At 64.6% G+C, this 40,914-nt stretch carries 31 protein-coding genes and 1 tRNA gene; 18 read left to right on the plus strand and 14 right to left on the minus strand.

Features of this window, described 5'->3' with window-relative positions; translation table 11 throughout:
• The 4 genes from EOA23_RS05715 to EOA23_RS05730 form a co-directional block, all read right to left on the minus strand.
• A partial coding sequence (locus tag EOA23_RS05715; protein WP_145966403.1) for a DegT/DnrJ/EryC1/StrS aminotransferase family protein occupies positions 1 to 581 on the minus strand: 581 nt, incomplete at its 3' end.
• A 238-nt stretch (positions 582 to 819) separates the two neighbouring features.
• On the minus strand, positions 820 to 1,743 hold the full coding sequence (locus EOA23_RS05720; RefSeq protein WP_127303196.1) for a carbohydrate kinase: 924 nt from the start codon (positions 1,741 to 1,743) through the stop codon (positions 820 to 822).
• Positions 1,740 to 2,186, minus strand: coding sequence for an RbsD/FucU domain-containing protein (locus tag EOA23_RS05725; protein WP_127303197.1), 447 nt, complete (start codon positions 2,184 to 2,186; stop codon positions 1,740 to 1,742). Before EOA23_RS05725 ends, EOA23_RS05720 begins: the two co-directional genes overlap by 4 nt.
• Before the next feature lie 2 nt (positions 2,187 to 2,188).
• Positions 2,189 to 3,412, minus strand: coding sequence for an ROK family transcriptional regulator (locus EOA23_RS05730; protein ID WP_127303198.1), 1,224 nt, complete (start codon positions 3,410 to 3,412; stop codon positions 2,189 to 2,191).
• A 266-nt stretch (positions 3,413 to 3,678) separates the two neighbouring features.
• Here EOA23_RS05730 and EOA23_RS05735 point away from each other — a divergent pair, with 266 nt between their 5' ends.
• From EOA23_RS05735 to EOA23_RS05780, 10 genes are all read left to right on the plus strand, one after another.
• Positions 3,679 to 4,656, plus strand: a complete 978-nt coding sequence (locus tag EOA23_RS05735) for a sugar ABC transporter substrate-binding protein (RefSeq protein WP_042642090.1) — start codon at positions 3,679 to 3,681, stop codon at positions 4,654 to 4,656.
• Positions 4,657 to 4,814: 158 nt separating this feature from the next.
• Positions 4,815 to 5,879 carry an ABC transporter permease gene (locus tag EOA23_RS05740; protein WP_041005280.1) on the plus strand — a complete coding sequence of 355 codons (1,065 nt, stop codon included), beginning with the start codon at positions 4,815 to 4,817 and terminating at the stop codon, positions 5,877 to 5,879.
• Positions 5,880 to 5,881: 2 nt separating this feature from the next.
• Entirely contained in the window at positions 5,882 to 6,664 is a 783-nt protein-coding gene (locus tag EOA23_RS05745; RefSeq protein WP_126062034.1) for an ATP-binding cassette domain-containing protein, read from the plus strand.
• A 139-nt stretch (positions 6,665 to 6,803) separates the two neighbouring features.
• Entirely contained in the window at positions 6,804 to 9,266 is a 2,463-nt protein-coding gene (locus EOA23_RS05750) for a glycogen/starch/alpha-glucan phosphorylase (RefSeq protein WP_127303199.1), read from the plus strand.
• A gap of 197 nt (positions 9,267 to 9,463) precedes the next feature.
• Complete coding sequence (gene glgB, locus EOA23_RS05755; RefSeq protein ID WP_127303217.1) at positions 9,464 to 11,677, plus strand: 1,4-alpha-glucan branching protein GlgB; 2,214 nt, start codon at positions 9,464 to 9,466, stop codon at positions 11,675 to 11,677.
• A 63-nt stretch (positions 11,678 to 11,740) separates the two neighbouring features.
• Complete coding sequence (gene glgC, locus EOA23_RS05760; RefSeq protein ID WP_127303200.1) at positions 11,741 to 13,009, plus strand: glucose-1-phosphate adenylyltransferase; 1,269 nt, start codon at positions 11,741 to 11,743, stop codon at positions 13,007 to 13,009.
• Positions 13,010 to 13,112: 103 nt separating this feature from the next.
• Entirely contained in the window at positions 13,113 to 14,558 is a 1,446-nt protein-coding gene (glgA, locus tag EOA23_RS05765) for a glycogen synthase GlgA (RefSeq protein ID WP_127303201.1), read from the plus strand.
• Positions 14,559 to 14,561: 3 nt separating this feature from the next.
• Positions 14,562 to 16,190: an alpha-D-glucose phosphate-specific phosphoglucomutase gene (locus EOA23_RS05770; protein WP_127303202.1), complete on the plus strand. Its 1,629-nt coding sequence runs from the start codon at positions 14,562 to 14,564 to the stop codon at positions 16,188 to 16,190.
• Between the two features lie 199 nt (positions 16,191 to 16,389).
• Positions 16,390 to 18,390, plus strand: a complete 2,001-nt coding sequence (glgX, locus tag EOA23_RS05775; protein WP_127303203.1) for a glycogen debranching protein GlgX — start codon at positions 16,390 to 16,392, stop codon at positions 18,388 to 18,390.
• Positions 18,390 to 20,045 (plus strand): alpha-glucosidase family protein, encoded by a 1,656-nt coding sequence (locus EOA23_RS05780; protein WP_127303204.1) that lies wholly within the window; start codon positions 18,390 to 18,392, stop codon positions 20,043 to 20,045. Before glgX ends, EOA23_RS05780 begins: the two co-directional genes overlap by 1 nt.
• 7 nt (positions 20,046 to 20,052) lie before the next feature.
• On the opposite strand, the gene EOA23_RS05785 is transcribed toward EOA23_RS05780, so the two are convergent.
• Together EOA23_RS05785 and EOA23_RS05790 are read right to left on the minus strand one after the other, a co-directional pair.
• Complete coding sequence (locus EOA23_RS05785) at positions 20,053 to 21,816, minus strand: TadG family pilus assembly protein (RefSeq protein ID WP_245474006.1); 1,764 nt, start codon at positions 21,814 to 21,816, stop codon at positions 20,053 to 20,055.
• On the minus strand, positions 21,816 to 22,181 hold the full coding sequence (locus EOA23_RS05790) for a TadE/TadG family type IV pilus assembly protein (RefSeq protein ID WP_245456575.1): 366 nt from the start codon (positions 22,179 to 22,181) through the stop codon (positions 21,816 to 21,818). The genes EOA23_RS05785 and EOA23_RS05790 overlap by 1 nt, the downstream gene beginning before the upstream one ends.
• A 374-nt stretch (positions 22,182 to 22,555) precedes the next feature.
• On the opposite strand from EOA23_RS05790, the gene EOA23_RS05795 reads away from it, so the two are divergent.
• The 4 genes from EOA23_RS05795 to EOA23_RS05810 all read left to right on the plus strand — a co-directional run bounded on the left by EOA23_RS05795 (position 22,556) and on the right by EOA23_RS05810 (position 27,997).
• Entirely contained in the window at positions 22,556 to 24,148 is a 1,593-nt protein-coding gene (locus EOA23_RS05795; protein WP_126062025.1) for a peptide ABC transporter substrate-binding protein, read from the plus strand.
• Between the two features lie 175 nt (positions 24,149 to 24,323).
• On the plus strand, positions 24,324 to 25,247 hold the full coding sequence (locus tag EOA23_RS05800; RefSeq protein ID WP_126062024.1) for an ABC transporter permease subunit: 924 nt from the start codon (positions 24,324 to 24,326) through the stop codon (positions 25,245 to 25,247).
• Entirely contained in the window at positions 25,240 to 26,364 is a 1,125-nt protein-coding gene (locus EOA23_RS05805; RefSeq protein ID WP_127303207.1) for an ABC transporter permease subunit, read from the plus strand. The genes EOA23_RS05800 and EOA23_RS05805 overlap by 8 nt, the downstream gene beginning before the upstream one ends.
• A 16-nt stretch (positions 26,365 to 26,380) precedes the next feature.
• Positions 26,381 to 27,997: an ABC transporter ATP-binding protein gene (locus EOA23_RS05810; protein ID WP_127303208.1), complete on the plus strand. Its 1,617-nt coding sequence runs from the start codon at positions 26,381 to 26,383 to the stop codon at positions 27,995 to 27,997.
• Between the two features lie 28 nt (positions 27,998 to 28,025).
• Here the strand turns inward: EOA23_RS05810 and EOA23_RS05815 are convergent, their stop codons facing one another.
• Both EOA23_RS05815 and EOA23_RS05820 read right to left on the minus strand, forming a co-directional pair.
• Complete coding sequence (locus EOA23_RS05815) at positions 28,026 to 28,355, minus strand: hypothetical protein (protein WP_126062021.1); 330 nt, start codon at positions 28,353 to 28,355, stop codon at positions 28,026 to 28,028.
• 174 nt (positions 28,356 to 28,529) lie between these two features.
• Positions 28,530 to 28,606, minus strand: a tRNA-Pro gene (locus tag EOA23_RS05820).
• Between the two features lie 203 nt (positions 28,607 to 28,809).
• Here EOA23_RS05820 and EOA23_RS05825 point away from each other — a divergent pair.
• Positions 28,810 to 31,047: an AGE family epimerase/isomerase gene (locus EOA23_RS05825; protein ID WP_127303209.1), complete on the plus strand. Its 2,238-nt coding sequence runs from the start codon at positions 28,810 to 28,812 to the stop codon at positions 31,045 to 31,047.
• A 35-nt stretch (positions 31,048 to 31,082) separates the two neighbouring features.
• Here the strand turns inward: EOA23_RS05825 and EOA23_RS05830 are convergent, their stop codons facing one another.
• From EOA23_RS05830 to betI, 6 genes are all read right to left on the minus strand, one after another.
• Positions 31,083 to 31,778: a YoaK family protein gene (locus EOA23_RS05830; RefSeq protein WP_127303210.1), complete on the minus strand. Its 696-nt coding sequence runs from the start codon at positions 31,776 to 31,778 to the stop codon at positions 31,083 to 31,085.
• An 84-nt stretch (positions 31,779 to 31,862) separates the two neighbouring features.
• On the minus strand, positions 31,863 to 33,326 hold the full coding sequence (gene betB, locus EOA23_RS05835; RefSeq protein ID WP_127303211.1) for a betaine-aldehyde dehydrogenase: 1,464 nt from the start codon (positions 33,324 to 33,326) through the stop codon (positions 31,863 to 31,865).
• Positions 33,327 to 33,375: 49 nt separating this feature from the next.
• Positions 33,376 to 35,028: a choline dehydrogenase gene (betA, locus tag EOA23_RS05840; protein ID WP_127303212.1), complete on the minus strand. Its 1,653-nt coding sequence runs from the start codon at positions 35,026 to 35,028 to the stop codon at positions 33,376 to 33,378.
• Positions 35,021 to 36,025 carry a threonine/serine dehydratase gene (locus EOA23_RS05845; RefSeq protein WP_189341514.1) on the minus strand — a complete coding sequence of 335 codons (1,005 nt, stop codon included), beginning with the start codon at positions 36,023 to 36,025 and terminating at the stop codon, positions 35,021 to 35,023. The genes betA and EOA23_RS05845 overlap by 8 nt, the downstream gene beginning before the upstream one ends.
• Positions 36,022 to 37,551 (minus strand): choline-sulfatase, encoded by a 1,530-nt coding sequence (gene betC / locus EOA23_RS05850; RefSeq protein ID WP_127303213.1) that lies wholly within the window; start codon positions 37,549 to 37,551, stop codon positions 36,022 to 36,024. The genes EOA23_RS05845 and betC overlap by 4 nt, the downstream gene beginning before the upstream one ends.
• Positions 37,548 to 38,138 carry a transcriptional regulator BetI gene (betI, locus tag EOA23_RS05855; RefSeq protein WP_127303214.1) on the minus strand — a complete coding sequence of 197 codons (591 nt, stop codon included), beginning with the start codon at positions 38,136 to 38,138 and terminating at the stop codon, positions 37,548 to 37,550. Before betI ends, betC begins: the two co-directional genes overlap by 4 nt.
• Positions 38,139 to 38,325: 187 nt before the next feature.
• On the opposite strand from betI, the gene EOA23_RS05860 reads away from it, so the two are divergent.
• The 3 genes from EOA23_RS05860 to EOA23_RS05870 all read left to right on the plus strand — a co-directional run.
• On the plus strand, positions 38,326 to 39,492 hold the full coding sequence (locus tag EOA23_RS05860) for an acetyl-CoA acetyltransferase (RefSeq protein ID WP_127303215.1): 1,167 nt from the start codon (positions 38,326 to 38,328) through the stop codon (positions 39,490 to 39,492).
• 49 nt (positions 39,493 to 39,541) lie between these two features.
• A complete protein-coding gene (locus EOA23_RS05865; RefSeq protein WP_127303216.1) occupies positions 39,542 to 40,543 on the plus strand; it encodes an asparaginase in 1,002 nt (333 codons plus the stop codon).
• A 94-nt stretch (positions 40,544 to 40,637) separates the two neighbouring features.
• Positions 40,638 to 40,914: class I SAM-dependent methyltransferase (locus tag EOA23_RS05870; protein WP_245474007.1), on the plus strand; the 277-nt coding region annotated here is incomplete at its 3' end.

Here is a 40,914-nt window from a genome sequence, read left to right on the forward strand (position 1 = left end):
CCAAGCGGCTTCGCCGGATAAAAGCTGGTCGAGCCGACATGGCCGAAGGCGCCGCACATCTTGGCGTCGGCGGAACCGCCCATCGACTGCGCGGCGTCCTCGATCACCAGGAGGTTCTCGCGCTTGGCGATCGCCATGATCGCCTCATAGTCGGCGGCAAGGCCGAACAGGTCGACCGGGATGATCGCCTTCGGCTTGAGGCGGCCTTCCTTCTTGATCATCTCGATCGCCGCTTCGAGGCTGGCGATGTCGATGTTGTAGCTGTCAGGGTCGACGTCGACGAAGACCGGCTCGGCCTTGGCCAGCGCCACCACTTCGGCGGTCGCGGCGAAGGTGAAGCTCGGCACGAACACCGCGTCGCCCGGGCCGATGCCGGCGGCAAACAGCGGCAGGAGCAGCGCATCGGTGCCGTTGGCGCAGGCGACGACATGCTTGACGCCGATATAGGCAGCGAGCTTGTTCTCGAATTCGGTGACCTGCGGCCCGAGGATATAGCGGCCGTCCTCGACGACGTGGTCGATCGCGGCCTTCAGCCGGTCGCGGATACGTTCGCGCTGCGCGCCAAGATCGATGAACTGCATGTCGGCCTCGAATGCCAATAAAATCGGCCCGCTGGTATCAGACTTGGCGCGGTTGAGAAAGCCGACCACGGCGAGGGCGAATTGCCCATGTGTCGCAGCCTGTTACCGCTTTTGCCGGCGCAATGCCCGAAAAGGCCGGAAATCCATGCTTTGCGAGGCGCTTGCGGCTTCACTTGTCGCGGCGCCCCGTCGCCGGAAACATAAAGTGATCGGCCGGGAAGGGCGGTCCGGCGGCCGATCAGGCGATTTCGTGCCGCCATGGCGGGTTGGCGCCGGCCCGCGACACCGTTACCGCCGCCGCTCTGGCGCCGAGTTCCAGCGCCTTGCGGATGGCGTCTTCGGACAGGCTGCCGACCGCCGCCTTGGTGAGCAGGCCCTGCTCATGCAGCGAAGCGAGGATGCCCGCATTGAAGGTGTCACCGGCGCCGACCGTATCGACCACCTTCACCTTCTGCGGCATGACTGTGACCTTGTGCGCCTTGCTGTAGCCGACGGCACCTTCGCTGCCATGGGTGACGACGATCAGCTTTGGACCGCGATCCAGCCAGTTGCGCACGACATCCTCATGCGAGCCGGCCTCGTCGAACCATTTGAGGTCCTCGTCGGAGAGTTTGACGATGTCCGCCATCGCCATCATCTCGCGGATGCGCCGCAGGTGCTTGGCCTTGTCCGGGATGAAATTCGGCCGGATGTTGGGATCGAGCATCATCACGCGGCTTTCGTGCTCGCGCCGCATGAACTCCTCATAGGCCGATCCGGCAGGCTCCGAGATCAGGCTGATGGCGCCGAACAGCATCGCCTCGATCTCGGCGCCGAGCTTCGGCAGGTCCTCGATGGTCAGCATGCGCCCGGCGGTGTTCTCGTCATAGAAGGTGTAGGTCGCCTGGCCGTTGGTGAGCCGCACGAAGGCGAGCGTCGTCGGACGAGGGGACGTGTGCGCATAGGTGGAGCTCACCTTGCTGGCGCCGAGCGCGTCGCGGAACTGGCCGCCGAACAGGTCGGAGGAGAGGCCGGAGAAGAAGCCGGCCGGGGCGCCCAGCCGTCCAAGCGCGATCGCCGAATTGAACACCGCGCCGCCGACATAAGGTGCAAAGGCCGCTTCGCCTTCCGTCGTGATGCGCGGCAGCATGTCGATCAGGGCTTCGCCACAGCAAAGGATCATGTCGTCTTGGTCTCCGGCGGATCAATCACGCCCTTGCGGATGATGATGTTGGCAAAGAGCCTGGGTTCGCTGGTCGCCACGATCGCATGCGCGGCCTTGACGCGTGCATAGAAGTCGGGTCCGGCCAGCGCAACCACCTTGTGGCCCGGCGCGCGTCTGGCGCAAACCGCTTCCATCTCGCGATGCACGGGATCGGCCAGCGCCGGGTCGCCCTGCACCGAGGCGCGGAACAGCGCTTCCGGCACCGCCTTATCCACCGGCAGCACGCTGAGCACGGCGTCGAGGACGGGGATAACCTGGTGGCCGTCGGCGCGGATCAGCCGCCGCGCCTGTTCCTCGGCCGGATAATTGCCGTCGACGATCGCGATCTCGTCGCCATGGCCCATCGCCCTGAGCGTCGCCAGGAACTGCGGCCCGAGCAGCGAGGGGATGCCGATCAGCATGGTCAGGCGCCTCCGGTCGTGTTCGGTCTGACCAGGAAACGCTCGGAAAGCGGCAGGCTGGCGCCGCCCAGCGCCCGCGCATGGATGCCAACGGTGCCCTCGCGCACGAAGGGCAGCTTCAGTCCCTCGGCATCGATGCCGGAGATGGCTTGCCGGATCGCCTCGACAAGACGGCGCCGCACATCGAGCGGCATCCAGCCGTCGATCACCGCCGCTTCGAAATCGATGACCGACGAAGCCGCAACGATGGCATAGGCAAGCGCGCGCGAGGCGCTGACGATCCACTCGTCGAGCTCGGGGCCGATGTCGCCCCATTCCTGCGGCGAGGTCCAAAGATAGGAGCCGTCGATGCCCTTGGCGGAAAGCGCCTTCTCGAGCATTGCAATCGAGGCGACGTCGATGAGCTGCGTCGGCTTGCCGTCCGGCCCCGGCACCGGCATCGATCCGAGCGCGCCGGCGTTCCCCTTCGGCCCGCTGTAAAGGCGCCCGTTGAGCACGATGCCGCCGCCGGCAAAGGCGCCGATGTAGAAATAGACGAAGTCGCGCGCCGCGCCCGCCTGGCCGAAGACAAGCTCGGCGCCGCAGGCCGAAGTCGCGTCGTTCTGCAGGTAGACGGGGAACTCGCACTGCGCCTGGATGTCGGCGCGTATGTCGCGATGGCGCCATTCGTCCATGACGTCGCGCGGCGCGCCGGCCGTGTCGGCCCAGTTCCATAGCTCGAACGGCATGGCGATGCCGAGCCCGGCGATGCGCTTGTCCTGCGCCGGCGTCAGCTCGGCGCGCATCGTCTTGATGCCGGCAGTGACGAATTCGACGGTCTCGCGCGGCGCGGGATAGCGGTAGGAATGCTGCAGCATGGCGCGCACATTGCCGAGAAAGTCGATCAGCACCAGCTCGGCGCTGCGGCGACCGATCTTGAGGCCGATGAAAAAAGCGCCTTCCGGATTGAGCGCCATCGGGATCGAAGGTTGGCCGATCTTGCCGCGCAGCGGCGCCTGGCGCACCAGCAGCTTGTCTTCCTCGAGCTCGCGCATGATCACCGACACCGTCTGCGCCGACAGCCCGGTCATGCGCGCGATATCGGATTTGGCCAGGCTGCCGTGCTGGCGCACCAGGGACAGCACCAACCGTTCATTGTGGTCGCGCATGCCGCTTTGGTTGGTGCCGCGATGCAGCCGACTCTCCAAAGCCTCGGGCGAACCGTGCCTCGCAATGCCGGTCTCCACCCTGTTCCTCCCGTGTGTTTCCCCGCGATGCTTTTCGTTCAGAATGAGTGAACGACGCAAGAGTGTCAATAATAAATAAGAGTGATTTAATTATTGACAGCCGTTCTGTCCTGGTGTTTTTTGAGATGTGTCCACGCTGGGAAAAAAGGTGGATGCGCTTGGGACGCCGGGTGGCCGGTGTCCGCAACAGTTCCATTGGGAGGAAAATCGTGACCAAGAAATCACTGCTGAAGTCTACCGTGTTTGCCGCCGCAGGCTTGGGCCTGATGGCGTTCGCTTCGTCGGCATCGGCCGCCGGCGTTGGCGCCTGCCTGATCACCAAGACCGACACCAACCCCTTCTTCGTCAAGATGAAGGAGGGCGCGACCGCCAAGGCCAAGGAACTCGGCGTCGACCTCAAGACCTATGCCGGCAAGATCGACGGCGACAGCGAAAGCCAGGTGGCGGCGATCGAAAGCTGCATCGCTGACGGCGCCAAGGGCATCCTGATTACCGCGTCCGACACCAAGGGCATCGTGCCGACGGTGAAGAAGGCGCGTGACGCCGGCCTGCTGGTCATCGCGCTCGACACGCCGCTCGATCCGATCGATGCCGCCGACGCCACCTTCGCCACCGACAACCTCGAAGCCGGCAAGCTGATCGGCGCCTGGGCCGCCGCCACGCTTGGCGACAAGGCTAAGGACGCCAAGATCGGCTTCCTCGACCTCACCCCCTCGCAGCCGACCGTCGACGTCCTGCGCGACCAGGGCTTCATGATGGGCTATGGCATCGACGTGAAGGACCCCAACAAGATCGGCGACGAGGACGATCCGCGCATCGTCGGCCATGACGTCACCAACGGCAACGAGGAAGGCGGCCGCAAGGCGATGGAGAACCTTCTCCAGAAGGACAACACCATCAACGTCATCCACACGATCAACGAGCCCGCCGCCGTCGGCGCCTATCAGGCGCTCAAGGCCGTCGGTCTCGAAAAGCAGGTGCTGATCGTCTCTGTCGACGGCGGTTGCCCGGGCGTGAAGTCGGTCACCGAAGGCGTGATTGGCGCCACCTCGCAGCAATATCCGCTGCAGATGGCCGCGCTCGGCATCGAGGCCATCGCCAATTACGCCAAGGACGGCACCAAGCCGAAGCCGACCGAAGGCAAGAACTTCTTCGACACCGGCGTCAACCTCGTGACCGACAAGCCGGCCAACGGCGTGAAGTCCATCGACACCAAGGAAGGCCTCGCCAAGTGCTGGGGCTGATGCCCGCCTGAGCGCACAAACCTCGCGGCTGGGGGCTTGATCCCCGGCCGCATCGGGTGGACGATGCATTTTCGTAAGCGCTGATAAGCCCGGCGACAGACCGGAATGCGTAAACGCGGCACGGAGCCATGACGAAGTTCCGTGAGACGGGAGGAGATATGTCCCAAATCCAGGAATTCGAGAAGGTTCTCTCGGGCAGCGATACCAACGTCGCTGCCTTCGAGGAGCACGGCAAATCGTTTGTGAAGCGCGCCCAGCATTTCCTGCATTCCACGCCGGCGGCGGTGCCGCTGATCGTGCTGGTGCTGTCGATCATCATCTTCGGCGTCGCCATCGGCGGCCGCTTCTTTTCGTCCTACACGTTGACGCTGATCCTGCAGCAGATCGCCATCGTCGGTATCCTGGGCGCCGCCCAGACGCTGGTCATCCTGACCGCCGGCATCGACCTTTCGATCGGCGTGATCATGGTGATCTCGGCCGTGATCATGGGCAACTGCGCCATCACCTACGGCATGCCGACCATCCTGGCCGTGCTGCTCGGGCTCGCGGCCGGCGCGGCCTGCGGCCTGCTCAACGGCCTGCTCGTCGCCTACATGAAGCTGCCGCCCTTCATCGTCACGCTCGGCACCTGGAACATCGTCATGGCGACGAATTTCATCTATTCCGCCAATGAGACGATCCGCGATGCCGACGTCGACGCCCAGGCGCCGCTGCTGCACTTCTTCGCCCTGAGCTTCAGGGTCGGTTCGGCCGTGCTGACGGCCGGCGTCATCGCCATGGTGCTGCTGGTGATGCTGCTCTGGTATGTGCTGAACCACACCGCCTGGGGGCGCCATGTCTATGCCGTCGGCGACGACCCCGAGGCGGCCAAGCTTTCCGGCATCCAGACCAAGAAGGTGCTGATGGCCGTCTACACGCTAGCCGGCCTGATCGCCGCCTTCGCTGCCTGGGTCTCGATCGGCCGCAACGGCTCGATCTCGCCGTCCGCAGCCGTCACCGACTACAATCTGCAGGCCATCACCGCCACGGTGATCGGCGGCATCTCGCTCTTTGGCGGCCGCGGCTCGATCCTCGGCACGCTTTTCGGCGCCATGATCGTCGGCGTCGTCTCGATGGGTCTCAACATGCTGGGCGCCGATCCGCAATGGAAAGTCCTGCTCACCGGCGTGCTGATCATCGGCGCCGTCGCGGTCGACCAGTGGATCAGAAAGGTTTCGGTGTAATCATGACCCAGCAGCCTGTTCTTACCGCGCGCGGTCTCACCAAGCGCTACGGCCGCGTGACGGCGCTCAACAACTGCGACTTCGATCTCTATCCGGGCGAGATCCTGGCGGTGATCGGCGACAACGGCGCCGGCAAGTCGACGCTGATCAAGGCGATCTCCGGTGCGGTGATCCCTGACGAGGGGACGATCGAGCTCGACGGCAAGCAAGTTCTGTTCCGCTCGCCCATCGAGGCGCGCGAGGCCGGCATCGAGACCGTCTATCAGAACCTCGCTCTGTCGCCGGCGCTTTCGATTGCCGACAACATGTTCCTTGGCCGCGAGATCCGCAAGCCAGGCCCGCTCGGCAGCTGGTTCCGCATGCTCGACCGCCCGGCGATGGAAAAGCGCGCCCGCGACAAGCTCACCGAGCTCGGCCTGATGACCATCCAGAACATCAGCCAGGCGGTGGAGACGCTTTCCGGCGGCCAGCGCCAGGGCGTGGCGGTGGCGCGCGCCGCCGCCTTCGGCTCGAAAGTGGTGATCATGGACGAACCGACCGCGGCGCTCGGCGTCAAGGAGAGCCGGCGCGTGCTGGAGCTGATCCTCGACGTCAAGAAGCGTGGCCTGCCGATCGTGCTCATCTCGCACAACATGCCGCATGTCTTCGAGGTGGCCGATCGCATCCACATCCACCGGCTCGGCCGTCGGCTCTGCGTCGTCGATCCCAAGCAGATTTCGATGTCGGACGCCGTCGCGCTCATGACCGGCGCCAAGAAGCCGCCGGAGGATGCGCTGGCGGCTTGATCTCCAGGACAGGTCAATTGCAGCAGGCAGGCCGTCGGCTCGATCACTTAATCGATTGAACGCATGCTGCAATGCGATAGGATGGGCTGGGAGAAACGGCGAAAGCCGGTATGATCAGGCCAACTGAACGAGAGGCGATATGACATCCGCCATGACGATCGAAGCCCCTGTCCTCGACCATCCCGATCCCAAGACGCTTGCCGAAGAAGTCCTGATGTCGCTCAAATATCGGGTCGGCAAGGACACCACCGTCGCCACGCCCTATGACTGGCTGACCGCCTCGATCAAGGTGGTGCGCGACCGCATCGTCGACCACTGGATCCAGGCGACCAAGGAAGCCTACGACCAGCAGGAAAAGCGGGTCTATTACCTGTCGCTCGAATTCCTGATCGGCCGCCTGATGCGCGATGCCTTCTCCAATCTCGGTTTGATGGAGAACATGCGCGAGGCGCTGTCCTCGCTCGGCGTCGATCTCGACCTGATCGCCGGCCTCGAGCCGGACGCAGCACTTGGCAATGGCGGTCTCGGCCGTCTCGCCGCCTGCTTCATGGAAAGTATGGCGACCGTCGATATCCCCGCCCACGGTTACGGCATCCGCTACGCCAACGGCATGTTCCGCCAGGAAATCCAGGGCGGCTGGCAGGTCGAGCTGCCGGAGACCTGGCTCGACCACGGCAATCCCTGGGAGTTCGAGCGGCGCGAACGCTCCTTCGAGGTCGGCTTCGGCGGCTCGGTGGAATCGATCACCACAAAGGACGGTCGGTTGGAGCGCCATGTCTGGAAGCCGACCGAGCACGTGCTTGCCGTCGCCTACGACACGCCGGTGGCCGGCTGGCGCGCCAGGCGCGTCAACACGCTGAGGCTTTGGTCCGGCATGCCGATCGACCCGATCCTGCTCGACAAGTTCAATGCCGGCGACCATATCGGCGCGCTGGCCGAAAGCAACAAGGCCGACGCGCTGTCGCGTGTGCTCTATCCGGCCGATTCCCACGTGGCCGGCCAGGAGCTTAGGCTCAGGCAGGAATATTTCTTCTCGACCGCCTCGCTGCAGGACATCGTCCAGCGGCATTTGAGCCAGTATGGCGACCTGAAGTCCTTGCCCGACAAGGCGGCGATCCACCTCAACGACACGCATCCCGCGGTCGCGGTGCCGGAGCTGATGCGGCTGCTGATGGACGTCCATGGCATGGATTTCGACCTTGCCTGGGACATCACGAAGCGCACCTTCGGCTACACCAACCACACGCTGCTGCCCGAGGCACTGGAAAGCTGGCCGGTGCCGCTGTTCGAGCGGCTTTTGCCGCGCCACATGCAGATCGTCTACGCCATCAATGCGCAGGTGCTGCTGGAGGCGCGGGCCACCGGAAAATTCTCGGGCGACCAGATCGCACGCATCTCGCTGATCCAGGAAAATGGCGACCGCCGCGTGCGCATGGGCAACCTGGCCTTTGTCGGCTCGCATTCAATCAACGGCGTCTCGGCGCTGCACACCGAGCTGATGAAGGAGACGGTGTTCGCCGATCTCCACAAGCTCTATCCCGACCGCATCAACAACAAGACCAACGGCATCACGCCCCGCCGCTGGCTGATCCAGTGCAATCCCGGCCTCACCGCGCTCGCCCGCGAGGCGATCGGCGACCGCTTCATGGACGACATCGAGGCGATCAAAGGCCTCGACCCCTTGGCCGACGATGCCGCGTTCCGCGAGAAATTCGCCGCCGTGAAGCGGCAGAACAAGGCGCGGCTCGCCAACCTCGTCGCCGACCGTCTCGGCATCAGGCTCGACCCGTCGGCGCTGTTCGACATCCAGGTCAAGCGCATCCACGAATACAAGCGCCAGCTGCTCAACATTCTTGAGGCGATCGCGCTCTACGACCAGATCCGTTCGCATCCCGAGCGGGACTGGATGCCGCGCGTGAAGTTCTTCGGCGGCAAGGCGGCGCCGAGCTACCACAACGCCAAGCTGATCATCAAACTGGCCAACGACGTCGCGAAGGTCATCAACGGCGATCCGTCGGTGCGCGGCCTGCTGAAGGTCGTGTTCGTGCCGAACTACAATGTCAGCCTGGCCGAGGTGATGATGCCGGCCGCCGACCTCTCCGAGCAAATCTCGACCGCCGGCATGGAGGCGTCGGGAACCGGCAACATGAAGTTCGCGCTGAACGGCGCGCTGACCATCGGCACGCTCGACGGCGCCAATGTCGAGATCAAGGAACATGTCGGCGACGACAACATCTTCATCTTCGGCCTCACCACCGCCGAAGTCGCCGAGCGGCGCAACAATGGCTACAATCCGCGTGAAGTGATCGAGGCCTCGCCCGAGCTGTCGCAGGCGGTGTCCGCCATTTCCTCCGGCGTCTTCTCGCCCGACGATCCCGGCCGCTATCGCGACCTGATGAACGGCCTCTACCAGAGCGACTGGTTCATGGTGGCGGCCGACTTCGATTCCTACGCCGCCTGCCAGCGCGAGGTCGACGCCGTCTGGCGCAACAGCCCCGACTGGCACGCGCGCGCCATCCGCAACGTCGCCCGCGTCGGCTGGTTCTCGTCCGACCGCACGATCCGCCAATATGCGAAAGACATCTGGAACGTGCCCGTCTGATATGATTGCATGAGCCACCAGGAATGTGGCCCCGGTGCATGCCGCCCAAATCACGGCATGCACCAAGACTAAGTTAGTGCATGCCGCCCAAAAGTGCGTAGCGGTTTTGGGATCGCGACATGCGCCAAGACAAAGAACGGCGCGTGCCGCACCAAGGCATGCGCCAGAACAAGATGCCCGGGGAGGGCGACCGCTTGATGAGGAAGCCGCGCGCGACCGCTGCGACAAGCGGGCCGGACGGACTGGCGCCAGCCGGCGATGTCGCGGCGATTGTCGCCGGGACGCATGGCGATCCTTTCGCGGTGCTGGGCGTGCAGGAGGCCGGCAAGGGCTTCGTCGCCCGCTGCTTCGTGCCTAACGCCGAGTTCGTCACCGCCTATACGCTGACCGGCAAGGAGGCCGGCGAGCTCTCGCGCCGCGACGATGCCGGCTTCTTCGAGGGCAAGGTCTCGATCCGCAAGCGCCAGCCGCTTCGCTATCACGCCAGGAATGCCGGCGGCGACTGGTGGCTGACCGATCCCTATTCCTTCGGCCCGGTTCTGGGACCGATGGACGACTATTACATGGCCGAGGGCTCGCATCTGAGGCTCTTCGATAAGCTCGGCGCCCACATAATCGATCATGAGGGCGCCACCGGCGTGCATTTCGCCGTCTGGGCGCCCAATGCCAGGCGCGTCTCCGTGGTCGGCGCCTTCAACGACTGGGACGGCCGCCGCCACACCATGCGCGACCGCAAGGACACCGGCATCTGGGAATTGTTCATCCCCGATCTCGCCGCCGGCCAGCCCTACAAGTTCGAGATCATCGGACCGGACGGCGTGCGCCTGCCGCTCAAGGCCGACCCGTTCGCCTTCGAATCGGAACTGCGCCCGGCGACCGCCTCGGTGACGGCGCCGCCGATGGCGCATCAGTGGGGCGACGAGGCGCATCGCGGCTACTGGCGCAAGGCCGATCCCCGGCGCGAGGCGATCTCAATCTACGAGGTCCATGCCGGCTCCTGGCAGCGCCGCGACGACGGAACGTTCCTCTCCTGGGACGAGCTCGCCGCGCGGCTGATCCCTTACGTCGTCGACACCGGCTTCACGCATATCGAGTTCCTGCCGATCTCGGAGCACCCTTACGACCCGTCCTGGGGCTACCAGACCACGGGCCTTTACGCGCCGACGGCCCGTTTTGGCGACCCCGACGGCTTCGCCCGCTTCGTCGACGGCGCGCATCGCGCCGGCATCGGCGTCATCCTCGACTGGGTGCCGGCGCATTTCCCGGTCGACGAGCACGGGCTGGTGCAATTCGACGGTACCGCGCTTTACGAGCATGCCGATCCGCGCCAGGGCTTTCACCCGGATTGGAACACCGCGATCTACAATTTCGGCCGCCGCGAGGTGGTGTCGTTACTCGTCAACAACGCGCTGTTCTGGGCCGAGAAATACCATGTCGACGGATTGCGCGTCGATGCGGTCGCCTCGATGCTCTACCTCGATTATTCGCGCAAGGCGGGCGAATGGATCCCCAACGAGAAGGGCGGGCGCGAGAACCTGCAGGCCGTCAGCTTCCTGCAGAAGATGAACAAGGAGCTCTACGGCCACCACCCCGGCGTGATGACGATCGCCGAGGAATCGACCTCATGGCCGAAAGTGTCGCGTCCCGTGCATGAGGGCGGGCTCGGCTTCGGCTTCAAGTGGAATATGGGCTTCATGCATGACACGCTGGAATACCTTTCCAAGGAGCCGATCTTCCGCAAGCACCACCACAACGACATCACCTTCGGCCTGGTCTACGCTTTCTCCGAAAACTTCGTGCTGCCGCTCTCGCATGACGAGGTCGTGCACGGCAAAGGCACGCTGCTCCACAAGATGGCCGGCGACGACTGGCAGAAGTTCGCCACGTTGCGCGCCTATTACGCCTTCATGTGGGGCTATCCCGGCAAGAAGCTCCTGTTCATGGGCCAGGAATTCGCCCAGCGCCGCGAGTGGAGCGAGGCGCGCGCGCTCGACTGGAACCTGCTCGAATTCGCGCCGCATCGCGGCGTCTGGCAGACCGTGCGCGACCTGAACTACCTCTACCGTTCGCGCCCGGCGCTGCATGCGCGCGACTGCGAGCCGGAGGGCTTTTCCTGGCTGATCGTCGACGACCGCGACAATTCGGTCTTCGCCTGGCTGCGCAGCGCGCCGGACGGCAACCCGGTCGCCGTCATCTCCAATTTCACGCCGGTGCCGCGCGAGAACTATCGCGTGCCGCTGCCGAGGGCGGGAAAGTGGCGCGAAATCATCAATACGGACGCCGCCGACTATGGCGGCTCCGGCATGGGCAATGGCGGCGCGGTCAAGGCGAGCGGGGAAGGGGGCGGCGTATCGGCGACGATGCTTCTGCCGCCGCTGTCGACGATCATGCTGGAATTCGTCGCGGACTGAAGCAGATGATATCTCACCTTGCTAAGATTTCGGTCCGGGCAGGTTATTTGGGAGGGTAACAAAATGGCAGAGATCAAAAGAACCCAGCCGCTGGCGCGCGACGCCATGGCCTATGTGCTGGCCGGCGGCCGCGGCAGCCGTCTCAAGGAACTGACCGACCGGCGCGCCAAACCCGCCGTCTATTTCGGCGGCAAGACGCGCATCATCGATTTCGCGCTGTCCAATGCGCTGAACTCCGGCATCCGCCGCCTCGGCGTCGCCACCCAGTACAAGGCGCATTCGCTGATCCGCCACCTGCAGCGCGGCTGGAACTTCCTGCGGCCAGAGCGAAACGAAAGCTTCGACATCCTGCCGGCGTCGCAGCGCGTTTCGGAAACGCAATGGTATGAAGGCACGGCCGACGCCGTCTACCAGAACATCGACATCATCGAGGCCTATGGGCCGGAATACATGGTCATCCTCGCCGGCGACCACATCTACAAGATGGACTACGAGCTGATGCTGCGCCAGCATGTCGATGCCGGCGCCGACGTCACCGTCGGCTGCCTGGAGGTGCCGCGCCTGGAGGCGACCGGCTTCGGCGTCATGCATGTCGATGCCAAGGACAACATCATCGCCTTCGTCGAAAAGCCGGCCGATCCGCCGGGCATCCCGGACAAGCCGGAATTCGCGCTGGCATCAATGGGCATCTATGTCTTCAAGACCAAGTTCCTGATGGAGCAGCTGCGCCGCGACGCCGCCGAGCCCGGCTCCAGCCGCGACTTCGGCAAGGACATCATCCCCTATATCGTCCAGCACGGTAAGGCGATCGCCCACCGCTTCGCCAAATCCTGCGTGCGTTCCTCGCATGAGTCCGAGCCCTACTGGCGCGACGTCGGAACGGTCGATGCCTATTGGGAAGCTAATATCGACCTCACCGACGTCACGCCCGAGCTCGACCTCTACGACCGCGACTGGCCGATCTGGACCTATGCGGAATTGAAGCCGCCGGCAAAGTTCGTGCATGACGAGGACGGCCGCCGCGGCGAGGCGATCTCCTCGCTGGTGTCCGGCGACTGCATCGTCTCCGGCGCTTCGCTGCGTCGCAGCCTGATCTTCACCGGCGCGCGCATCAACTCCTATTCGAAGCTGGAGGAGGTTGTGATGCTGCCCGACGTGACTGTCGGCCGCAACGCGCGCCTCAGGCGCGTCGTCATCGACCATGGGGTGCAAATCCCCGAGGGGCTGGTGGTCGGCGAGGATGCGGCGCTCGACGCCAAGCGTTTTCGCGTATCTGAAAAGGGCATCTGCCTGATCACGCAGGACATGATCAACAAGCTGTCGACCCCGTAGGGTCGATCAAGCCGTCAACTTGCCGATCAAGCCTATCGGGTTGACGGCTTGATCAACAGATTGTCACTTTGACCTGTCACGTTGAGATCGGAATGTGGAGCGCATGCAGGTTCTGTCGGTCACGCCCGAAATCTTCCCGCTGATCAAGACCGGCGGGCTTGCCGACGTGACCGGCGCCCTTCCGATCGCGCTGGCTGGCAAGGGCGTCGCAATGCGCACGCTGGTTCCCGGCTATCCCGTCGTGATGGCTGCCTTCGCAAAGAAGAAACCCGTCTACCAGTATCCGTTGCTGCAGGGCGGCAAGGCTTCGATCCATGCCGTCAAGATCGGCGACCTCGATCTCTTCGTTTTGGACGCGCCGCATCTCTTCGATCGCCAGGGCGGCCCTTACGGCACCGCATCCGGCGCCGACTGGCCGGACAATTGGCGTCGTTTCGCGGCGCTCAGCCAGGTCGGCGGCGACATTGCCGGGGGCGCGATCTCCGGTTACCAGCCGGACATCGTGCATGCCCATGACTGGCAGTCGGCGATGACGCTTGCCTATATGCGCTACGGCAAGGCGGTCGGCGTGCCGTCGCTGATCACAGTGCACAACCTTGCCTTCCAGGGCCAGTTCGGCGCCGGCATTTTTGGCGAGCTCGGCCTGCCGGGCGTGGCGATGCAACTCGACGGAGTCGAATATTATGGCGGCGTCGGCTTCCTGAAGGCCGGTCTCCAGGCGGCCTGGGCGATCACCACGGTGAGTCCGACCTATGCGCAGGAAATACGCTCGCCCGAATTCGGCATGGGCCTCGACGGCCTGATCAACATGCGCGCCACCGACCTCTACGGCATCGTCAACGGCATCGATGTCGACATCTGGGATCCCGAGACGGACAAGCATCTCGTCGTCAATTATTCGGCCGAAACGCTTGCCGCCCGCGCCAAGAACCGCAAGGCCGTCGAGGAGCGTTTCAGCCTGGAGGCGGATGGCAGCCCGATCGTCTGCGTCGTCAGCCGGCTGACCTGGCAGAAGGGCATGGACATCCTAGCCGCGGTCGTCGACGGCATCGTCGCCGCCGGCGCGCGCCTCGCCATTCTCGGCTCGGGAGATGCCGGCCTCGAAGGCACGCTGCTAGCCGCCGCCGCGCGGCATCGCGGCCGCGTCGGCGTCGTCGTCGGTTACGACGAGGGGCTGTCGCATGTCATGCAGGGCGGCTGCGACGCCATCATCATCCCGTCCCGCTTCGAGCCTTGCGGGCTCACACAGCTCTACGGCCTGCGCTATGGCTGCGTGCCGGTCGTCGCCAGGACGGGCGGTTTGGCCGACACCATCATCGACGCCAACGAGGCCGCCTTGTCGGCAGGCGTCGCCACCGGTTTCCAGTTCGCGCCCAACAATGGCGGCGCCATGCTCCATGCCATCCAGCGGCTGGTCGAGCAGCATGCGCGGCCGGCGACCTGGGCCTCGATCCAGCGCCAGGGCATGAAGGCCGATGTCTCCTGGGACAAGAGCGCCGAAAAATACGTCGAACTCTATCGCTTGCTGCTTTCGAAAAGGGCTGCCTGAGGCATGATAAAAACCGTCCCCACCAAACCCTATCCCGACCAGAAGCCCGGCACGTCCGGCCTGCGCAAGAAGGTGCCGGTGTTCCAGCAGGAGCACTACGCCGAGAACTTCATCCAGTCGATCTTCGACGCGCTGGACGGTTTTCAGGGCAAGACGCTGGTGATCGGCGGCGACGGCCGCTTCTACAACCGCGAGGTCATCCAGAAGGCGATCGCCATAGCCGCCGGCAACGGCTTCGGCAAGGTGATGGTCGGCCAGGGCGGCATTCTCTCGACGCCCGCCGCTTCCAACGTCATCCGCAAATACAAGACCTTCGGCGGCATCATCCTGTCGGCGAGCCACAATCCCGGCGGTCCGCATGAGGATTTCGGCATCAAATACAATGCCGGCAATGGCGGCCCGGCGCCGGAAAAGATCACCGACGCGATCTTCGCCAGGTCGAAGGAAATCAAGAGCTTCAAGATCGCCGATATCGGCGAGATCGACATCGACACGATCGGGACCGTCAAGGCCGGCGACATGACGGTCGAGATCATCGACCCGGTCAAGGACTATGCCGAATTGATGGAGAGCCTGTTCGACTTCGAGGCGCTGAGGAAGCTGTTCAAATCGGGCTTCCGGATGCGCTTCGATGCCATGCATGCGGTGACCGGTCCCTATGCCAAGGAAATCCTGGAACGCCGGCTCGGCGCGCCGGACGGCACCTGCCGCAACTTCAAGCCGCTGCCGGACTTTGGCGGCCATCATCCCGATCCGAACCTGGTGCACGCAAAACATCTCTATGACGAGATGATGGGGCCCGACGCGCCGGATTTCGGCGCGGCCTCAGACGGCGACGGCGACCGCAATCTGATCATCGGCAAAGGCATCTTCGTCACGCCCTCGGATTCGGTCGCGATGCTCGCCGCCAATGCCAAACTGGCGCCGGGCTACAAGGACGGCCTGAAGGGCATTGCCCGCTCCATGCCGACCAGCGGCGCCGCCGACCGCGTCGCCGAAAAGCTCGGCATCGGCATCTACGAGACACCGACCGGCTGGAAGTTCTTCGGCAACCTGCTCGACGCCGGCATGGCGACCATCTGCGGCGAGGAAAGCGCCGGCACCGGCTCCAACCATGTGCGCGAGAAGGACGGGTTGTGGGCCGTGCTTTTGTGGCTCAACATCCTCGCCGCGCGCGGCGAGAGCTGCAAGCGGATCGTCACGGAGCACTGGGCGACCTACGGCCGAAACTACTATTCGCGCCACGACTATGAAGAGGTCGAGAGCGACCGTGCCAACGCCCTGGTGGATGAGCTGCGCGCCAAGCTCGGTTCGCTGCCCGGAACGAGCGTGCGCGGCCTGAAGATCGCCAAGGCCGACGACTTTGCCTATCACGATCCGGTCGACGGCTCGGTGAGCAAGAACCAGGGCATCAGGATACTATTCGAGGGCGGCTCGCGCGTCGTGCTGCGCCTCTCCGGCACCGGCACCTCGGGAGCGACGCTGCGCGTCTATATCGAGCGCTACGAACCGGACAAGGCCAGGCACGATCTCGACACGCAGGAAGCGCTCGCCGACTTGATCGCCGCCGCCGACGACATCGCCGGCATCAAGAGCTACACCGGCCGCAACAAGCCGAGCGTGATTACTTGAGGGTGCAAGAGAAGGCTCCCCCTTCTCCCCTTGTGGGAGAAGGTGGCCGAGCGAAGCTCGGACGGATGAGGGGTGCTCCAGCTTGGCGCAAACCGGCGTTCACATCGCCGGCGCCTCACTCCGTCCAACACCCCTCATCCGTCTCGGCGCTGCGCGCCGATCCACCTTCTCCCGCAAGGGGAGAAGGGGAGGCGCCCGCATGACCCAACTCGGCGCCACCATCACCGCCGAAGGCATCCGCTTTGCCGTCTGGTCCTCATCGGCGCGGCGCCTCTGGGTCTCGCTTTTCGACAACAGCGGCGCGCGCGAACTCGATCGGCTGGAGCTGAAGCCGGAAGGCGAGGGCGTGCACGCGCTCCTTGTCCCCGGCCTTTGTGACGGGACGCGCTACGGCTTTCGCGCCGACGGCGACTACGCGCCGGAGCGCGGCCTGTGGTTCGATCCCGACAAGCTCCTCACCGATCCCTACGCCGTCGAGATCGATCGTCCTTACCAATACCATTGGCGGCTTGCCGCCAAGCGCAACGAGGGGGCCGACACCGCACCCCTGATGCCCAAGGCGATCGTGGTGGCGCCGCCTGAGGCCGTGGCGCCCAAGCCGCCTCTGTTCCAACCCGGCGGCTTGATTTACGAGCTCAACGTCCGCTCCTTCACAAAACTGCATCCCGACATTCCGGAAGCGCAGCGCGGCACCATCACGGCGCTCGCCCATCCGGCGGTCGTCGAGCACCTGAAGCGTCTCGGCGTCTCGGCCGTCGAATTGATGCCGATTACCGCGTCGATCGACGAGCGGCACCTGCCGCCGCTGGGCCTCAGCAACGCCTGGGGCTACAACCCCGTCACCTTCATGACGCTCGACCCGCGTCTCGCGCCTGGCGGTCTCAAGGAGTTGCGCGACACTGTCGCAGCGCTGCGCAAGGCCGGCATCGGCACCATCCTGGACCTTGTCTTCAACCATACCGGCGAAAGCGACCGGCTCGGGCCGACGCTGTCGCTGCGCGGGCTCGATGCGCTGGCTTACTACGGGCATCAGTCGGATGGCCAGCTGGTCAACGACACTGGCACCGGCAACACGGTTGCCTGCGACCATCCGGGGGTGCGCGAGATGGTGCTCGACACGCTACGCGACTTCGTCCGCTTCGCCGGCGTCGACGGCTTTCGCTTCGACCTGGCGCCGGTGCTCGGTCGCGTCGATGGCGCCTTCGATCCGGAGGCGCCGCTGCTGCAGGGTATAGCCAGCGATCCCGTGCTCGCCGACCGCGTGCTGATCGCGGAGCCCTGGGATATCGGCCCGAACGGCTATCAGCTCGGCAATTTCCGCCCGCCCTATCTGGAATGGAACGACCGTTACCGCGACGATGTCAGGCGCTTTTGGCGCGGCGACGCCGGCGCGATCGGTGCGCTGGCGACACGGCTTGCCGGCTCCTCCGACGTCTTCGGCAGGAACGGCCGGCCGATGACCCGAACGGTCAACTTCATCGCCGCGCATGACGGCATGACGCTCGCCGATATCGTCGCCTATGAGCGCAAGCACAACGAGGCCAATGGCGAACAGAACCGCGACGGCCATAACGACAATCTGTCCTGGAACAACGGCGCCGAAGGCGAGACGGACAACGAGGCGATCAGCCTGGCCCGCTCCAACGACCGACGCGCGTTGCTCGCCACCCTCTTTGCCTCGCGCGGCACCATCATGCTGACGGCCGGCGACGAGTTCGGCCGCACGCAAAACGGCAACAACAACGCGTATGCGCAGGACAACGCCATCACCTGGCTCGACTGGGCCGGCCGCGATCAGGCCCTGGAGCAATACGCATCGTCGCTTGCCGCGCTGCGCCGGGCCTTTCCTGCGCTGGCGGGCACACGCTTCCTAACCGGTGAGCCCGCCGATGATGGAGAATTTCCCGACGTGGCCTGGCTCACCGAGGCCGGCATACCGCTCGGCGAGGGCGATTGGAACGATCCCGGCCGACACCGCCTCGTCATGCTGCTCGGCGATAGCCAGGGCGAGCGCCTCGCGATCCTCGTCAACGGCGACCGCCGCCAATGTGTCTTCACCTTGCCGGTGCGGGAAGGCTTCGAGTGGCTCTCAGCGGTCGAGACGCAACCGGTCGATCTGGCACGGCCGCTGCCTGGCCGCTGTGTGAGTTTCATGATTGAGCGACAGGCGGCGAACGGCCGCGCCAGGAAGGGATCGTAATGATCGATGGCAATGCTGGACAGGGTGCACAATGGTGGCGCGGCTGCGTCATCTACCAGGTCTATCCGCGCTCCTTCCAGGACACGACCGGCAACGGCAGCGGTGACCTCAATGGCATCACGGCCAGGCTCGCCCATATCGCTTCGCTCGGCGCCGACGCCGTCTGGCTGTCGCCCTTCTTCAAGTCGCCGATGGCCGATATGGGCTACGACGTTTCGGACTACCGCGACGTCGATCCGATGTTCGGCTCGCTGGAGGATTTCGACGCGCTCGTCGCCGAGGCGCACCGGCTCGGTCTGAGGCTCATCATCGACCAGGTGATCTCGCATTCTTCCGACAAGCACGAATGGTTCGTCGAAAGCCGCGCCAGCCGCGACAACGCCAAGGCTGACTGGTACGTCTGGTCCGATGCGAAGCCGGACGGCAGCGCGCCTAATAATTGGCAATCGCTGTTCGGCGGCCCCGCCTGGGAGTGGGATGCCACCCGCCGGCAGTACTACATGCACAATTTCCTCGCCGCGCAGCCGGATTTCAACTTTCACAATCCGGAGGTCCAGGATGCGCTGCTCGACACCGTGCGCTTCTGGCTGGAGCGCGGCGTGGACGGCTTCCGGCTGGATACCGTCAACTACTATGTTCACGACCGCTGGCTGCGCGACAACCCGCCTTTGGCCGCGAGCGTCGCCGGCACCAACGGTGCGACCAGCACCTATGCCTTCCAGGAGCATCTCTTCGACAAGACGCGTCCCGAGAATCTCGACTTCCTGAAACGCTTCCGCGCGCTGCTCGACGAATATCCGGATCGCGCCGCGGTCGGCGAGGTGGGCGACGAGGAGCGTTCGCTGCAGACGCTCGCTGCCTATGTCTCCGGCGGCGATAAATTGCAGATGTGCTACACGTTCGACCTGCTCAGCCCGCAATTTTCCGCCGCTCATGTGCGCGGCTGCGTGGAGGCGTTCGAGACGACCGCCCCGGACGGCTGGGTCTGCTGGGCTTTCTCCAACCATGACGTCGTGCGCCATGTCAGCCGCTGGACGCGGCCCGGCGAGAGCCCGGACGCGGTGGCGAAATTCTCGATCGCGCTGCTGTCATGCCTGCGCGGATCGATCTGCCTCTACCAGGGCGAGGAACTGGGGCTGGAGGAAGCCGAGCTCGCCTATGAGGATCTGCGCGATCCCGTCGGCATCCGCTTCTGGCCGGGCGTGAAGGGCAGGGACGGTTGCCGCACGCCAATGGTGTGGCAGGCAGAGGCGGAAAATGCCGGTTTCTCGACGGCCAAGCCCTGGCTGCCGGTGCCGCTGGCGCATCGCGCCCGCGCGGTCGACATTCAGGATGGCGAGGGCGGTTCCGTGCTCGCGGTCTACCGTTCGATCCTTGGCCTGCGCAGGCGCCATCCGGCGTTGATCGCCGGCTCCATCCGTTTTCTCGAGGCCGAGGGCGACGTGCTGGCCTTCATACGCCAGCAGGAGGATGAGAGATTGCTGTGCGTCTTCAACTTCGCCGCGGAGCCGGCGAACTGGGCGCTGCCGGCCGAGATCGGGGATGTCGAGATAACGGCTCTTGCCGTTGATGTCGCCGGCGTTCTTGGCGGCGTTGTCGGGGAGAGCGCGCTGGCGTTGCCGCCATTGGGCAGTTTTGTCGGAAGGATTGGCTGATAGCGGTCTACTGGACGAGCACCGAGCGGCCGCAGGTCGCGCCGGTCACGCGCACATCGGCCTCGCCGACATGCACGCCAATTGTCCCAAGCACGTTGTAGACCAGGCTGTCGACCGGCGCGGTCACGCCGTTGAGCAGCGTCGTCACCGCCGGCTTGACTGCGCCGAGCAGGGCGGTCACGTCGAGGCCGAGCCCCAGCGCGTTGACCGACAACGACAGGTTGTTGACCAGCGATGTCGTCAGCGACTGCGTCAGGTTCTTCGTCGAAACCGTCTTGATCGCCTTGTTGCCGATGTCGGTGGCGCTATAGGTCAGCGTGGTCGGCGCCATGTTGGTGATTGAAAAGGCCGACGATCCTTTGATCTGCAGCAGGTTGAGGTTGATCAGCAACAGCTTGAGGCTGACATCCGCGATCTCGGCGTCGGAGAAGGATTGCGGCTTGGTGAAGTCCGCGAAACCGCTGGTGTTGCTGTCGGCCAGATGCGCCTCGACCACCCCTGGTTGCGCGGCGATCGAGACCTTGATGCTGGAGGGGCCGGTCGGACAGGTGATATCGGTCAGCTTGGCCTCGGCATAGGCGACCTCGATATTGAGCGGCAGGTTGACGGCAAGCAGATTGATGCCGCCGCCGAGATTGGAATTGCCGACGGTGACGCTGGCATTTAGCTTGATGCGCGTCTGCGCCGTGCGCACCACGGTGCCTGCTTCCCCCACCGCGAGCCAGGGCGAGTTCTGCATGGGCTCGCCGATGGCGATGGCAAGCGTCGTCGATGTCAGTCCCGGTATGGTAGCGCCGAGATTGACCGCGACCTGGTTCGTGCCGTTGGCCAAAGCCGCCGCCGCCGTCAACATGCTGAGCGCGCTGGCGTCGACCGACAGCCCGGCGGGTTTCTGTCCAAGGCCCAGGCTGCCCACCGAGCCAAGGTCGACGAGAGTGCTGAGCGGAATCTTGACGGTATTGGTGGCGCTGGAAGCCATGGCCTGCAATGCGATCTTGGCCGTACGGTCCAGCCCCGGCACGTTGGCCATGGCGGTGGCGATCTGGCCGACCGTCGCCTTCGAGGCGAGCACGTCCGAATAGGAAACGCCGGTCAGCCTGAGCTGCACGGCAAGTTGGTCGACGAAGGAGAGCACGTCGACATCGGCCGAGATCAGCGAATTGTAATCCATCACGCTGAGCGAGATGTTGCCGCCGAGAAGGCTGCCGATAAGCGCGTTGAGAATGCCGCCATTGAGACTGGCGAGTCGCGAGCCGACCGAGAAAGCTGCCTGCGGCTGCGCGCTGGCGATGGCCGTCGTGCCGAGTGTGGGCGGCGCCATGATCGAGCCGGCGAAATAGAGCGTGCCTTGCTTCTTCAGCGACACCTGCACGGCATTGTAGGGCAGCTTGCCCGCCTCGAACCGGCTGCCGGCGGCAATGGTGCTGACGCCCGTGTAGCGCCCCGGCACGACCTGGACGACCGCCTTGGAGGCGGTTGGCGCCACGTTGGTGCCTTGTTGCTGCACCGCGACCGAGGTGATGCCGTTGTCGGCGAGCGTCGTCAGCACCGCCTGCTGGGCATTGGTGATGTTCGAGGCCGCGGTGATGGCGGCGAGGTCGACGATCGACTGCGCGGCACGGCGCTCGTTGTAAAGGGAACCTTCGTCGATCGCGAAGGCGGTCAGCGCCAGCGCCACTGGCGTGCACAGCGCCGTCATGACGGCGAAATTCGCGCTAGGGTCGGCGACGAGCCTCCTCGTCGCCGCCATCAATCCCCCCTTGATGGACATCATATGCCTCCGACACGAATCGTCGACTGGCGCTGTATCGTCGTGCCCGGCAGCGGCAGCGTCCTGAACAGGTTCCAGATCGGCAGGTTGCGCGCATCATAGGTGACGGAGACGACGAACTGGCTGCCATCGGCGACACTGTCCTGTGCGTTGACGGTCAGCTTGTTGGGATCGACGAACGGGTAGCCGGAGACGTCATGCGCGATGAAATCGGTGACCAGTGCCTGCCGCTCGGTCTGGTTGAGGCCGGCGATCGCCGTTCGCGCCGCATCGGCGGCGATCTGCTGCACAGAATGGCTGGCGCCGAAATAGATTCCGTATGCAACCATGCCGAGCAAAAGCAGGATGAAAACCGGCGCAAGCATGGCGAATTCGACTGCCGATGTGCCCGTGGCATCCGCCCGGAAACGACAGCACGAAGCAAGGAATTTTCGGTTTTTCAGCATGTTGCGGAGAATGCCAAACCCCGCCTGCAAAAACAGAAAACGCGTCGAACAACCGGCGGGTGTGCCAAGTTGAAGTTCGGTTTATAACGTTAGTTTTCGCTGTTTTAGCGTGATGACGCTCACTTTGCGTCAAGCAGGCAATGGTTGAAATAAGATTCCGCTCTGTCTAGTCTCCAGCCACCAGCAGCCGGAAGGGACCGGCGGCACGCCTGAAAGGGGCCGTTTCAACGGTTCCGGGGCGTCAACACTTAAGAAAGGCGTGGCTGAGGGGCTGCGCCGACAGGGAGAACTTCATGCTGAAAAACATGCTGAAGGCGACGGCGTTCGCCACCACCTTGGCTCTGGCCACGGGCTCCTTCTACACCCATGCTTTCGCCGAAACCGTCTACAACCGCGGCGCCGCCGCGGAGGCGGAGACGGTCGATCCGCACAAGACGTCGACGACCTACGAGGCCGATATCATACGCGACCTGTTCCAGGGCCTCGTCATGCATGACCAGAAGACGAACCTCATTCCGGGCGCCGCCGAAAGCTGGACGGTGTCCGACGACGGCACCGTCTACACCTTCAAGCTGCGCAAGGACGGCCTCTGGTCGGACGGCACCCCGGTGACGGCGGACGACTTCGTCTATTCGTTCCATCGGCTGGAAGATCCGGCCACCGCTGCGGAATACGCCTCGATGCTCTATCCGGTGAAGGGCGCCGAGGACTTCAACACCAAGAAAGGCAAGGCCGAGGATATGGGCGTGAAGGCGATCGACGCCAACACGCTTGAAGTCACGCTGAAGGCTCCGACGCCCTATTTCCTGGAGATGCTGACCCACCAGGCGACCTATCCGGTCAACAAGGCTTCCATGGACAAGCTCGGCGCCGACTGGATCAAGCCGGGCAAGCTGGTTTCGAACGGCGCCTACACTCTGGCCGAATGGGTCCCTAACGACCATATGAAATTGGTCAAGAACCCGAAGTTCTGGGACGCTGCGAGCGTCAAGCTCGACGTGGTCAACTACATCCCGACCGAGGATCGCTCTTCGGCGATGAAGCGATTCGAGGCCGGCGAGCTCGACAGCTATGGTGACCTGCCGACCGAACAGCTCGCCGATCTCAAGACCAAATTCGGTGATCAGGTCCGTGTCGGGCCATATCTCGGCACCTATTATTTTGCGATCAAGACTGACAAGGCGCCTTGGGACAATGTCGAGCTGCGCAACGCCATCTCGATGGCGATCGATCGCGACTTCCTCGCTGAGAAGGTCTGGCAGAATTCCATGCTGCCCGGTTATTCGATGGTGCCTCCGGGCATCGAAGGCTACACGCCGGCATTGGCCAAATACGCCGACACGCCGCAGATCGACCGCGAGGACGAGGCCAAGAAAATCCTGGAGAAGCTCGGCTATACGCCTGAGCATCCGCTGAAGATGGAAATCCGCTACAACACCTCGGAGAACCATAAGAACACGGCAGTCGCCATCCAGGAACAGCTGAAGCCGCTCGGCGTCGAGGTGACGCTGCTCAACACCGACACCAAGACCCACTATGCCTTCCTCGAGCAAAAGGGCAATTACGACGTGGCCCGCGCCGCCTGGATCGCCGACTACAAGGATCCGGAGACCTTCCTCGGCATCTCGCGCAAGGCGAGCGGCAACAACTACTCGAACTACAACAGCCCGGCCTACGAGGCTGCCATGGACAAGGCCGCGGCCGCCGGCGGCAAGCCGGAAGAGCGCATGAAGGACCTCGCCGAGGCCGAGCGCATCCTCGTCGACGACGTCGGCGCGATCCCGCTGCTCTACTACAGCTACCACGACATCGTGTCCTCGAAGGTGCATGGCTTCGACGACAATGTGATGGACATTCATCCGTCCCGCTTCATCTCCAAGGACTGACAATCAACCTTGGCCGTGCCGCCGCTCCCCGTTTGGTGAGCGGCGGTCACGGTCTGTCGTCGTGTCGGGCCGAAAGTCGGATTGGATTTTCGAGCATCCCGGTGCGAAGATCAGAGATGCCAGCGCGCCACGATCCCGTCTGGAGAGTTGTCGCCCTGGCTGAAGCGGGGCGCCGATGTTGCGTTATGTCTTCCGGCGGCTGTTGACCGCCATCCCGACGCTGTTCGTCATCGTGACGGTGGCGTTCTTCCTGATCCGCGTTGCCCCTGGCGGCCCGTTCAACCAGGAGAGGGGCCTGAGCCCCGAGATCAGGGCCAATCTCGAAGCCCAGTTCGGCCTCAACGATCCGCTCTGGCTGCAATATCTTCACTATCTCGGCAATCTTCTGCGCGGCAGTTTCGGCCCAAGCTACAATCTGCCGGATTTCACCGTCACCGAACTCTTCGCCAAGGGCCTGCCGATCTCCGTTCAGCTTGGCACGTCGGCGCTGGTTCTGGCGCTGCTGTTGGGCTCCGTCCTCGGCACGATCGCGGCGCTCAACCAGAACAAAATCGCCGACTATTCGGTGATCGCCTTGGCCACCGCAGGCAGCACCATCCCGACCTTCGTCATCGCGCCGGTGATCCAGCTTGTCTTCGGGCTGTCCTGGAAGCTGTTGCCGATCGGCGGCTGGGGCGACGGCGCTTTGATCAACAAGGTCGGCCCGGTGCTGACGCTGGCCTTGCCGCAGATCGCCATCGTGGCCCGCCTGATGCGCGGCTCGATGATCGAGAGCCTGCGCTCCCACCACATCCGCACCGCCCGCGCGCTCGGCCTCTCCGACTGGTCGGTGGTGGTCAAGCACGCGCTGCGCGGCGCCGTGCTGCCGATCGTCTCCTTCACCGGCCCGGCAGCGGCGGCGCTGCTCACCGGCTCGATCATCGTCGAGACCATCTTCTCCATTCCCGGCGTCGGCCGCTATTTCGTCGATGCCGCGCTCAACCGCGACTACACGCTGGTCATGGGAACCGTGGTGGTGATCGCGCTCTTCACCATCGTCTTCAACCTGATCGTCGATCTTCTCTACGCGGTCGTTGATCCGAGGGTGCGCTATGACTGACCTTGCCGTCGCCGTACCCGAGCCGATCGTCGGCCGCTCGCTTTGGGGCAATGCCTGGGCGCGGCTGAAGCGCAACCGCGCCGCCATGTTCAGCCTCTACTACCTGGCCTTCATCGCCGTCATCAGCGTGTTCGGCCCAATGGTCGTGCCGCACGAATACACCACCATCTACGGCGACTATGTGCGCATGCCGCCGAGCCTCTCGGCCTATCCGAAGCCCGACATGATACAGGGTGCGCTCACCGACGCGATCAAGCGCATGCGCGCCGACATCAAGGAATGGCATCAGGACGGCAACCGCGTCATCGTCACCGTCACCTCGACCAAGCCGATCGACGACCGCAACATCCGCTACCTCGACCGTTCCGACGCCTTTGACGACACCAGGATCGAGAACAAGTCGCCCGACGGCCGCGAAGTGACGATGAGCTCGGCCGTCAAGCAGCAATATTTCTACTTCGGCACCGACAACACCGGCCGCGACCTGCTTTCGCGCACGCTTATGGCTGGGCGCATCTCGCTCGCCATCGGCCTGCTCGCCGGCGTCGTCGCCGGCGTCATCGGCGTCATCTACGGCGCGACCGCAGGCTTCGCCGGCGGTCGGGTCGACGAGGTGATGATGCGCATCGTCGACGTGCTCTATTCGCTGCCCTTCATCTTCTTCGTCATCATGCTGGTGGTGTTCTTCGGCCGCAACTTCGTGCTGATGTTCCTGGCGGTCGGCGCCGTGCTGTGGCTCGACATGGCGCGCATCGTGCGCGGCCAGGCGCTCTCCATCCGCAGGCAGGAATATGTCCAGGCGGCGGAGGCCATGGGCGTCGGCCAGCGCGGCATCCTGCTGCGCCATGTCATCCCCAACCTGCTTGGCCCGGTCGTCATCTACATGACGCTGCTTGTGCCGCAGGTCATCATCCTGGAGAGCTTCCTTTCTTTCCTGGGCCTTGGCGTCCAGGAGCCGATGACGAGCTGGGGCGTGCTGATCTCGGTCGGCGCCAAGAACATCGGCTACGCCAACTGGCTGCTGCTGTTCCCGGCTTTCTTCCTCGTCTCAACGCTGTTTGCCCTGAACTTCGTCGGCGACGGCCTGCGCGACGCGCTTGACCCGAAAGATCGATAAGATGGGGACCGCTGACATGGCCACCGAAACGATCCTCAGCGTCAAGGACCTGCGCGTCCGCTTCCGGACCCTCGACGGCACGGTGGAGGCGGTCAAGGGCATTAGTATCAACGTGAAGGCGGGCGAGACCGTCGCCGTCGTGGGCGAATCCGGCTCCGGCAAGAGCCAGACGATGATGGCGGCGATGAACCTCTTGTCCTCCAATGGCGAGGCGACCGGCCATGTCGACTACCGCGGCCAGAACCTTCTGACCCTGTCGAAGAGCGAGCTCAACAAGGTGCGCGGCCGCAAGATCAGCATGATCTTCCAGGAGCCGATGACCTCGCTCGACCCGCTCTACACCATCGGCAATCAGCTGATCGAGCCGATCCGCCGCCACCGCGGGCTCTCCGGACCGGCGGCGCGCGAAGAAGCGCTGAAGCTGCTCAGGCTGGTGCACATTCCCGATCCCGAGCGGCGCATGAAATCCTATCCGCACGAAATGTCGGGCGGCCAGCGTCAGCGCGTCATGATCGCCATGGCTCTCGCCAACGATCCCGACATCCTGATCGCCGACGAGCCGACGACAGCGCTCGACGTCACCATCCAGGCGCAGATCCTGGTGCTGCTGGCCGAGTTGCAGCGCAAGCTCGGCATGGCGATCGTCTTCATCACCCACGACCTCGGCATCGTGCGCCGTTTCGCCGACCGCGTCTATGTCATGCGCCAGGGCGAGGTGGTGGAGGAGGGCGCGGCGGAAGCGCTCTTCGCAAATCCGCAGCACGCCTACACCAAAATGCTGCTCGCGGCCGAGCCGACCGGCAGCAAAGCAGCACCGCCGGCTAACGCGCCGGTGCTGCTCGAAGGCCGCAATGTCGAGGTCGTCTTCAAGATCGGCGGCGGCTTCCTCGGTGGCGAGCCACTGATGCTGCGCGCCGTGGACAAGATCTCGGTCCGGCTGAAGCGCAACCAGACGATCGGCATCGTCGGCGAGTCGGGTTCCGGCAAGTCGACGCTTGGCCGCGCGCTGCTGAGGCTCCTGCCTAGCGACGGCGTCATCCGCTTCGGCGACCGCGACATCTCAGAAGCCGATCGCCAGGCGATGCGGCCGCTCAGGCGCGAATTGCAGCTCGTCTTCCAGGATCCGTTCGGTTCGCTGTCGCCGCGCATGACCGTCGGCCAGGTGATCACCGAAGGGCTTCTGGTGCATGAGCCTTCGCTGACCGGCAAGCAGCGCGACCAGCGCGCCGTCGAGGCGCTGCGCGAGGTCGGTCTCGATCCCAACGCTCGCAATCGCTACCCGCACGAATTCTCCGGCGGCCAGCGCCAGCGCATCGCCATTGCCCGCGCCATGATCCTGAAGCCGAAAGTGGTGGTGCTGGACGAGCCGACCTCGGCGCTCGACCGTTCGGTGCAGAAGCAGATCGTGGAATTGCTGCGCAAGCTGCAGGCCGACCACGAGCTGTCCTACCTGTTCATCAGTCACGACCTCGCTGTGGTGCGCGCAATGGCCGACTACATCATCGTGATGAAGCAGGGAAAGATCGTCGAGGAAGGACCGACGCAGGAAATCTTCGACAATCCGCGCGAGGCCTACACCCAGACGCTGATGAACGCGGCGATCGATTCGACACGATTCCGCATCAGCGCCTGAGGCCGGGCGAGTCCGACCGGGCGCCGGCTCACTGCGCGGAGGGGCACCGTTGCTTTCTGGCCGTCACGATCGCCTGCTGCTGTTGCTGCAGCCGTTCGATCCGGGCGCTTTCGCGATCGGCGACCGCCGTCTTCACACGTTCGCCGCCGAGCAGCCAATTCGGCACGCTGGTATTGGCGACCTTGCCGCGGGCGATTGCGGTGCGCGAAATATCCGTGGCGGTGTCGCCCACCGCATTGTTGAGCTCGGCGCAGTTCATCTTGTCGTATTTCGCCGGGCTGATCGACGCGGTGGTCGACGAGCAGCCTGCTGCCAGAAGCAGCGTCGCGATCGAAATGGCTGTAGGCTTGAATGTCATTCTCTCAGCCGCTCTGCGGGTTCCGCGCTCCACGAACCCAGGACAGTACGCCATTAGGTCAAAGGAACGGCCGGCTGTCGAGCACAATAGGCGGCACAAGCCAATCGGCTCACTGTTCCACGAAAAAAGTCAACGAGGCGCGCGGGATGCAAGCATCCAAGTGCTTGTTTCTTCTGGTCGGAGTGGCAGGATTTGAACCTGCGACCCCCTCGTCCCGAACGAGGTGCGCTACCAGACTGCGCTACACTCCGTGACCAGACGGCGGGCTTATAGCCGCCGCTTTTCGATACTGCAAGCGGCAATGGCAGCACTTCTGTCGCATTTCGTTCGGCTTTCGTCGCGCCGGTCGGGACGGCAGCGGGTTGAGGCAGTTCGCGAAAGGCGAGCTCCAGCCTTGTGTGACCAACCATGACCCCGCTAAAACGATTTCTCCGGCCGCCTGGAGTCCCGAATCTTGCCTCAGCGCATCGTCAGTTTCGTCATGAGTGGCGGCGTCGGCTCGCGGCTGTGGCCGCTGTCGCGCGAGGACAACCCCAAGCAGTTCCACGATTTTTCCGGCGATGGCTCGATGCTGGCCAGGACCTTGCGCCGGCTGGCGGCGCGGCCGGACGGCGAGACGCCGATCTTCCTGATAGCCGCGGAACGTCACGCCGAGCGTGTCCATGCCGCCCTTGCCGGCGTTGATCTCAAGGGCGGCGGACCTTTGTTCGAGCCGACGGGCCGCAACACAGCCGCCGCCGTCGCGCTGGCCAGCCTGCGCACGCTCTCCGAATATGGCGACGAGCTGGTGCTGGTGGTGCCGTCTGACCATGAGATCTCGACGACCGCTCAGTTCTGGCAAAGCATCGAGGCGGGCGCGGCCGCGGCAAATGCCGGGCGGCTCGTGGTGTTCGGCTTGAAGCCGACCCAGCCCGAGACCGGATATGGCTATATCGAGGTCGGGGCGGACAGGGGCGGCGTGTTCGACGTCTCGCGCTTTGTCGAGAAGCCGGATCTCGCCACCGCGCAGGCCTATCTCGACGCCGGCAATTTCTACTGGAACACCGGCATCTTCCTGTTCCGCGCCGGCGCCATGCGCGACGCCTTCGCGGCCTATGAGCCAAAAATCTGGCAGGCGACCGAAGCTGTCTACAAGGCGGCAACCAGCGATCTCTCGGGCCTTTACATGCCGCTGGAACTCTACTCGGCCATCCCGTCGACCTCGATCGACTACGCCATCATGGAGCGGGCCAAGGACATCGCCATGGTGCCGGCCGGCTTCCGCTGGAACGATCTCGGCTCTTGGCAGTCGCTGCTCGATGTCGGCCCGTCCGACAAGGACGGCAACGTCATCCTCGGCGATGTCGTCGCCATCGATTGCGAAAACTCCTATATCCGCGGCGATGGCCGTCTGCTTTCGGCGATCGGCATGAAGGATGTCGCTATCGTTTCGACGGCCGACGCCACCTTCGTCGCGCCGGTCAGCCACAGCCAGCACGTCAAGAAGATCGTCGAGCAGCTGGAGAAATCCGGCCGGCTGGAGACGCGATTCACGCCGGCGCATGACCGCGTCATCGAGAGTGGCGCATGGCGGCGGCGCGTGCGCCACTGGCTGTTCGAGGAGACGCTGCCGCTGTGGTCGACGGTCGGCGTCGATCAGCGCCATGGCGGCTTCCACGAAGCGCTCGGCTTCGACGCCGCGCCGTTGATGAAACCCAAGCGAATGCGCACGCAGGCGCGCCAGGTCTACGCCTTCGCGGTGGCCAGGGAGCGTGGCTGGGACGGTCCGGCGGACAGGCTGATCGCCCACGGTATCGACTTCATGGCTGGTCAGGGCCGCACCGTGCGCGGCGGCTGGGTGCGCACGCTCAACATCGATGGCTCGGTCGCCGATCCTGTCGAGGATGCCTACGATCATTCCTGCGTGCTCCTGGCGCTGGCGCACGCCCACATGTCGGGCCATCCAGATGCGTTGCGGCTCGGCGAGGAGACGTTTGCCTTCCTCGACGCGCATCTGGAAGACAGCCGCATGACCGGTTTTCTGGAAACCTCCGACGGGGCGGAGGAGCGGCGTTCCAACCCGCATATGCATCTGCTCGAGGCCTTCCTCGCCTGGCACAAGGCGACGGGCGAGCGCGCCTATCTGCGCCGCGCGGCGCGCATCATCGACCTCTTCCGCAGTCATTTCTTCGATGCCGAAAGCTGGACGATCGGCGAGTATTTCGACGTGGACTGGAAGCCGGCCGCGGGCGAGAAGGGGACCTGGACCGAGCCTGGCCATCATTTCGAATGGGCCTCGCTGCTGGTCGATTTCGCCGCCCGCAGCGGCCAGAGCGAGCTCACCGCCTTCGCCCGCAAGCTTTATGCCTCGGCCATTGCCAACGGCCTGAACCGCTCAACCGGCCTCGCCTATGGCGCGGTCTCGCGCCAGGGTCTGCCGCTCGACACGGTCTCGCGAAGCTGGCCGCAGGCCGAGGCGATCAAGGCGGCGATCGCGCTTGACGGGTCGGGCGGGCCGGACCTCAAGCCCGAGATCGAGGCGCGCGTCGGCCGCCTGTTCCGCTGGCACATCGATCCGGCGCCGCTCGGCCTGTGGATCGACCGCATCGACGAGCGCGGCCGCTCACTGGCGACCGAGGTGCCGGCCAGCATCTTCTATCATCTGGTCTATGCGCTGACGCAGTATCTGGACGGAACGGCGCAGATGGGGTGAGCCGGTTTCCGGCACGGCCCGATCAAACACCTTCGTCATGGCGTCACGCTCCCGCGGACGATCAGCGCCAGCAGCGCGACGACCGGCGGCGCCGCGAATGACCAGACACCGATCTGCACATGGAGCAGCGCGGCCGTTCCGCATCCGAGAGCGAAGACGGCCACCATGCCCGACATCCGCGCGAGGCGCGACCGTGACGCGGCAGTATCCTCGGCGGACGAGCCGTAGATCAGGTCGGCCAGGTCAAGCATGATCTGGGTCGTGGTGCCCGTCATCAGCGTCGAAGGCGGCAGGCTGGCGAGATGGACGCGATGCGCGGCGTTCTGCACCGCCATGGCCGAAACCAATATCATTCCCGTTACGATGGCGGCCCAATGGTCGCCATCCGGGAAAGGCCCGAGCCGGACCGCCAGAACGGCGGCTGCGATCAGCAATACGAGCTTGATCGTCAGCAGGTAACGAAAGACCGGCGCTTCGCGGTGTCTCAGCGTGTTCGACAACAGCCGGCTGAGGATGACAACAGCGCAAAAGACCGGCAGCGCAAGCAGCTTCGACAGGGCGCCCGACGTGCCGAGCGCCAGGGAGGCGCCGAGCGTCACAAAGTTGCCGGTGACATGCGCGGTAAACAGCCCCTGGAGCGCCAGGAAACCCATCGTGTCGACATAGCCGCCGTTGAAGCCGAGCAGCAGCGGCAACACGACGGCTCGCTTGTCCTTGGCTTCACCCGCCATCTTGGCCTCCTTTGCCTCCGGCAAGGTTGTGGCAAACCGCGGCAAGGAGAACAGCGCGATGATCTGCCGAAACGGATCGCGATATCAATAAGGCGCCGCTACGTCACCCGTCTCGACATAAACCGCCTTGAGCTGCGAATAATGCGCCAGCGCGGCAAGCGAGTTCTCGCGGCCGATGCCGGACTGCTTGACGCCGCCGAAGGGCATTTCGACCGGAGTCAGATTGTAGGCGTTGATCCAGCAGGTGCCGGCCTGCAGCTCGGCGATCACCCGATGCGCACGCGGCAGGTCTCGCGTGAACACGCCGGCCGCCAGCCCAAACTCGGTGTCGTTGGCGCGCTCGATCACCTCGTCCTCGCTGTCGAACTTCAAGACGCTCATCACCGGTCCGAAAATCTCCTCGCGCGCGATGCGCATCGTGTCGGTGACATTGGTGAACACGGTCGGCTCGATGAAGAAACCGCTCTCGAAACCTTGCAGCGACGGCACGTTCCCGCCGCAGGCCAGCTGAGCGCCATCCTGCTTGCCGGCTTCGATGTACGAGACGACCTTCTCCTGCTGCGCCTTGTTGACCAGCGGCCCCATCTGCGTTTCCGGGTCGAGCGGGTCGCCGATGCGGATCTTCTTGGTGCGCTCGACCAGCCGCTCGACGAAGCGATCATGCAGGCCTTTCTGCACGAAGACGCGCGTACCGTTGGAGCAGATTTGCCCGGTCGAATAGAAATTGCCGAGCATGGCGCCGCCGATGGCGTTCTCGAGATCGGCGTCATCGAAGACGATCAGCGGCGACTTGCCGCCGAGCTCCATCGTCGCGTGCTTCATCTTGGAGCCGGCGAGCGACAGCACCTTGCGGCCGGTCGGCACCGAGCCGGTCACCGAAACTTTTGCCACCACATCATGGCCGACGAGGCCGGCGCCGACATCGCCATAACCCTGCACGACATTGAACAACCCGTCGGGCAGGCCGGCCTCCGAGTAGATCTCGGCCAGCGCCAGGGCCGAAAGCGGCGTGTTCTCCGAAGGTTTGAACACCATGGCATTGCCCATGGCCAAAGCCGGCGCCGACTTCCAGCCGGCGATCTGGATCGGATAGTTCCAGGCGCCGATGCCGACGCAGACGCCGAGCGGCTCGCGGCGCGTGTAGGCGAATGGTCCGCCGAGATCGATCATCTCGCCGTTGAAGGCGGCGACCGCTCCGGCGAAATATTCCAGGCAGTCGGCGGCGGAAGGGGCGTCCGCCACCAGTGTCTCCTGGATCGCCTTGCCGGTGTCGAGCGTCTCGATGCGCGCCAGATCGGCGTTGCGTGCGCGCAAAATGTCGGCGGCGCGGCGCAGGATGCGGCCGCGCTCGACGGGCTTCAGCCGCGCCCAGGCCGGCTGCGCGGAGCGGGCCGCCTCGATCGCCAGCTCCAGCACGTTCGGCGTCGCCGAATGCAGGGTGGCGATGGTCTCGCCGGTTGCCGGATAGATCACCGGCAGCGGCGTGCCGCCCTCATCCTCGATATAGCGGCCGTTGACATAGTGCGATGCGGTCGGCTGGGCGCGCATGGCTTTCTCCAAGTCTGTTCGCCAGGAGGGCGGTCAGCCCGACAATGCCCTATCGGTCCGCCACCTGCCAGCGCGGATTGATCCAGGGTTCCTGGTTGGATGGCGCCAGCGGCATGCGGCCGAGGATATGGTCGGACGCCTTTTCGCCGGTCATGATCGAGGGGGCATTGAGGTTGCCATTGGTCACCCGCGGGAAGATCGAGGAATCGGCGACGCGCAGGCCCTCGACGCCGATCACCCGGCACTCCGGATCGACGACGGCGGTCAGGTCGTCGGCGCGTCCCATCCGGCAGGTGCCGCAGGGATGATAGGCGCTCTCGGCATGGTCGCGGATGAAGGCGTCGAGCTCGTCGTCGGTCTGCACATGGCTGCCGGGTGAAATCTCCTTGCCGCGGAAGCCGTCGAAGGCCTTCTGCCCGAAGATTTCGCGGGTCAGCCGGATGCAGTGGCGGAACTCGCTCCAGTCGTCTGGATGCGACATGTAGTTGAAGCGGATCACCGGCTTGGCCTTCGGATCCGGCGAGCGCAGCGTCACCGAGCCGCGCGACTTCGAACGCATCGGCCCGACATGTGCCTGGAAGCCATGCGACTTCGCCGCCGACTTGCCATCATAGCGCACCGCCGCGGGGATGAAGTGATACTGGATATCGGGGTAGTCGACGCCTGCCTGCGAACGCACGAAGGCCGCCGCCTCGAAATGGTTGGTGGCGCCGAGCCCGCTCTTGAAGAAAAGCCACTGCGCGCCGATCAATGCCTTGGAGAAGGGATTGAGCACCGAGTTCAACGTGATCGGCCTGGTCGACTCCTGCTGGATGTAAAGCTCCAGATGGTCCTGCAGATTGGCGCCGACGCCTGGACGGTCGGCGATCACCTTTATGCCGTTCTCCTGCAGATGCGCGCCCGGGCCGATGCCGGACAACATCAGGATCTTCGGCGAGTTGATCGACGACGCCGCGACGATCACTTCACGCCGCGCCTTAACGACCTGAATCTTCTTGTCAGCTTCGATCTCGACGCCGACGGCGCGTTGATTCTCGATCACCACGCGCCGGGCGAAGCCTTTGACCAGACTCACATTCTTGCGTTTGAGAGCCGGCTTCAGATAGGCGTTCGCCGCCGACCAGCGGCGACCGCCAAGAATGGTCTGCTCCATTGGCCCAAAACCTTCCTGCTTTGAGCCGTTATAATCGTCGGTGAGCTCGAACCCCGCCTGGCGGCCCGCCTCGACGAAGGCGCCGTAGAGCGGATTCTTGCGTGTGCCGCGCTGCACATGCAATGGTCCGCCGTGACCCCGCCAGCCATCCTCGCCGCCGTCGGAATCCTCCATGCGCTTGAAGTAGGGAAGCACATCGGCGAAGCCCCAGCCGGCCGCGCCCTGTTCTGCCCAATGGTCGAAGTCGTGCGCATGGCCGCGCACATAGACCATGCCGTTGATCGAGGACGAGCCGCCGATCACCTTGCCGCGCGGCGTGGCAAGCACTCGGCCACCGAGATGCGGCTCAGGCTCGCTGGCGAAACCCCAGTCGTAAAGGCTCATATTGAGCGGGATCGACAGCGCCGACGGCATCTGGATCAGCGGTCCCATATCGGTGCCGCCAAACTCGATGACGATCACCGAGTGCTTGCCGTCTTCCGACAGCCGATAGGCCATGGCCGAGCCGGCGGAGCCGGAGCCGATGATGACGAAATCCGCTTCAAGCATTGTTCATATGCGCCATAAAATCGGCGAGCGAGACATTGCCGCCGGTTGCAACCACAAGGACGGTTTTGCCCGCCACATCCACCTTGCCGCCGAGAAGGGCGGCCAGCGACGCCGCGCCCGAAGGCTCCAGCACCAGCTTCATCCGCTCGAAGGCGATCTTCATCGCCCGCCGCACCGAGGCGTCGTCGACGATGACGCCGCGCGCGCCGGCGGCGCTGACGGCCGCGAAAGGCGCGTCGCCGGGCTTGCGCGCCATCAGCCCGTCGCAGATCGATTTAGGCCCGATCGGCATCGTCTCGATCGCGCCATGCGCCAGCGAAGAGCCCATGCCGTTGAAACCCTCCGGCTCGACGGCGATGATCTCGGTCCTCGGCGACAAATAGTGGAAGGCTAGCGAGACGCCGCCGATCAGCCCGCCGCCGCCGACCGAGCAGAACACCAGGTCCGCATGCGTCTTCTTCGCCGCCAACTGGTCGAGCGCTTCAAGCCCGGCGCCGGCCTGGCCTGCGACGATTTCCGGATCGTCGAAGGGATGCAGCAAGGTCAGGTGCTCGGTCTCGGCGATCTCGCGCGCCTTGGCGGCCGCGACCTCCTCACGCGCGCGGTCGCCATGGTCGGTCAGCACCACGCGTGCGCCATAACCGGCCGTCGCGTCGCGTTTTGCGGCCGGCGCGTCGATCGGCATGACGATGGTGACCGGGATGCCGAGCGCCTGGCCGGCGGCCGCCAGCCCTTGCGCGAAATTGCCGGAAGAATAGGCCACCACGCCCCTTTTCGCCTCATCTGGCGAAAGCCGCTTCAGCCGCCAATAGGCGCCGCGCACCTTGAAGGATCCGGCCCATTGCAGCGACTCCGGCTTGACAAAGACGCGTGCCGCGCCGGTCTCCTCGGCCAAGGCCGCCGACTCCAGGAGCGGCGTCACCTGCGTGGCCGCCGAGGTGACGGCATAGGCGTGCTTCAAATGATCAAGGGTAGGGACGAGAATGTCTGCCATCATTCGCCTCTCGGATACCGTTTACTCTCTTCGAGATTGTCGAGGTTCATGTGGTTGCGCATATAGCGTTCCGACGCCTTCTGCAGCGGCTGGAACTCCCACGGGTAGTAGGCGCCGTTGCGTAGCGCCGGGTAGACGACCCAGCGGCGCGCCTGGCTTTCGCGCACGGCAGCGTCGAAGTCCGCCATGTTCCAGCGCGCGCGAACCTTTTCCATGAAGGCCGAAACCAGATCGGCGTAAGCCGGGTTGGCGCCGAGATTGTCGAGCTCGCGCGGATCGGCGTCGAGATCGAAGAGCTGCGGCGGATCGAGCTCGCAATGGACGAATTTGTATTTGCCCTCGCGGATCGCCACCATCGGCGCGTTGGAGCCTTCAGCCGCATACTCCATCAGCACCGGCGCCGAGCGCTCCTTACCGGCGGCAAGCGGCAGCAGCGACTGGCCGTCCGTCCATGGCGCGATCCCGCTCATGTCGATGGCGGCGAGGTCGCAGAGCGTCGGCGCCACGTCGAGATTGGAGACAGGCGTCTCGATCAACCCGGCCTTGATGTCCTTGCCGGCCATCATCAACGGCACGCGCGCCGCACCCTCGTAGAAGCACATCTTGAACCACAGGCCGCGCTCGCCCAGCATGTCGCCATGGTCGGAGCAGAACAGCACGATCGTGTCGTCCAGCATGCGGGTGCGTTCCAGCACCGACAGCAAGTCGCCGAGCTTGTCATCGAGATAGGAGATGTTGGCGAAATAGCCGCGCCGCGAGCGACGGATCTGTTCCGACGTGATGTCGAAACTGTCGTAGTCGGATGCCTTGTAGAGCCGCTTTGAATGCGGATCCTGGCTGTCATAGGGAATGAAGCCGACTTTCGGCTCCAGCGCCGGGCAGTTCTCATAGAGGTCCCAGTATTTGCGCCGCGCGACATAGGGATCGTGCGGATGGGTGAAGGAAACGGTCAAGCACCATGGCCGACTCGCCGGATCGTCCGACACGCGCGCGAACTCATAGAGCTTCTGCGTCGCGTGGAAGGCGACCTCGTCGTCATATTCCATCTGGTTGGTGATCTCGGCGACGCCGGCACCGGTCACCGATCCCAGATTGTGGTACCACCAGTCGATGCGCTCGCCGGGCTTGCGGTAGTCCGGCGTCCAGCCGAAATCGGCCGGGTAGATGTCGGTGGTCAGCCGCTCCTCGAAACCGTGCAACTGGTCGGGGCCGACGAAATGCATCTTGCCGGAAAGCACTGTGTGATAGCCGGCACTGCGCAGATGATGCGCGTAAGTCGGGATCGAGGAGGCGAATTCCGCAGCGTTGTCATAGACCTGGGTGCGCGACGGCAGTTGCCCGCTCATGAAGGAGGCACGTCCCGGCGCGCAGAGCGGCGAGGCGGTATAGTTGTTGGCGAAGCGCGCCGAGCGCGCGGCCAGCGCCTTCAGATTGGGGGCATGCAGGAACTCGGCCGGGCCGTCCGGGAAGAACGTGCCGTTGAGCTGATCGACCATGACGATCAGGAAATTGGGTCGCCGGGTGGTCAAGGCAGGCTCCGTCCGTTGAGCTTGGTTTCGAGATAGTCTTCCACAAGCGCGATCGCGGTCTGCGCGTCCGGCACGCCGTCCTTCAGCGCGCGGCGGATGTAGAGCCCGTCGATCAGCGCCGCGGTCGCTTCGGCCACGCGGTCGGCCTCGGCCCGGGGCAGGATGCCGGTCAGCCCGCTCATCAGGTTGGAATGCAGCCGCCGCGCATAGATGCGCAGCAGCCGCCGCAGCTCGGTCGATTTCTGCGCCTCGACATAGAAGGCAAGCCAGGCGGCGATGATCTCGGCCTGGAACTGGTCATCGGAGAAGCTGACCGCAACCACGGACGAGACGCGCTCACGCGCTGTGCCGGCGGTGTGAAGCGCGCGCCTGGTGTCGATGTTGAGTTCGGTCAGGATGTGCCGCATCGTCGCGAACAGCAGTTCGTCCTTGGCGCCGAAATAGTGATGCGCCAGCGCCGACGACACACCGGCGCGTCCGGCGATCTCCGACATCGTCACGTCCAGCGATCCGCGCTCGCCGATCGCAGAGATCGTCGCGTCGATCAGCGCCTTGCGGCGCACGGGTTCCATTCCGATTTTCGGCATTTTGGGGGTCCGGTTCGGGCCGAGATTATTTTTTATTGACGCGTCAATCAATAAAAAATCGACACCGGGATCAACTGATCGTGTCGTTCTGGCCCATGGCAGGGCTAGAAAACGGTTCACTGTTGAACAATATTGAATCACGTGCCGCCAAGGATCGTGCTAGGCTGCGGCGCAAATGGAGGTTGCCATGACCGCATGCATCGTCGGCTGGGCGCATTCGCGCTTCGGCAAGCTCGAAGGCGAGACGCTGGAGGGCCTGATCACCAAGGTTGCCATCGAGGCGCTCGACCATGCCGGCATCGGCCCCGACGATGTCGACGAGATCGTGCTCGGCCATTTCAACGCCGGCTTCTCCCCGCAGGATTTTACCGCCAGCCTCGTGCTGCAGGCCGATGATCGGCTGCGCTTCAAGCCGGCGACGCGCGTCGAGAATGCCTGCGCCACCGGCTCGGCCGCGGTCCGGCAAGGTATCCGCGCCATCGACGCCAACGCCGCCCGCATCGTGCTGGTGGTCGGCGCCGAGCAGATGACGACGACGCCCGGTCCCGAGATCGGCAAGAACCTGCTCAAGGCATCCTACCTTCCGGAAGAAGGCGACACCCCGGCCGGCTTTGCCGGCGTCTTCGGCAAGATCGCGCAGGCTTATTTCCAGCGCTATGGCGACCAGTCGGACGCGCTGGCCATGATCGCCGCCAAGAACCACAAGAATGGCGTCGACAATCCCTACGCCCAGATGCGCAAGGATTTCGGCTATGAGTTCTGCCGCCAGGAAAGCGAGAAGAATCCGTTCGTCGCCGGTCCGCTGAAGCGCACCGATTGCTCGCTGGTGTCGGACGGCGCCGCGGCGCTGGTGCTCACCGACACTGCGACGGCGTTGAAGATGCGCCGCGCCGTCACCTTCCGCGCCAACGAGCATGTCCAGGATTTCCTGCCGATGTCGAAGCGCGACATCCTAGCCTTCGAGGGTTGCGAGCACGCCTGGAACCAGGCGCTGAAGAAGGCCGGCGTCACGCTCGACGACCTCTCCTTCGTCGAGACGCATGACTGCTTCACCATCGCCGAATTGATCGAATACGAAGCGATGGGCCTGGCCAAACCAGGCGAGGGCGCCAGGCTGGCGCTGGACGGCACGACGGCCAAGGACGGCCGCCTGCCGGTCAATCCTTCGGGCGGCCTGAAGGCCAAGGGCCATCCGATCGGCGCCACCGGCGTGTCGATGCATGTGCTCACCGCGATGCAGTTGACCGGCGAGGCCGGCGGCATCCAGGTGCCGGGCGCGAAGCTCGGCGGCATCTTCAACATGGGTGGTGCCGCCGTCGCCAACTACGTTTCCATTCTCGATCGCATAAGGTAGAAGCTGCCCGCACTAAAAGCAGCGCCCTCTGGCGCGTGCGGGAGGCAGCATGTCCAATCCAGTTCTGGTCGAAGTCACGCGCGGTTCTGTGGTCGAAAGCAGGCACCGCGGCGCGGTTTCGGTCTTCGACGCCGACGGCAAGCCCGTGTGGGAGATCGGCGACACCGACCGTCCGGTTTTCCCGCGCTCGGCGGTGAAAGCCATCCAGGCGCTGCCGCTGGTCGAATCGGGCGCTGCCGACGCCTATGGCTTCGGCAACCGCGAACTGGCGCTTGCCTGCGCCTCGCATTCGGGCGAACCCGCTCATGTCGAACTGGCGCGGGCAATGCTCGCCAGGGCGGGTCTCGATAAGACCGCGCTCGAATGCGGCGCGCATTGGCCCAACCATGAAGCCACCATTGCGCTCGCCCGCGCCGGTGATGTGCCGAGCGCCTTGCACAACAACTGTTCCGGCAAGCATGCCGGCTTCCTCTGTACCTGCGTGCATTCGGGCATAGCCCATCAGGGCTACGTCAAGGAGGGACACGCGCAGCAGGAGATGGTGCGCGACGCCATGCAAGCCGTCACCGGCGCTGCCCACAACTCCGACAACAGCGCCATCGATGGCTGCTCGATCCCGACCTATGCCGTGCCGCTGAAGAGTTTTGCGCAGGGCTTTGCCCGCATGGCGACGGGCAGGGGCTTTTCGCCCGAGCGCGCCAAGGCGGCGAAGCGTCTGCTTTCGGCCTGCATGGCCGAGCCGTTCCTGGTCGCCGGCACCGGCAAGGCCGATGTCGCGCTGATGCAGGCGGCACCGGGCCGCATCTTCGTCAAAACCGGCGCCGAAGGCGTCTATTGCGCGGCGCTGCCCGAGCTTGGCCTCGGCATCGCGCTCAAATGCGATGATGGCGCCGGCAGAGGGGCGGAGGTAATGATCGCCGCAGTGCTGGCAAAGCTGTTGCGCGCCGATGAGGCGGTAGCGGCAAGGCTCACCCAACTCGCCCATCCCGCAGTCGAAAGCCGCATCGGCGTCAAGGTCGGCTTGCTACGGCCGACGGCGGCGCTCAACTAGCGAGGTTTCACCGGAACCGATATGCCCGCGGGTAAGCCGAGGCAAAAATTATGTGCTAGCCTTCTCCACTATCAATCGGACGGTGGGCCAGATCATGCTGGAAGCGGACAAGGTGTTTGCCGGGTCGATCCCGGAAAATTACGATCGCCATATGGTGCCGCTGATTTTCGAGGCCTATGCCGCCGAGACGGCGCGCCGGGCGGCTTCCTTCTCGCCAGCCGCCGTTTTGGAGACCGCCGCGGGCACCGGGGCCGTCACGCGCGCCTTGGCGCCGAAACTCTCTCCCGATGTCAGCTACACCGTGACCGACCTCAACCAGCCGATGCTCGACTATGCGGCGTCGCGCCAGGGTCCCGACAGCCGCATTACCT

Origin of the sequence: Mesorhizobium sp. M2A.F.Ca.ET.042.01.1.1 (assembly GCF_003997405.1) — a bacterium.
Lineage (GTDB): Bacteria > Pseudomonadota > Alphaproteobacteria > Rhizobiales > Rhizobiaceae > Mesorhizobium.

What these genes read in the sequence shown, in the direction of transcription:
- EOA23_RS05800 (WP_126062024.1), top strand. Translation starts at nt 24,324, where the DNA reads ATGTTGCGTTATGTCTTCCGGCGGCTGTTGACCGCCATCCCGACGCTG.
- EOA23_RS05845 (WP_189341514.1), bottom strand. Translation starts at nt 36,025, where the DNA reads ATGATGGCAGACATTCTCGTCCCTACCCTTGATCATTTGAAGCACGCC.
- EOA23_RS05750 (WP_127303199.1), top strand. Translation starts at nt 6,804, where the DNA reads ATGACATCCGCCATGACGATCGAAGCCCCTGTCCTCGACCATCCCGAT.
- EOA23_RS05790 (WP_245456575.1), bottom strand. Translation starts at nt 22,181, where the DNA reads ATGCTTGCGCCGGTTTTCATCCTGCTTTTGCTCGGCATGGTTGCATAC.
- EOA23_RS05865 (WP_127303216.1), top strand. Translation starts at nt 39,542, where the DNA reads ATGTCCAATCCAGTTCTGGTCGAAGTCACGCGCGGTTCTGTGGTCGAA.
- EOA23_RS05770 (WP_127303202.1), top strand. Translation starts at nt 14,562, where the DNA reads ATGATAAAAACCGTCCCCACCAAACCCTATCCCGACCAGAAGCCCGGC.
- betA (WP_127303212.1), bottom strand. Translation starts at nt 35,028, where the DNA reads ATGCTTGAAGCGGATTTCGTCATCATCGGCTCCGGCTCCGCCGGCTCG.
- glgB (WP_127303217.1), top strand. Translation starts at nt 9,464, where the DNA reads ATGAGGAAGCCGCGCGCGACCGCTGCGACAAGCGGGCCGGACGGACTG.
- EOA23_RS05815 (WP_126062021.1), bottom strand. Translation starts at nt 28,355, where the DNA reads ATGACATTCAAGCCTACAGCCATTTCGATCGCGACGCTGCTTCTGGCA.
- EOA23_RS05720 (WP_127303196.1), bottom strand. Translation starts at nt 1,743, where the DNA reads ATGATCCTTTGCTGTGGCGAAGCCCTGATCGACATGCTGCCGCGCATC.
- EOA23_RS05740 (WP_041005280.1), top strand. Translation starts at nt 4,815, where the DNA reads ATGTCCCAAATCCAGGAATTCGAGAAGGTTCTCTCGGGCAGCGATACC.
- EOA23_RS05785 (WP_245474006.1), bottom strand. Translation starts at nt 21,816, where the DNA reads ATGTCCATCAAGGGGGGATTGATGGCGGCGACGAGGAGGCTCGTCGCC.
- EOA23_RS05830 (WP_127303210.1), bottom strand. Translation starts at nt 31,778, where the DNA reads ATGGCGGGTGAAGCCAAGGACAAGCGAGCCGTCGTGTTGCCGCTGCTG.
- glgX (WP_127303203.1), top strand. Translation starts at nt 16,390, where the DNA reads ATGACCCAACTCGGCGCCACCATCACCGCCGAAGGCATCCGCTTTGCC.
- betI (WP_127303214.1), bottom strand. Translation starts at nt 38,138, where the DNA reads ATGCCGAAAATCGGAATGGAACCCGTGCGCCGCAAGGCGCTGATCGAC.
- EOA23_RS05780 (WP_127303204.1), top strand. Translation starts at nt 18,390, where the DNA reads ATGATCGATGGCAATGCTGGACAGGGTGCACAATGGTGGCGCGGCTGC.
- glgA (WP_127303201.1), top strand. Translation starts at nt 13,113, where the DNA reads ATGCAGGTTCTGTCGGTCACGCCCGAAATCTTCCCGCTGATCAAGACC.
- EOA23_RS05725 (WP_127303197.1), bottom strand. Translation starts at nt 2,186, where the DNA reads ATGCTGATCGGCATCCCCTCGCTGCTCGGGCCGCAGTTCCTGGCGACG.
- EOA23_RS05860 (WP_127303215.1), top strand. Translation starts at nt 38,326, where the DNA reads ATGACCGCATGCATCGTCGGCTGGGCGCATTCGCGCTTCGGCAAGCTC.
- glgC (WP_127303200.1), top strand. Translation starts at nt 11,741, where the DNA reads ATGGCAGAGATCAAAAGAACCCAGCCGCTGGCGCGCGACGCCATGGCC.
- betB (WP_127303211.1), bottom strand. Translation starts at nt 33,326, where the DNA reads ATGCGCGCCCAGCCGACCGCATCGCACTATGTCAACGGCCGCTATATC.
- EOA23_RS05745 (WP_126062034.1), top strand. Translation starts at nt 5,882, where the DNA reads ATGACCCAGCAGCCTGTTCTTACCGCGCGCGGTCTCACCAAGCGCTAC.
- EOA23_RS05735 (WP_042642090.1), top strand. Translation starts at nt 3,679, where the DNA reads ATGGCGTTCGCTTCGTCGGCATCGGCCGCCGGCGTTGGCGCCTGCCTG.
- EOA23_RS05810 (WP_127303208.1), top strand. Translation starts at nt 26,381, where the DNA reads ATGGCCACCGAAACGATCCTCAGCGTCAAGGACCTGCGCGTCCGCTTC.
- EOA23_RS05795 (WP_126062025.1), top strand. Translation starts at nt 22,556, where the DNA reads ATGCTGAAAAACATGCTGAAGGCGACGGCGTTCGCCACCACCTTGGCT.
- EOA23_RS05805 (WP_127303207.1), top strand. Translation starts at nt 25,240, where the DNA reads ATGACTGACCTTGCCGTCGCCGTACCCGAGCCGATCGTCGGCCGCTCG.